Annotated in this window: 47 protein-coding genes and 5 pseudogenes (2 of these 52 running past the window's edge); 26 read left to right on the top strand and 26 right to left on the bottom strand. The window is 44.3% G+C overall.

The genetic code is table 11. The annotated features are described in order from the left end of the window. Positions 1 to 57, top strand: the end of a protein-coding gene (locus MAE_RS16225) for a M42 family metallopeptidase (protein WP_012266557.1). The gene continues 978 nt to the left of window position 1, outside the view; 57 of the gene's 1,035 nt are visible here — the last part of the coding sequence; the start codon falls outside the window, past its left edge; its stop codon occupies positions 55 to 57. Here MAE_RS16225 and MAE_RS16220 read toward each other — a convergent pair. Beyond that, the gene (locus MAE_RS16220) at positions 54 to 545 is read right to left on the bottom strand and encodes a hypothetical protein (RefSeq protein WP_012266556.1); all 492 of its coding nucleotides are present in this window, start codon (positions 543 to 545) and stop codon (positions 54 to 56) included. The two genes, MAE_RS16225 and MAE_RS16220, sit on opposite strands and share 4 nt — an antisense overlap. Positions 546 to 549: 4 nt before the next feature. Beyond that, a complete protein-coding gene (locus tag MAE_RS35170; protein WP_079209047.1) occupies positions 550 to 792 on the bottom strand; it encodes a hypothetical protein in 243 nt (80 codons plus the stop codon). Positions 793 to 944: 152 nt separating this feature from the next. On the opposite strand from MAE_RS35170, the gene MAE_RS16215 reads away from it, so the two are divergent. The 6 genes from MAE_RS16215 (at position 945) to MAE_RS16190 (ending at position 12,132) form a co-directional block, all read left to right on the top strand. Next, the gene (locus tag MAE_RS16215; protein ID WP_012266555.1) at positions 945 to 2,522 is read left to right on the top strand and encodes a hypothetical protein; all 1,578 of its coding nucleotides are present in this window, start codon (positions 945 to 947) and stop codon (positions 2,520 to 2,522) included. Between the two features lie 254 nt (positions 2,523 to 2,776). Further along, a complete protein-coding gene (locus MAE_RS16210) occupies positions 2,777 to 3,286 on the top strand; it encodes a DUF4164 family protein (protein ID WP_012266554.1) in 510 nt (169 codons plus the stop codon). Between the two features lie 132 nt (positions 3,287 to 3,418). Further along, a complete protein-coding gene (locus MAE_RS16205; protein ID WP_012266553.1) occupies positions 3,419 to 4,525 on the top strand; it encodes a hybrid sensor histidine kinase/response regulator in 1,107 nt (368 codons plus the stop codon). A 223-nt stretch (positions 4,526 to 4,748) separates the two neighbouring features. Further along, positions 4,749 to 7,535, top strand: a complete 2,787-nt coding sequence (locus tag MAE_RS16200; RefSeq protein ID WP_012266552.1) for a cation-translocating P-type ATPase — start codon at positions 4,749 to 4,751, stop codon at positions 7,533 to 7,535. 468 nt (positions 7,536 to 8,003) lie between these two features. Next, positions 8,004 to 8,408 carry a hypothetical protein gene (locus MAE_RS16195; RefSeq protein WP_012266550.1) on the top strand — a complete coding sequence of 135 codons (405 nt, stop codon included), beginning with the start codon at positions 8,004 to 8,006 and terminating at the stop codon, positions 8,406 to 8,408. 31 nt (positions 8,409 to 8,439) lie between these two features. Then, on the top strand, positions 8,440 to 12,132 hold the full coding sequence (locus MAE_RS16190) for a WD40 repeat domain-containing protein (RefSeq protein ID WP_012266549.1): 3,693 nt from the start codon (positions 8,440 to 8,442) through the stop codon (positions 12,130 to 12,132). A 505-nt stretch (positions 12,133 to 12,637) separates the two neighbouring features. Here the strand turns inward: MAE_RS16190 and MAE_RS16185 are convergent. Further along, a complete protein-coding gene (locus MAE_RS16185; protein WP_002803895.1) occupies positions 12,638 to 13,069 on the bottom strand; it encodes a type II toxin-antitoxin system VapC family toxin in 432 nt (143 codons plus the stop codon). 8 nt (positions 13,070 to 13,077) lie between these two features. Further along, on the bottom strand, positions 13,078 to 13,329 hold the full coding sequence (locus MAE_RS16180; RefSeq protein WP_012266546.1) for a hypothetical protein: 252 nt from the start codon (positions 13,327 to 13,329) through the stop codon (positions 13,078 to 13,080). Positions 13,330 to 14,015: 686 nt separating this feature from the next. On the opposite strand from MAE_RS16180, the gene MAE_RS16175 reads away from it, so the two are divergent. From MAE_RS16175 to MAE_RS16165, 3 genes are read left to right on the top strand one after another with little or no spacing between them, the layout of a single operon-like run. Then, a complete protein-coding gene (locus MAE_RS16175) occupies positions 14,016 to 14,762 on the top strand; it encodes a pseudouridine synthase (RefSeq protein WP_012266544.1) in 747 nt (248 codons plus the stop codon). A 26-nt stretch (positions 14,763 to 14,788) separates the two neighbouring features. Beyond that, the gene (locus MAE_RS16170; RefSeq protein ID WP_012266543.1) at positions 14,789 to 15,550 is read left to right on the top strand and encodes a helix-turn-helix domain-containing protein; all 762 of its coding nucleotides are present in this window, start codon (positions 14,789 to 14,791) and stop codon (positions 15,548 to 15,550) included. Positions 15,551 to 15,558: 8 nt separating this feature from the next. Beyond that, on the top strand, positions 15,559 to 16,407 hold the full coding sequence (locus tag MAE_RS16165) for a hypothetical protein (RefSeq protein WP_012266542.1): 849 nt from the start codon (positions 15,559 to 15,561) through the stop codon (positions 16,405 to 16,407). Between the two features lie 217 nt (positions 16,408 to 16,624). Here the strand turns inward: MAE_RS16165 and MAE_RS30020 are convergent. From MAE_RS30020 to MAE_RS16145, 6 genes and pseudogenes are all read right to left on the bottom strand, one after another. Further along, positions 16,625 to 16,897 (bottom strand): annotated as a pseudogene (locus tag MAE_RS30020) (aldo/keto reductase); the annotation flags it as partial. Then, positions 16,830 to 17,006, bottom strand: a complete 177-nt coding sequence (locus tag MAE_RS30015; RefSeq protein ID WP_162467766.1) for a hypothetical protein — start codon at positions 17,004 to 17,006, stop codon at positions 16,830 to 16,832. The pseudogene MAE_RS30020 and the gene MAE_RS30015, both read right to left, overlap by 68 nt. Positions 17,007 to 17,093: 87 nt before the next feature. Then, positions 17,094 to 17,813: pseudogene (locus MAE_RS16160) on the bottom strand (aldo/keto reductase); the annotation flags it as partial. A 51-nt stretch (positions 17,814 to 17,864) separates the two neighbouring features. Continuing rightward, entirely contained in the window at positions 17,865 to 20,930 is a 3,066-nt protein-coding gene (locus MAE_RS16155) for an efflux RND transporter permease subunit (RefSeq protein WP_012266539.1), read from the bottom strand. A 72-nt stretch (positions 20,931 to 21,002) separates the two neighbouring features. Further along, a complete protein-coding gene (locus MAE_RS16150; protein WP_012266538.1) occupies positions 21,003 to 21,383 on the bottom strand; it encodes a four helix bundle protein in 381 nt (126 codons plus the stop codon). A gap of 68 nt (positions 21,384 to 21,451) precedes the next feature. Then, on the bottom strand, positions 21,452 to 22,912 hold the full coding sequence (locus MAE_RS16145) for an efflux RND transporter periplasmic adaptor subunit (RefSeq protein WP_041804162.1): 1,461 nt from the start codon (positions 22,910 to 22,912) through the stop codon (positions 21,452 to 21,454). Between the two features lie 382 nt (positions 22,913 to 23,294). Between MAE_RS16145 and MAE_RS16140 the strand changes: the two genes are divergently transcribed. The 5 genes and pseudogenes from MAE_RS16140 to MAE_RS36145 form a co-directional block, all read left to right on the top strand. Then, positions 23,295 to 24,653, top strand: coding sequence for an SUMF1/EgtB/PvdO family nonheme iron enzyme (locus tag MAE_RS16140; protein WP_012266536.1), 1,359 nt, complete (start codon positions 23,295 to 23,297; stop codon positions 24,651 to 24,653). 159 nt (positions 24,654 to 24,812) lie between these two features. Then, positions 24,813 to 24,935, top strand: a pseudogene (locus MAE_RS36150) (Uma2 family endonuclease); the annotation flags it as partial. A gap of 403 nt (positions 24,936 to 25,338) precedes the next feature. Further along, the gene (locus tag MAE_RS16135) at positions 25,339 to 26,160 is read left to right on the top strand and encodes a hypothetical protein (RefSeq protein WP_012266534.1); all 822 of its coding nucleotides are present in this window, start codon (positions 25,339 to 25,341) and stop codon (positions 26,158 to 26,160) included. Between the two features lie 28 nt (positions 26,161 to 26,188). Further along, complete coding sequence (locus tag MAE_RS16130; protein WP_148204761.1) at positions 26,189 to 28,807, top strand: formylglycine-generating enzyme family protein; 2,619 nt, start codon at positions 26,189 to 26,191, stop codon at positions 28,805 to 28,807. Positions 28,808 to 28,962: 155 nt separating this feature from the next. Continuing rightward, positions 28,963 to 29,052 (top strand): annotated as a pseudogene (locus tag MAE_RS36145) (Uma2 family endonuclease); the annotation flags it as partial. Positions 29,053 to 29,098: 46 nt separating this feature from the next. Here MAE_RS36145 and aspS read toward each other — a convergent pair. After that, complete coding sequence (aspS, locus tag MAE_RS16125) at positions 29,099 to 30,886, bottom strand: aspartate--tRNA ligase (RefSeq protein ID WP_012266532.1); 1,788 nt, start codon at positions 30,884 to 30,886, stop codon at positions 29,099 to 29,101. A gap of 358 nt (positions 30,887 to 31,244) precedes the next feature. On the opposite strand from aspS, the gene MAE_RS16120 reads away from it, so the two are divergent. Continuing rightward, positions 31,245 to 32,027, top strand: coding sequence for an aldolase/citrate lyase family protein (locus tag MAE_RS16120; protein WP_012266530.1), 783 nt, complete (start codon positions 31,245 to 31,247; stop codon positions 32,025 to 32,027). A 110-nt stretch (positions 32,028 to 32,137) separates the two neighbouring features. Here MAE_RS16120 and MAE_RS35165 read toward each other — a convergent pair. Next, a pseudogene (locus MAE_RS35165) lies at positions 32,138 to 32,326 on the bottom strand (hypothetical protein). Positions 32,327 to 33,128: 802 nt separating this feature from the next. After that, positions 33,129 to 33,956, bottom strand: a complete 828-nt coding sequence (locus MAE_RS16115; RefSeq protein WP_012266526.1) for a DUF3598 family protein — start codon at positions 33,954 to 33,956, stop codon at positions 33,129 to 33,131. A gap of 37 nt (positions 33,957 to 33,993) precedes the next feature. Between MAE_RS16115 and panD the strand changes: the two genes are divergently transcribed. After that, on the top strand, positions 33,994 to 34,413 hold the full coding sequence (gene panD, locus MAE_RS16110) for an aspartate 1-decarboxylase (RefSeq protein WP_012266525.1): 420 nt from the start codon (positions 33,994 to 33,996) through the stop codon (positions 34,411 to 34,413). Positions 34,414 to 34,487: 74 nt separating this feature from the next. Next, positions 34,488 to 35,675 (top strand): TRC40/GET3/ArsA family transport-energizing ATPase, encoded by a 1,188-nt coding sequence (locus MAE_RS16105; RefSeq protein WP_002758246.1) that lies wholly within the window; start codon positions 34,488 to 34,490, stop codon positions 35,673 to 35,675. A gap of 140 nt (positions 35,676 to 35,815) precedes the next feature. Here the strand turns inward: MAE_RS16105 and MAE_RS16100 are convergent, their stop codons facing one another. Beyond that, positions 35,816 to 36,571 carry a cobalt-precorrin-6A reductase gene (locus MAE_RS16100; RefSeq protein ID WP_002799522.1) on the bottom strand — a complete coding sequence of 252 codons (756 nt, stop codon included), beginning with the start codon at positions 36,569 to 36,571 and terminating at the stop codon, positions 35,816 to 35,818. A 569-nt stretch (positions 36,572 to 37,140) separates the two neighbouring features. Between MAE_RS16100 and MAE_RS16095 the strand changes: the two genes are divergently transcribed. Then, a complete protein-coding gene (locus MAE_RS16095) occupies positions 37,141 to 38,589 on the top strand; it encodes a family 10 glycosylhydrolase (RefSeq protein WP_012266523.1) in 1,449 nt (482 codons plus the stop codon). Between the two features lie 6 nt (positions 38,590 to 38,595). Here MAE_RS16095 and MAE_RS16090 read toward each other — a convergent pair whose 3' ends face one another. From MAE_RS16090 to MAE_RS16070, 5 genes are all read right to left on the bottom strand, one after another. Then, positions 38,596 to 40,818 carry a GumC family protein gene (locus MAE_RS16090; RefSeq protein WP_012266522.1) on the bottom strand — a complete coding sequence of 741 codons (2,223 nt, stop codon included), beginning with the start codon at positions 40,816 to 40,818 and terminating at the stop codon, positions 38,596 to 38,598. 117 nt (positions 40,819 to 40,935) lie between these two features. After that, on the bottom strand, positions 40,936 to 42,150 hold the full coding sequence (locus tag MAE_RS16085) for a polysaccharide biosynthesis/export family protein (protein ID WP_012266521.1): 1,215 nt from the start codon (positions 42,148 to 42,150) through the stop codon (positions 40,936 to 40,938). A gap of 132 nt (positions 42,151 to 42,282) precedes the next feature. Beyond that, positions 42,283 to 43,029, bottom strand: a complete 747-nt coding sequence (locus tag MAE_RS16080; protein ID WP_012266520.1) for a cyanoexosortase B system-associated protein — start codon at positions 43,027 to 43,029, stop codon at positions 42,283 to 42,285. Further along, a complete protein-coding gene (crtB, locus tag MAE_RS16075) occupies positions 43,022 to 43,927 on the bottom strand; it encodes a cyanoexosortase B (RefSeq protein WP_002796928.1) in 906 nt (301 codons plus the stop codon). The genes MAE_RS16080 and crtB overlap by 8 nt, the downstream gene beginning before the upstream one ends. Before the next feature lie 37 nt (positions 43,928 to 43,964). Further along, complete coding sequence (locus MAE_RS16070; RefSeq protein WP_012266518.1) at positions 43,965 to 45,104, bottom strand: DegT/DnrJ/EryC1/StrS family aminotransferase; 1,140 nt, start codon at positions 45,102 to 45,104, stop codon at positions 43,965 to 43,967. Between the two features lie 264 nt (positions 45,105 to 45,368). Between MAE_RS16070 and MAE_RS16060 the strand changes: the two genes are divergently transcribed. Next, complete coding sequence (locus MAE_RS16060) at positions 45,369 to 45,983, top strand: molybdenum cofactor guanylyltransferase (RefSeq protein WP_041804160.1); 615 nt, start codon at positions 45,369 to 45,371, stop codon at positions 45,981 to 45,983. Here the strand turns inward: MAE_RS16060 and MAE_RS16055 are convergent. Continuing rightward, on the bottom strand, positions 45,936 to 47,201 hold the full coding sequence (locus MAE_RS16055) for a DnaJ domain-containing protein (RefSeq protein WP_012266515.1): 1,266 nt from the start codon (positions 47,199 to 47,201) through the stop codon (positions 45,936 to 45,938). The genes MAE_RS16060 and MAE_RS16055 overlap by 48 nt on opposite strands. Before the next feature lie 105 nt (positions 47,202 to 47,306). Between MAE_RS16055 and MAE_RS16050 the strand changes: the two genes are divergently transcribed. Next, the gene (locus tag MAE_RS16050; RefSeq protein ID WP_012266514.1) at positions 47,307 to 47,858 is read left to right on the top strand and encodes a transcriptional repressor; all 552 of its coding nucleotides are present in this window, start codon (positions 47,307 to 47,309) and stop codon (positions 47,856 to 47,858) included. Positions 47,859 to 47,862: 4 nt separating this feature from the next. Here MAE_RS16050 and MAE_RS16045 read toward each other — a convergent pair whose 3' ends face one another. From MAE_RS16045 to MAE_RS36140, 4 genes are all read right to left on the bottom strand, one after another. Next, on the bottom strand, positions 47,863 to 48,285 hold the full coding sequence (locus MAE_RS16045) for a SufE family protein (protein ID WP_002761229.1): 423 nt from the start codon (positions 48,283 to 48,285) through the stop codon (positions 47,863 to 47,865). Between the two features lie 198 nt (positions 48,286 to 48,483). Further along, positions 48,484 to 48,831 (bottom strand): type II toxin-antitoxin system PemK/MazF family toxin, encoded by a 348-nt coding sequence (locus MAE_RS16040; RefSeq protein WP_002790184.1) that lies wholly within the window; start codon positions 48,829 to 48,831, stop codon positions 48,484 to 48,486. 3 nt (positions 48,832 to 48,834) lie between these two features. Further along, the gene (locus MAE_RS16035; RefSeq protein ID WP_012266513.1) at positions 48,835 to 49,047 is read right to left on the bottom strand and encodes a hypothetical protein; all 213 of its coding nucleotides are present in this window, start codon (positions 49,045 to 49,047) and stop codon (positions 48,835 to 48,837) included. Positions 49,048 to 49,154: 107 nt separating this feature from the next. After that, entirely contained in the window at positions 49,155 to 49,343 is a 189-nt protein-coding gene (locus MAE_RS36140) for a PEP-CTERM sorting domain-containing protein (protein ID WP_331447277.1), read from the bottom strand. A gap of 767 nt (positions 49,344 to 50,110) precedes the next feature. Between MAE_RS36140 and MAE_RS16025 the strand changes: the two genes are divergently transcribed. Continuing rightward, complete coding sequence (locus MAE_RS16025; protein ID WP_012266511.1) at positions 50,111 to 50,734, top strand: YraN family protein; 624 nt, start codon at positions 50,111 to 50,113, stop codon at positions 50,732 to 50,734. Between the two features lie 23 nt (positions 50,735 to 50,757). Next, positions 50,758 to 50,952: a hypothetical protein gene (locus tag MAE_RS16020; protein ID WP_012266510.1), complete on the top strand. Its 195-nt coding sequence runs from the start codon at positions 50,758 to 50,760 to the stop codon at positions 50,950 to 50,952. Positions 50,953 to 50,979: 27 nt separating this feature from the next. Here MAE_RS16020 and MAE_RS16015 read toward each other — a convergent pair whose 3' ends face one another. Beyond that, complete coding sequence (locus MAE_RS16015; RefSeq protein WP_002761217.1) at positions 50,980 to 51,207, bottom strand: DNA-directed RNA polymerase subunit omega; 228 nt, start codon at positions 51,205 to 51,207, stop codon at positions 50,980 to 50,982. Between the two features lie 399 nt (positions 51,208 to 51,606). Here MAE_RS16015 and MAE_RS33435 point away from each other — a divergent pair, with 399 nt between their 5' ends. The 3 genes from MAE_RS33435 to MAE_RS16005 all read left to right on the top strand — a co-directional run bounded on the left by MAE_RS33435 (position 51,607) and on the right by MAE_RS16005 (position 57,257). Then, positions 51,607 to 51,750 carry a hypothetical protein gene (locus MAE_RS33435; protein WP_002755677.1) on the top strand — a complete coding sequence of 48 codons (144 nt, stop codon included), beginning with the start codon at positions 51,607 to 51,609 and terminating at the stop codon, positions 51,748 to 51,750. 1,767 nt (positions 51,751 to 53,517) lie between these two features. After that, entirely contained in the window at positions 53,518 to 54,963 is a 1,446-nt protein-coding gene (locus tag MAE_RS16010) for an Ig-like domain-containing protein (RefSeq protein WP_012266508.1), read from the top strand. A 56-nt stretch (positions 54,964 to 55,019) separates the two neighbouring features. Continuing rightward, positions 55,020 to 57,257 carry an FUSC family protein gene (locus tag MAE_RS16005; RefSeq protein WP_012266507.1) on the top strand — a complete coding sequence of 746 codons (2,238 nt, stop codon included), beginning with the start codon at positions 55,020 to 55,022 and terminating at the stop codon, positions 57,255 to 57,257. A gap of 29 nt (positions 57,258 to 57,286) precedes the next feature. On the opposite strand, the gene MAE_RS16000 is transcribed toward MAE_RS16005, so the two are convergent. Continuing rightward, positions 57,287 to 57,671, bottom strand: partial view of an AAA family ATPase gene (locus MAE_RS16000; RefSeq protein ID WP_012266506.1) — the final stretch only. Its footprint extends 1,688 nt past the window's final position; the window shows 385 of its 2,073 coding nt (coding positions 1,689-2,073); the start codon falls outside the window, past its right edge — the gene reads right to left on this strand; it ends in the stop codon at positions 57,287 to 57,289.

Below are 57,671 nucleotides of genomic sequence, written 5' to 3'. Positions count from 1 at the left end.
TTAGGAGCGATAGCTAACTGCATTAGCATATTAGAAGCTTATTGTCAAGTAATTTAGCTATTTTTAGCAAAAAACCAGAGCATCAATAGAACAATAGCGATCGCCAGTCCGCTAAAAACAGTATTTTTATGCTGCTCTAACTGCATGGGTGCGGGGGATTCTTCTTTTTTCTGTTTATTTGTCCCCTTTTTAAATTGCGCTGTACTATCGGGAAGTTTATCTAAATCGGGAATCTTCGTCATCCACTCATCTGGGCGTTTGAGACGGGGAGCTTCGATAATATAAAGCAGACGCTTGGCCTGTTCGCGAATTTGATAGATAGGATGGGTAATAAGTTGCTTACAGATTTCACTAGCTTTCTCCCCCTCTCCCAACCCTTGATGAGCAGAAATTAACCAAATTTGAATCTCACCCCCTTCTCGGGAGCCTAAGGAAATTAAGGCTAAAGCCGCATTTAATTGCTGGACACTAAGACGATATTGTCCACGCTCAAAAGCACTGATTCCAGCTTGATAAAGGTCTTGAAAAGAAAGATTTTCGGCCACGGAGTCAAGATCGAGATAAATAAAATTTTACATAAGTATAGCAAGAGGTAAGAAGCAAGAGGAAACTTTGATCAGTATCAGATGGGTTCTTCGTTACTTGGTATGATTCGATCGGGGGGCATAAATAGACTAAATCCTTATCTGGCAAGAGACTTAATTGATTAGTTCGTTCTAGATGGAAAACAATTGAAAAAAATCGCCAAATGTCTTTCTCTATAAGGGTTTCATCTCTTATAACCCCGTCTATTGCCTAACACAAACAAAAAGAACCTCACTTGATTACTGTTTACTGTTCACTGTTTACTGATCACTGAAAAGCTCCCCACCTCCGCCATTGAGAATGAGAATCTCGGCAAAAATCCGGTACACTTTCTGCTAAACCTGTTCAACCCGCACGGCATGAAAGAGAAGAACTCCCTGTTACTAATTATATTAGCGATCGCCACTACAATAATCAGTCTAGTTTTAGGGATTCTATTTGGCAAAAAAGCGGCCTTGTTAGGAATTTGGGCAGTTCCCGCCATGGTCGCTTCTTTTATCCATCCCCGTCTGGGATTATTGGCCCTAATCATCTATCTTCCCCTGAGTAATACCTTCGCTTTGTCTGTGGTGAGAGTTTTTCAGGTAGTGGGCAACTTTATTGGCATAGAGCCCTCCTATGCTCTCTACAAAATCGCCAAGGATGCCTTTTATTTCGCCGCTTTAGCGGCAATTTTAATTAAAACAAAAACTTTTAAACAATTACGCCCCAAAATCAAGCCTTTTCTCATCACAGCTTTGATTTTACTTGCCAGCAGCTTGATAACTTTTCTTTTTGTCAATCTGCCCCAAGGAGCAATTGCTGTGGGAATTGTGGGATTAAAAATCCTCCTCAGTTATATTCCCCTAGTTCTCTGTGGGTACTATTTAATCGAGCAAAAACGAGATTTATTCATGGTTAACCGAGTTTTAATCGTGATGATCTTAGTCTGTTGCGGTTTAGCTCTAATTCAATACTTCTTACTCGTCCAAGGTATCTGTCCTGATAATGAATTCCTCAATCAACTGGAAGTTCTTGTCCCGAAATCCGACAGCCAATTTTATCCAGATATTACCGACAAAGCCAGCTTGAAAGCTCAATGTTTTGTCGGGGGTTCAGTGTTGTATAATCCCGATCGAGGCTTAATTCGTCTCCCCGGCACATTTTCTGATCCTTGGCAATGGGGTTGGTTCTTAGTATCTAGCAGCGTCATCAGTTACGCAGCCAGTTTTAGTGATCCGCAAAAAAGATGGCGCGTCGCTGGTTGGGTAGCAATGGTTTTAGTCTTCCTTGCGACTCTGGTTTCTGGACAAAGATTACCTCTCTTGCTAGTACCTTTGTTTTACTTAGTTCTTTTTATTGCTACTAGCAAACATAAACAAAAGTTACCATTAAAATTGGGAATCTTGGGGCTGATTTCCCTGCTCGCGGTGACGTTAAATCCCTTTGTTCAGGAAAGAGGGCTAAATTTTATCGATCGCTGGCTATATTCGTCTCCCATTGACTTTGTAGTCAATCAAATCCAGTGGGCCTTAAGATATTTACAGCTTTTTGGTTTTGGTTTAGGCAAAGCCACCAGTGGCGCTCGTCATATAGTGGGAGAAGAGGCGATAAGACTAATTGAGACCTACTACGCTAAACTCCTCTACGAAATCGGTATCGTCGGTTTTATCGCTTTTATGGCACTGGTGACAATTCTCTGTATTCTCACCTTTAAAGCCTATTTAAAAGTAAAAAATGCTGCTTTAAAGCATTGGGGTCTCTGTATCTGGATTTTTATACTTTTTATTAGCTATAACCCCTACTATTATCCTCTCTCCGTCGAGCCTGTTTCTGTTTACTATTGGTTATTCGCTGGAATATTGCTAAAACTGCCGGAAATCAGCGATAAATTGGAAGATGAGGCGATATTTCCCGAAAAAAATGAAGTGGAGAATAAAGGAGATTTTTATCGATAATTAGGGTTTGCTGAATAAATCTAAAAACCTTGTTGGATAAGACTTTTAGACTTGTTTTCCCTCAAAAAGTGCCGACCTTTGGAGTGATTGGGGGGAAAATTCCTGGACTTTTTCCCTGAAAATTAGGTAATTGACCACCTGAAAATCGGTAAAACCCCACACCCCACACCCCACACCCCACACCCTGCCCCTAGGAAAAGCTTTTTCAGCAAACCCTAATTACATTATCTCTCGACTGATAGGAGTTAACCGCAATGACAGCAGAAACCGTTACCTATTCCCTGGAATCTGTCCTTAAGGAAATTAAAGATAGTATTAAAAGTGTTGATCGAAAGCTAGACACCTTCCAGAAAGATCTTGATCAAAAGCTAGACAATCTCGAAAAAAGTTTCGAGCAAAAGCTAGATAATCTCGAAAAAAGTTTCGAGCAAAAGCTAGATAATCTCGAAAAAAGGTTTGATCAAAAGCTAGATAATCTCGAAAAAAGTTTCGAGCAAAAGCTAGATAATCTCGAAAAAAGGTTTGATCAAAAGCTAGAAACTTTACAGAAAAATGTCGAGCAAAAGCTAGACAACCTACAGAAAAATGTCACCGATGTGAAGATAGGACTAGCAACTTTAACAGAGAAAGTCGATAGTATGGATAATCGACTGATCAAGGTGGAAGGAACCCAAAGTAACCAAATTTGGACATTAATAACTCTCTTGAGTGGTTCCTTGATTGCTGTGGGGTTCCGTGCTTTTTTTATGGGCAACAATCCCTAGGCGATCGCTGTAGAGTAACGAGACTTTCTCGCTTGTCCCACCCGACACGCTGCCCCCAGGAAAAACTTTTTCGGCAAGCCCCTGTTTTTTTATACACTTTATTTAAACAGTTTGAGTTATAAGATAACCGGCATGACTCAACTCACACCGCGCCCTAGTGTCTTAATTGTCGATGATTTGCCCAATAATGTGCGGCTATTGTCGATTATGCTCACCGAGAAGGGCTATCAGGTACGCAAAGCGATTAATGGACAGATGGCCCTGAATACAGTGCGATCGCTAATTCCCGACCTGATCCTCCTCGATATTAATATGCCCGATCTCAATGGTTATCAAGTTTGTGAACAGTTAAAAGCTGATGAAAAAACCAGAGAAATTCCCGTGATTTTTATCAGCGCTCTTGATGATGTCTTAGATAAAGTCAAAGCTTTTCAAGTGGGAGGTGTTGATTATATTTCTAAACCTTTTCAAGGGGAAGAAGTGATGGCACGCATCGAAAATCAATTAACTATTTCTCGTCAAAAAAAACAACTACAAAACGAAATTAAAGAACGTCAAAAAACTGAGGAAACTTTAGAAATTTATCTTCATGCTGTCTCTCACGATCTCCGCAATCCCGTGATCGGGATGTCAATGATCTTAAATAATTTAATTAAAAATTCTCAGGGAGAAACTAAAGAAGTATCCCGGAAGATTTTACAACAGATGGCCAACAGTTGCGATCGACAATTAACTTTAATTGATTCTCTCGTCGAAACCCGACAAAATGATCTTTGGGGAGTTTCCCTAGAACTAAAGCCTTTATCTCTCTACGAAATCGGTCAACAAATCGGTCAGGAATGGGAGTTAAGATTAAAGGAAAATCAAGCAACTTTAATTAATAATTTTTCCCCCGATTTACCCTTAGTTAATGCCGATGCTCACCATCTCTGGCGAGTTTTTGAGAATTTATTAGCCAATGCTCTTAAACACAATCCCCAAGGAATAATTATCACTTTATCCGCTAGACTAGAGGGCAATTATCTCCGGTGTACTATTGCCGATAATGGGGTGGGAATTAGCGAAACCCAGAGAAAACAATTATTTGATCGCTATCAACGAGGCAATAATAATAATCAGATTAGTTTAGGACTAGGTTTATATCTATGTCGTCAAATTATCCATGCTCACGGAGGCGAAATTGGCATTATGAATAATGACGAAAAAGGTTCACAATTTTGGTTTACTTTGCCCTACTAAGCTGTTGACTAAGTAGGTAGATGTTAAAAACTTTCAGACACCCCCCTTATCAAGGGGGGATTAAGGGGGTATCTATCTTCAATTTAATTATAACCAGCTACTTATCTACATTACTCGTTAAGACTGTCTATGAGCAGGAAGAGCCAGTTTAAACATTTGTTTTTTCCTGTTACCGGGGAAAGAAACGGCTAAGATCTATCTAGATCAACTATCTTGACTTGCCATGGCCGCTAATGCCGACTATTCTGCCCATTCTAGCCTTAACTTGCAACAACCTTGGCATACCTATCCGGTGGAAACCACCCTATCTATCCTCGGTAGTTCGGCTGTTAATGGCCTCAATAGAGAGCAAATCGCCCAAAGAATTAAATATTATGGCAAAAATGAACTACAAGAACGTCCAGGGCGCAGTAATTGGCAAATTCTCCTGGATCAGTTTACCAATATTATGCTCCTCCTCTTAATTGCCGTGGCCATAATTTCCGGAGGACTAGATTTACTGGCATTACAGCGCGGTCATCTGGCTAAAATTGGTGTTCCCTTCAAAGATACGATCGCTATTTTAACAATTGTCATCCTCAATGGCATCCTCGGCTATCTGCAAGAAAGTCGCGCCGAAAAAGCTCTGGCCGCTTTAAAAAAACTCTCCTCTCCCCAAGTTAATGTTATTCGCGAGGGTCAACGCAGAGAAATAGATGCGGTTAATCTTGTCCCCGGGGACATCATGCTGATTGAAGCGGGAACCCAAATCAGCGCCGACGGCCAAATTATCGAAGCTTTTAACCTGCAAATTCGCGAATCGGCCTTGACAGGAGAGGCAAATAGTGTTAATAAATCCGCCTCCATTGACCCCTTAGACAGGGATACTCCCCTTGGCGATCGCTTAAATTTTGTCTTTACCGGAACAGAGGTACTGCAAGGCCGGGCCAAGGTCATCGTTACCAATACGGGGATGACAACGGAATTAGGCAAAATCGCTCAAATGTTAGCAACAGTCGGCAATGAACCCACTCCTCTCCAAAAAAGAATGACTCACTTGGGTAATGTCCTTGTTGCTGGTTCTCTCATTCTAGTTGCCCTGACTATTACCATCGGCCTGATCAATGCCGGTTGGTCGGCCCTAGAGGAATTGGTCGAAGTTTCCCTTAGTATGGCAGTAGCCGTCGTTCCCGAAGGATTACCCGCAGTTATCACCCTGACTCTCGCCCTAGGTACCCAACGCATGGTCAAACGTCAGGCCTTGATTCGTAAACTGCCGGCAGTAGAAACCCTTGGTTCCGTTAATGTGATCTGTTCCGACAAAACTGGGACGCTAACGGAAAATAAAATGACCGTGCGGGAGATAGAGACAATTAATCGCAATTTTTCGGTGACAGGGGAAGGATATAGCCCAAAAGGACAATTTTTAGACTCCGAGCAACGGGCGATCGATCCCAAAACCGATCTAGAATTACATCATCTTTTAATTGCCAGTATCCTCTGCAACGATGCCAGTTTAGACCTCGATAACGGTCACGATAGCATTTTAGGCGATCCCACGGAAGGAGCCTTATTAGTTTTAGGGGCGAAAGCGGGCTTAAATTTATCCCTAACCAAGCAAGAGTTCCCTAGAATCGCTGAAATCCCCTTTTCTTCTCAAAGAAAGCGAATGTCGGTCATTTGTCAAGGAGTCAATCCCGTACTATTTACCAAAGGTTCCCCGGAATTAATCCTTGAACAGTGTCTCTCCTATCAATCGGGATTAGAAAGTCTTCCTTTTGGGGATGGGGAAAAAGAAAAAGTCTTAGTCGCTAACAATGCTATGGCTAACAGGGGTTTGCGAGTCTTAGGATTAGCGTATAAAAACCTGATTTATCCGCCAGAATCAACTGAAATCAGCGAAGATGCCCTAATTTGGTTAGGAATGGTCGGTATGATCGACGCAGCGCGACCGGAGGTACAAATCGCCGTGGCTAGGTGTCGAGAAGCGGGAATCCGTCCAATCATGATCACCGGCGATCATCAATTAACCGCTCTAGCGGTGGCTAAAAGTCTTGGTATTGCCCAAGCAGGAGCTTTAGTCATCTCAGGGCGAGAATTAGATAAATTATCACCAATTCAGCTAGAAAACATCATTGACAAAACTAACATCTATGCCCGTGTCTCCCCCGAACATAAATTAACCATTGTCCGCGCCTTGCAAAAAAAGGGTAAATTTGTTGCTATGACCGGAGATGGGGTGAATGATGCTCCGGCCCTGAAACAAGCAGATATCGGCATTGCCATGGGAATCGCTGGCACCGATGTCACCAAAGAGGCTAGTGATATGATTCTCCTTGATGATAATTTTGCCACTATCGTCGCTGCCACGGAAGAAGGGCGAGTGGTTTATAACAATATTCGCAGTTTTATTAAATATATTCTCGGCAGTAATATCGGGGAAGTGATTACTATCGCTGCTTCGCCTCTTTTGGGTTTAGCTACTCCTCTCACTCCCCTACAAATTCTCTGGATGAATTTAGTTACTGATGGTTTACCTGCTTTAGCTTTGGCAGTGGAACCCGCTTCTCCCAATATTATGCGTCGCCCTCCTTTTAGTCCCCAAGAAAGTATTTTTGCTCGCGGTTTGGGCAGTTATATCGTGAGAATTGGGATTATTTTTTCGATTATTAATATCACTCAAATGTTAATCGCTGTGCGCTTGGATCCGCTTTTTGGTAATACTGGTTCATGGAAAACTATGGTTTTTACTACTCTCTGTTTAGCTCAGATGGGTCATGCCATTTCCGTGCGATCGAGCGATAATCTTACCATAGAAATGAATCCTTTGACTAATCCCTATCTCTGGGTAGCAGTAACCCTGACGACAATTTTTCAACTGATGTTAATCTATGTTCCTGCCCTGCGGGATTTTTTCGGCACTCAATTTTTAACTAAAGAAGAATTATTAATCTGTTTGGGATTTAGTACCTTATTATTCGTTTGGGTGGAGTTAGAAAAATTATTTACCCGTTGGTATCATCGGCGATAATCAGGGAGTTTTTTTCATTGTTCAGTAAACAGTGAATTGAAAACTCAAATCTGATAACTGATAAACCCCATCCACAGGGAAAACCGTAGTTTGGCTTTTTCAGCTACGATCCTTATATAGGGTTTGCGGCAAAAAGTACGGGCGAAGCATTCGGATAGAAAATCTACGGTTTCATCGATAGGTTATTGCCCGAATGCTTCGCCCCTACAGGACGCGGGCCGATGAAGACGCAAGGTTTTGAAGCACGATTCTCTCAAAATCTTGCACCTGTTTCCAGAGAAAAGCCAGAAAGCCCCTACCTTGCCTACATTTCACATTTATTCAGCAAATCCTACATAGTAATAATTTTAAGGTTTAGTGCCTTGGCCGTGAAATTCCAGTTCTCTAGCTGATTGCGATTTGGCTTACTATTAAAAATTGTTTTGATCTAAGATTGAATCAGCAATATTTTATTGGGAGTATCAAACAATGGAACCAGTTTCTCTGATTATCGCCGCCTTGACTGCCGGTGCGGTTGCTGCGGCTAAAGATACGGCGGAAAAAGGCGTTAAAGATACATATCAAGGTTTGAAAACCTTGATTAAGCGTAAGTTTGCTAATGATGCTTTAGCACAGGCAATGGTAGAGGCAAAACCAGAGGATATCAAGAAAGCTGAAGGTTTGTTAAAAGATAAAATTGTCGAAGCGGGGGTTGATAAAGATAATGAAATCACTAAATTAGCCCAAGATTTACTAGACAAGCTCCAAGAACAACCCGGTGGACAACAAATTATCACCCAAAATATCAGTAATGTTAAATATGCTGCTACCTCTGGCACGGGTAATGCTAGTATTAGCGGCATCACCGAGCATGGCACATCTAAGGATGACTGAGACTGTATTTTAATTAATCAGGATGGTTGATATGTCAGAACCAAGCGAAATTCAACAAAATATTACAGAAGCTCAATATGCTGCTACCTCTGGGACTGGCAATGCAACCATCACGATTACCAATTACTATTATCGAGAAGAAGCAAGAATAGCCCCTGCTGATTCTGCCGATGTTGCCGATGATAAACTGCCCTGTCCCTATCGTGGCTTGTTTCATTTTGGGCCAGGAGATGCAGAATACTTTTTTGGGCGCAAAAGCTTTATTAAAACCCTATTTCAGGCAACCCAAACCCGTAATTTTATCCCCCTATTAGGTGCGTCGGGAAGTGGTAAATCCTCGGTGGTTTTTGCGGGATTAGTCCCTAAATTGCAACAAGAAGGTCACTGGCAGTTTACCCATTTTCGTCCCGGTTCTGACCCTTTTCATGCCCTAGCTTTGGCATTAGTTCCCCTTTATACAACTAATTTAAATGAGACAGACTGCCTCGCCCAAGCGCGTCAGTTAGCCAATTATTTGCGTGATGGCGACATTCCTTTAGCTGATGTTTTTGCCCAAATCCAACACAATTATCCCAGTGAACGGGTACTGCTAATTGCCGACCAATTTGAGGAACTTTATACCCTCTGTCCTGATGAAACAATCCGCCGTAATTTTCTCGATAAATTAACTACATTCCCCTTTGAAAGGGTAGGAATGGTGTTGGTATTAACTATGCGGGCGGATTTCTTGGGGAATGCTCTTTCCTATCGTCCCTTTGCCGATGTCTTACAAAATACTGATTTGAAATTGGGGCCGATGAACCGAGAAGAACTCACAGAAGTTATTGAAAAACCGGCGCAAAAATTGGGGGTGACATTTGAAGCGGGACTGGTGGAGCGCATCCTCGATGATGTGGAGAGTGAGCCGGGGAATTTGCCATTACTAGAGTTTGCCTTAACGGAATTGTGGCAGCGGCGACAGGGCCAACAGTTAACCCATCTGGCATATACAGAAATTGGCCAAGTGCAGGGTGCTTTGGCCCGCCATGCCAATGAAGAATATGACAAGCTGAGTGAGGCGCAACGGGAACAGATGCGGCGCATTTTCATCCAATTGGTGCGCCCAGGAGAAGGCACAGAAGATACGCGGCGGCTGGCGACAAAAGCGGAATTGGGGGCGGTAAATTGGGCGCTGGTGAAACAATTGGCGGATGCGCGTTTAGTTGTCACCAGTCGCAGTGAAGAGGCACAGGTGGAGACGGTGGAAGTGGTGCATGAAGCACTGATTCGCAATTGGGGGGAATTGCGGGGCTGGATGGATACAGACAGGGTTTTTCGCGCTTGGCAAGAGCGTTTGCGGGGGGCGATGGGGCAATGGCAGAAGACGCAAGGGGATGAAGGCTCATGGTTGCGCGGGGCGGCGTTGGCAGAGGCAGAAGAACAATTGAGGCAACGCCCAGAAGATATCAGCCAAAGTGAACAGGATTTTATCAGGCAGAGTCTCCAGGAGCGAGAACGGATAAAACAAGCCGAAGCAGCCCGCAGGCGGCGCGAAATTAGAACCGCTTGGGGGATTGCGGCGGGTTCCTTGGTGGCGGTGGTGGTTAGTACGGGATTGGGTTTGATGGCTTGGAAACAAACACAACAAGCGGAACTCAATCTGGCAAATGCTCGCGGGTTTTCTTCCTTGTCTTTGTTTGATAGAGGAAAAGAATTAGATGCTTTCGTTGAAGCAATTAAGGCAGGAAAAACTCTACAAAAGCAGCAGGCATCCGACAAGGAGGTGATGAATGCCTTACAGGAACTTCTCAACCGGAAAAGTGAACGCAATCGCTTAGAAGGGCATGGTAGCTATGTCCATAGCGTTAATTTTAGTCGTGACGGCAAGACTTTGGTGAGCGGTAGTGATGACAAAACTATCAAACTCTGGAATGTAGAAACAGGCCAAGAAATCCGTACCCTCAAGGGGCATGGTGGCCCTGTCTATAGCGTTAATTTTAGTCGTGACGGCAAGACTTTGGTGAGCGGTAGTGATGACAAAACTATCAAACTCTGGAATGTAGAAACAGGCCAAGAAATCCGTACCCTCAAGGGGCATGGTGGCACTGTCTATAGCGTTAATTTTAGTCGTGACGGCAAGACTTTGGTGAGCGGTAGTGATGACAAAACTATCAAACTCTGGGATGTAGAAAAACCCCAAGAAATCCGCACCCTCAAGGTGCATGAAGGCCCTGTCTATAGCGTTAATTTTAGTCGCAACGGCAAGACTTTGGTGAGCGGTAGTGGTGACAAGACTATCAAACTCTGGAATGTAGAAACAGGCCAAGAAATCCGTACCCTCAAGGGGCATGGTGGCCCTGTCTATAGCGTTAATTTTAGTCACGACGGTAAGACTTTGGTGAGCGGTAGTGGTGACAAGACTATCAAACTCTGGAATGTAGAAAAACCCCAAGAAATCCGCACCCTCAAGGGGCATAATAGCCGTGTCAGAAGCGTTAATTTTAGTCGCGACGGCAAGACTTTGGTGAGCGGTAGTTGGGACAACACCATCAAACTCTGGAATGAGTCAACAGGCCAAGAAATCCTCACCCTCAAGGGGCATGAAGGCCCTGTCTGGAGCGTTAATTTTAGTCCTGACGAGGGCAAGACTTTGGTGAGCGGTAGTGATGACGGGACTATCAAACTCTGGAATGTAGAAATAGTCCAAACCCTCAAGGGGCATGATGACCTTGTCAATAGCGTTGAGTTTAATCCTGACGAGGGCAAGACTTTGGTGAGCGGTAGTGATGACGGGACTATCAAGCTCTGGGATGTAAAAACAGGCGAAGAAATCCGCACCCTCCATGGGCATGATTACCCTGTCAGAAGCGTTAATTTTAGTCGCGACGGCAAGACTTTGGTGAGCGGTAGTGATGACAAGACTATCATACTCTGGGATGTAAAAACAGGCAAAAAAATCCACACCCTCAAGGGGCATGGTGGCCTTGTCAGAAGCGTTAATTTTAGTCCCAACGGCGAGACTTTGGTGAGCGGTAGTTGGGACGGTACTATCAAACTCTGGAATGTAAAAACAGGCAAGGAAATCCCCACCTTCCATGGCTTCCAGGGGCATGATGGCCGTGTCAGAAGCGTTAATTTTAGTCCCGACGGCAAGACTTTGGTGAGCGGTAGTGATAACAAGACTATCACACTCTGGAATGTAGAGACAGGCGAAGAAATCCACACCTTCGAGGGGCATCATGACCGTGTCAGAAGCGTTAATTTTAGTCCCAACGGCGAGACTTTGGTGAGCGGTAGTTATGATAAGACTATCAAACTCTGGGATGTAGAAAAACGCCAAGAAATCCACACCTTCAAGGGGCATGATGGTCCTGTCAGAAGCGTTAATTTTAGTCCTAACGGCAAGACTTTGGTGAGCGGTAGTGATGACAAAACTATCAAACTCTGGAATGTAGAAAAACGCCAAGAAATCCGTACCCTCCATGGGCATAATAGCCGTGTCAGAAGCGTTAATTTTAGTCCCAACGGCAAGACTTTGGTGAGCGGTAGTTGGGACAACACTATCAAACTCTGGAAGGTAGAAACAGACTCGAATTTATTGAATTTAGATGCTTTAATGGGGCGTAGTTGCGATTGGGTGCGGGTTTATTTGCACAATCCTAATTCTGATGTTAGGGAGGAGGATAGGGGTTTGTGTGATGGGATTGGTACAAAAAATTATCGGACTAAGAAGATTTGGTCATGACTTTCACGAAAGAATAGAGCTAACCAGCTAGGGTAAAATTAGGGTTTCGGCTTATCCTCAACTCAGGTTAACTAGGAATAGGCCGATTTATCTTGCTAAGGCTATATTTTGAGCAACTTTTGTCAACTTAGCCACAAACAGAAACATCAATCGTAGGGTGCGTTAGCCAAAGCGTAACGCACCCATTTAATAATTAAGTTGGTGCGTGGGGTGCGGATTATTAATTGGTTTTTTCTCAGAGATTATCGCCGCAAACACGCACCCTACAAGAATTTATAAAACTAAAATCAACACAGATAAATGTATTAGTCATGATTTTCTCTATCACAATTTCTTCCATCAATTGCCGATCTCTTTCTTCTCTCAACCGCTTGGATAACCGAGAAATAACCCGTTTAAAGTCATATCCCCCCGTAAGCAAAACTAGCTCGACTTTTGTGCTTTTCTAAGCATACTGCCTAGTCAGGTTAAATAAAACTAAAGCTATTGAGAGAGAAATAAAAATCTACACTTCAACCAAATGAACCCAACTTAGAGAAGATTTAACGCTGTTAAATAAGCGTTTATCGCTAGTGTATAAATTTGCTTGAAATCGTTGAGCTAATACTAGATAATGGGCATCATAAGTAGCAGGAAGATTCAAGGTTTGCGAAATTTCTATTGCTTGGTAATGGAGGTAATGATCTCCATGAAACTGAATGGGTAAATCTAAGACTTCTGTAAGGAGGGTTTGCGCTTCCGTCTCCAAAATTTGACCAGCTTTTTTCAGACGATAAAATACGTTAGTGACTTCGTAACATAATAAAGTTGGTGCAATCACTAAATTTTCCTCGGTCATCCATTTTTGCCAGAGTTGACTGTACATTGTTACAGAAGGTTCAACCGTTGTTAAACGAACTATAAAACTAGAATCAACACAGATAAATGTATTAGTCATTATTTTCTCTATTCACTCACAATTTCTTCCATCAATTGCCGATCTCTTTCTTCTCTCATTTGATGAATAATTTCAGTAACATCGGTTTTAAATGGGTTTCCCTGACGACGTTCATAAATGGCTTTTCGAGTTGCGTCAATTCGTTCTAATGCAATTTCCCAAGAGGGGTGATCTTTGAGTTTTTTTCCTAACAATTCTTGTTCTTCTAGGGACAAGGATTTAATTGCCTTAACTAGAGATTCCACGAGTTGAATATTCATTTTTTTACATCTTTGACTAAAATTATCGGTGTTTATGAAGAGTTATTATAGCCTAGCCTTTGAATTATAACAAAGAGACGCAAACTCCGTCACTTACGTCCCCAATTTATCATCAATCAAAGTTTACCGCTTGGATAACCGAGAAATAACCGGTTTAAAGTCATATCATCCTGTAAGGAAAACTAGCCCGACTTTTTTAACAATTGTCGGCAAAATTTTGCTTGCTTTTTTCACGGCTTTTTGCCATAATATTTTTATAAGACTTTATATATAATGGAGTGTTGGAGTCTATTGAAAAATGCACGGATTCCCATTATAAGAAAAGTATAACCGAAGCCGCCGCCCAAGTCAAGGGATTACTCCTCTTTTTTTTGAGAAGTTTTCAAAGAAAAAAAATCAAAGAGGCTTGCTTTTTTCAGGGCTTTTTGCCATAATATTTTTATAAGACTTTATATATAATGGAGTGTTGGAGTCTATTGAAAAATGCACGGATTCCCATTATAAGAAAAGTATAACCGAAGCCGCCGCCCAAGTCAAGGGATTACTCCTTTTTTTTTGAGAAGTTTTCAAAGAAAAAAAATCAAAGAAGCAGCCGGAGATATTCGGTTTTTCTTCACTATTTGGGCGAAAAAACCCTTTTAGGATGCCTATAATAGGAGAGAGAAAGGGTTAAAAACTAAAAAAAAATGGCGGAGAGAGTCCAGAAAATCCTTGCCCAGTGGGGAATTGCCTCCCGAAGAAGGGCGGAGGAGATGATCGTAGCCGGCCGGGTGAGACGGAATGGCAAAATCGTGCAGTTAGGAGAAAAAGCCGACCCCGAAAAAGATCACCTAGAAATAGACGGAAAAAAAATTGAACCGGCCAATCGTCCCAAAAGATTGTATATACTGGTCAACAAACCCATTGGTGTGGTTTCTACCTGTAGGGATCCACAAAACCGGCCGACAGTAATCGACCTTTTGCCCGACTCCCTCGCCAGCGAGACGGGGTTACATCCCGTAGGAAGGTTGGACATCAACACCACTGGGGCTTTACTCCTCACCAACGACGGTCAACTCACCCTCACCCTCACCCATCCCCGTTATCATTTGCCCAAAACCTATCGGGTTTGGCTAGATGGTGCGATTGATAGACTTGCTCTCCAGCGTTGGCGAGAAGGTATCCTCTTAGAGGGAAAAAAAACCTTACCCGCACAGGTTGAGATACTCAAGCAAACCGACCAAAAAACCCTACTAGAAGTTATTTTAGTGGAAGGAAGAAATCGGCAGATTCGCTCTGTAGCCGAAGAATTAGGTTATCACGTCCTGAAACTTCATCGCAGTGCTATAGGTCGTATTCAACTAAACTCCGGTAATAATTCCCCCTTACCCTTGGGTGATTACCGTTTTTTAACCCTTGATGAACTGAAATATTTAAAGAACCAGATTAACTAAGCTGAAAGTCAGCCCCTAATAGCGATATGTTTCGCCTTCTCCAATCACAACTCGACCCCCAGCATAAACAGCGCACCAAATTACTGGAAATCGGCGTTTATTTGCAAAAAAATCGCCTAGAACAGTCCCTTTCTCTCGAGGAAATTGCCCAGAAAACCTTAATCCCGCGCCATCGTCTAGAAGCGCTGGAAGCGGGGGATTTGGAGTCATTGCCCGAACCGATTTATATTCGTTGGTTAATCAAACAATTTGCCGATAGTCTGTCCCTGGATGGTGAGACGATTAGCCGACGTTTTCCCACCAAGGTCAATAACTTTTTCAGGGGAACAAAACCATCTTTATCGCTGCCGAGTCTTCAAATTCGCCCGATTCATCTCTATTTTCTCTATTTAATCTTAGTTATTGGTTCCGTACAAACCCTATCCCACGTCCTGCAAAAATCGGTACTGCAATCGAATCGCTTACCGCCGCCTTCCTTGCCACAACAGCAAATTGTCCAACCGAAAAGCAATCCCCTTCAACCGGTAGCCAACAAAACCAGCAATAATCAGCAGCTGGTGGTGGGGGTAAAACTGGAGGATGACTGCTGGCTGCGGGTGGTGGTGGATGGCAAGACAGAATTTGAGGGTGTACTGCCCCAAGGAAGCCATCGCACTTGGCAAGCAAACCGAGAATTAACCGTGAGGGCGGGTAATGCCGGCGGGGTTTACGTTGCCGTTAATAATGCCCATGCTAAACAACTGGGGCAACCGGGCAAGGTCGAGGAAGTCACCTACCGGGCAAATTGAGCTAATTTATGCAAAAGGTTTTTTCACCCCTCGATCGCCTTCAGGGAGGGTTAATCGGGGCATATATTGGGGAATCCTTGCATAATCAGCCCCTAATACCAGCCTTTAACTATGAGGCGACACCGAGGACGACCCTGCTTTTGCAAGCTCTGCAATCTCAGGAGGATTTACCCCTTGCGATCGCAGCCAAGCAGCAGTCGGAATCGGCGTTATTATTTGTGCTGTTGCCGGAGATTTTAACCTGGCCCGACCATGGGGAACGTTGGCAAGCTAGATTAAATTTTTGGCTGAAAAAGGGCTTAATTTCCGAGTTAACCCGACAAGAAGCGATAATTTGGGGAGAGGCTGTAGGTCTGTTATTACGGGGAAAAAGGCCTTTAAATCAGTTAATAGGGCAATTGCTAACTATTAACCCCAAGAATAAGCTATTAGAGCAGATTCAGTCAGCTTTAGGGCAGAATCATCCCTTAGAGTTCATTTTATCGGCTTGGGCGAAAGATAGCTCACCTTTGGGAATTGCGATCGCAGCTTCTCTCTATACCTTTCTGCAAACGACCGAGGATTTCGCAGTTAGCGTGCGTCGCGCTAATTCTAGTCCCTATCAACGGCAATTAACCACCACTTTAGCGGGAATTTGGGCGGGATTGTACAACGGTATCGAGGGGATTCCCCTAGCTTGGCGGCAAAATTTGCCGACAGAGCCAGTTAAACAGCAATTAATGGATAAAGCTGGGGAAATTTATCGAATTTCCCTGGGTATATCTCCTCATCTTGTCCTATCTCCTTATACTGCCGTCGCTTACGGGGGAACAATCCAACCCCGTCCTAGCTTAAAATTGGTCTCTCAAGATAAGTAGGGGTTGCTGAAAAAGTTTTTCCTGGTGTGGGGTGTGGGATGTGGGGTGTGGGGTGTGGGGTGTGGGGTTTTACCGATTTTGAGGGGGTCAATTACCTAATTTTCAGGGAAAAAGTCCAGGGATTTTCCCCCCAATCACTCCAATGGTCGGCACTTTTTGAGGTCAAAAAAGTCTAAAAGCCTTATCCAACAAGGTTTTTAGATTTATTCAGCATACCCTACTTAGTTTGAAAGATATTTTGTACCATTTTTTTATCCAAACCCGCGGCAATTTTATCTAATTCTGCTATTTCCCCACTGTCTAAACTCCATCCTAAAGCCCCTAAATTATCCTCAGCTTGCCGAACATTTTTAGCTCCGGGGATAGGAATTGTTCCCTTACAGATACACCAATTTAATGCAACTTGGCTAATAGTTTTATTTTTAGCTTGGGCGATAACTTCTAGGCAACTTATCAGAGGCGAAATAGCGGGAATTAATTGACCAAAAAGGGTTCTTCGTTACTTGGTATGGTTCGATCAGGGGGCATAAATAGGCTAAATCCTTATCTGGCAAGAGACTTAATTGATTAGCTCGTTCTAGATTGAAAACAATTGGCAAAAATCGAAGCAATGTCTTTCTATATAAGGGTTTCATCCCTTATAACTCCCGTCCATTGCATAACACAAACCGAAGAACCCCAAAAAGGAAGCGACGTAATCCTGGGGGTAAGTTTTTATTATCTCGATATTTCCCCGTTAATAACCCCAAAGCTAAGGGACTATAGGCAATAATTTTAATGCCCAATTGATCACATAGTTCCTTTAATCCTAAGTCAGTGAGAGGATAGGTAGAAAGGAGAGAATACTGTACCTGTAAGCTGGTAATAGGAATGCCGCGACTGGCAAACTTTTGATAGGCAGACTTCAATCTTTTCGGTCCAAAATTGGATAAACCGACTCCTTTAACTAACCCCTTTTCCAGACAATCTCCCAATCCGTCTAATAATCCTCCCTCCTGCCATGGCGCATAATTGCCCGTTGACCAGTGCATTTGCACTAAATCCACTGGGCGGCCTAGTCTGGTTGCCGAAGCTTGACAAGCTTTCACCATGGCATGACGGGTTAAACGCCAAGGATAAGGGGCGAGTTTGGTAGCAATACGAATATGATCAGCGTTATAACCGCTATATTCCCCTGTAAAGCGTCCTAATAGCTTCTCACTCTGTCCGTTGAGTTTGCCTGTCCCGTAGGAGTCTCCCGTATCAAATAGGGTGACACCCCGCTCGACGCAGAGATTAAAAACCGCTTGTAACTGGCTATCCATACTCTCATCGTAACCCCAGAGAAGACGATTTCCCCAGGCCCAAGTACCGCAGCCCATGGGGGGAAGGGATAGAGTTTGATGTGTGACTGTCAAGGGATTCATGGGTCAGTTTCTCTGGGTTTTTTCTCAAGCTTTCAGCAAGATATTCTACTACTAAATCGACTTGGGTTTTTGTTTAACAAATAATCCCCGCAACCAATAGTAAAAACTATCGATATAAGTAAAGATTACTGGCACAACCACCAAAGTTAACAGGGTGGAAGTGGTAAAACCACCAATAACGGCAATCGCCATCGGTGCGCGAATTTCCCCATCTGCACCCAAAGCTAAAGCAATCGGTAACATCCCGGCAATTGTGGAAACGGAGGTCATAATAATTGGTCGTAAACGAGAGACTCCCGAATCAATCATCGCCTGAAATTGCGGTTTCCCTGCCTCAATGCCACTCAGGGCAAAATCGACTAACAGAATCGCATTTTTAGTGACTAATCCCATCAGTAAAACTATGCCAATTAAAGCGTATAAACCTAACTCTTTTTGGGTAATTAAAAGAGCGATTAAAGTACCACCAATCGATAAAGGAAGGGAAGTTAAAATCGCTAGGGGATAGAGAAAATTGTTATACAATAAGACCAGAATCCCATAGATAGAAATAATTGCTAAACTTAACGCCCCCAAAAAACGAGCAAAGATATCGCGCATAATGCGAGCATCACCAAAGGGTTCTTCTGTCACCTCTGGGGGTAAGTTTTTCATAGTTGGTAAAGCGCGAATTTGTGTCACCGCACTTCCCAAAGAAACTCCCTCTAAATTAGCTCCAATATTAACCTGACGTTGACGGTTAAAGCGTTGAATTTCCGCAGGTCCACTACCTAAGCTAATTGTCGCCACCGAGTTAAGCGGAACTAACGTCCCATTACTGCTAGGAACGCGCAAATTTTGCAGAGTTTCTATCTCACTGCGTCCATCGTTGGCAATTTTCACCCGGATGGGAATTTGTCGGTCAGCAAGGTTAAATTTAGCTAAATTAAACTCATTATCGCCGATTAAAGCTAAAGATGCAGTACGGGCGATCGCTCTGACCGAGACTCCCTGATCGGCAGCCCGGACGGGATCCGGTTGAATAATGAGCTCCGGTTTAACTAAACTTACCCCAGAACTGACCTCGACAAAACCGGGTAAAGCCCGCATTTCTCGCTCTAATTTTTGGGCAGTTTGGGTTAAAATATCGCCATTTTCACTTTTTAAAATAATAGCGACATCCTTAGTGCTTCCTGCTCCACCCTGCGCCCGAAAACTAACTCTAGCACCAGGTATCTTCTGGAAATCCAGGCGGGTTTGTTCCTCAAATTGCCGTTGAGTTAGCGATCGCTGTTCCTTAGGAACTAAATTAACATATATTAACCCCGTATTTACCCGTCCCGAATCTCCCGGAATAGCCAAAACATTAGCGACGGCGGTATTTTTTTGCAGTAAACTATTCACCTGATTGGCCACGGCAACAGTATCATTCAAAGTCGCACCGGGAGGCAATTCTAGGCTGATCGTACTTAATCCGGTATCCCCGGAACTAAATAATCCTTTCGGAATCAAGGGAACTAACTGTAAACTACCGATAAAAAAGGCCAAAGCCGCCAATAAAGTCAGGATTCGATGACGTAGGGACCAAGTTAACAAACTTTTGTAGGGACGAAAACGCGGGAGCGAGGAGGGATTACCATCACCGGTTTTCAGCTTTTTCGGCTGTAGAATATAGGCACTTAACATCGGGGTGACGGTGACAGCGATCAAACTGGAAAATAGGGTAGAAACCGCCACAGTAACGCCGAAAGGTTGAAAGAATTGGCCCGGCACACCGCCCATAAAAGCAACCGGCAGGAATACCGCTATAATTGCCGCCGCACTGGCTAAAACGGCTAATCCAATCTCTTTTGAGGCATCAAAGGCCGCTTGCAGGGGTTTTTTACCCATAGCTAAATGTTGATCGATGTCCTCCACCATACACACCGCATCATCCACCAGATTCCCCAAAGCTAAAGCTAAGGCCAGCAGGGTCATACCGTTAAGGGTATAATTTAGGGACTGCATCACCCAAAAAGTCGGGAAAATCGACAAAGGCAGGGCCAAACCCGTGATAATCGTGGCGCGCCAATTGCCTAAAAATAGACCCACCGTGATCACCGTCATCATACAACCAATCAGGAGATCGCTCAGAAGGCTTTCGTAACTAGCACGAATTGAGTCAGCACGGGTAAAAATTAATTGAAATTTAATATCTTCGGGCAGTTTTTTCTTTAAATTCTCGATTTCTTGGCGCACTGCTGTTTCTACCGTGACCAAGGTGCTGCCAGTCCCCCGTAAAATCGAAAAACCCACCACTGGCTGCCCATCTAAGAGGGCCATTTGTCGGGGATCGCTGGAACTATCCCTAACTGTCCCTAAATTGCTTAAGGGGACGGTATCACCGTTAGGTAAAGAGATTTGATAATTTCTTAAATCTTCGATCGTTTCAGCGCTGCCGAGGGTGCGGACAGTTTGTTCACTGCCGGCGATTTCCGAGCGCCCTCCGGGTAAATTAATATTAAAACTACGAATTTGGTCATTAACCGCCGTGGCCGTGATACCGTAGGCGATCAGACGACCGGGATCTAAATCTACACGCACTTCTCGATCGACTCCCCCAACGCGATCAACTCGTGCTACCCCCGGCACTCCCGTTAAAGCGCGGCCGATTTGACGATCGACTAGATCACTTAATTCGGCGATCGATCTTTTCGGGGAGGAGATGGTATAGTTCATCACCGCCCCCCCGGCAAATTCTAAACGTTGGACAATTGGATCATTAGCATCTTGGGGTAAATCCTGCCGAATTTGCGCTATGGCATTCCGCACATCATTGGTAGCGCGATCGCTGTTAGTGCCAAGGATAAAGTTAACGGTGGTGGTGCTGCTGCCTTCGTTGATGGTAGAAGTAATTTGATCGATATTACCCAAAGCAGCCACCGCATCCTCGACTTTTTTGGTGACTTGGGTTTCCAATTCCTCTGGACCTGCGCCGGGTTGATTAACGGTGATAATCACGGCCGGAATGTCAATATTAGGAGAGCGATCGATCCCTAATCCTAGAAAGGCAATGTATCCCATTAAGGCCATAACCAGGGAGATCAGGATCGTCGGAATGGGATTTTTGATAGACCAATTAGAAATATTAAAAGCCATAATTTCAGTTATCAGTTATCAGTTATCAGTTATCAGTGGGTAAGTTATCAGTTACCAGATGTGAGTTTTCAGTTACCGGTTATCAGTTATCAGTTTTTGGTTTTTGGTATTTTCTTGGCAGGTTTTTAGAATAGCCCAAAGCATTTTACCAATTTCCTCCGCATCATCATTGATACTTTGAAAGGCTCTTTCCTCTATGTAATTCGTGTCTTTCAATAGAGACAGCCAATACTTTGTTTCTAGACATTCCTTATAAGCTATTGACATTTTAGCTCGAAAATCAGCTTGAGAAATAGCTCCATTAGCCTCGGCAATGTTAGCCCCGATTGAAGTGCCACTCCTTAATAGCTGTTTTGACAAAACATATTCTTGTTTAGTCTCACACAAATATTTATAGCCTTTAACAATCCTAATGGCAAATTTATAAGCTTTATCATAAACTTTACTCTCCATCCGTTTGCCCCGCTACCGATCACTGATTACTGATTACTGTTTACTGATTACTGTTTACTGATCACTGATTACTGATCACTGATTGCTGTAATTTTGTCGCCATCACCGAGATAGGCTGCCCCTTTGACCACAATGCGATCGCCCGCTTGTAAACCGGTGAGAATTTCCACGCGATTATTCGGCATAATTTGACCTAATTGCACAGTTTTGGCGGTAACGGTGTTATCAGGTTCAACTAAATAAACTAGAGCTTGATTATCTTTTTGGGGTAAAACTGCGGTCATGGGGACGGTTAAACTGTTGCTAGTATTCGTCACGATCGCACCTCGTAAAAACATCCCCGGTTTTAACCCTGTATTGTCGGTTAAATCGACTTTAACCGTTGCTTGACGGGATGCCTCATCGACGATGGGATTAATTTCGCGCACCTGTCCCGATAGTTTCAGACTGGTATTAGCATCGGAAGTGATAGTAACGGGCGCTCCGACGCGGATTAAGGGCAATTGATTCTCAGGAACCCGCAATCTTAGCTCTAAACGGCCGTTTTCGATGATTTTAAAGAGAGCATTTTGACCGTTGGTGGTGTCCCCGATGCGGCCATTTCTTTCGGCAATTTTGCCACTGACCGGGGAAATCAGGCGCGTCTCGTTTAATTGGGCTTTAACAATGGCTAAACGGCTTTGAGCTTCCGCTAATTGGGCTGTAGCTTGGGCTATCACTTCAGGACGATTGCCTGCTTGCAATTGTGCCAGTTGCTGCTCTGCTTCTCCTAAACGGGATTGGGTCTGTTGTACGATCGCCGCTTGCTTTCTTTCTTCATTGAGGACTTCATCGAGACGATCCCGGGCGATCGCTCCTTCCGCTTCTAAACTTTGGTTTCTCTGGACGCGTTTTTTGGCCAAATCCCAATCCGATTGAGCTTGACTAATTTCGGCTTTTATGCGTTGAATAGTTTGTTTAGCTCCAGCGATCTCCTCTTTACGGCTACCCGCTTGCAATTCTGCCAAACGCGCCCGGGATTGGGCGACATTTGCCTGTGCTTGGGTTAATTGCGCTTGTAGGACGGTATCATCGAGACGAGCCAAAATTTGACCTTGGCTGACCCTATCCCCTTCATCCACAAAGATTTCTTTGATTTGTAGTCCCGTCGCTTGGGAAAGAATCGGGATTAATTCATCGGCTGCCACGCTTCCAGTCGCTTTCAGGGTGCGGGCCACGGGAGTAAATTCTACCCTAGTGGTGGTTACTGTTTGTGCTGGTGCTTCATTTTTTGCCGCTACGGGCTGAGTATTGGGGTTTTGGGCTGTTTGGGGTCGATTAGCGAAACGAGTCGCCCCCAGGGTCAATAAAACCCCCAATCCCACACCGATAAATAAACCCTTTCCTCCCGATAGCCAAGAGTTGGTTTTTGTCGGTTTTGGCGAGTATTCGGGTTCCTCTGGCTCAATTTCGGGTTTAAATGCGATAACTTCGGGAACTAGCGAATTATCGGCTGAATGCTGGTTATTTTCTAGGGTATCTGGCCGCACGGTCTGCCCTCTCGGTAGATTCTGGATAAAATGTTAAGTTTTGTATCCATTTATAATCTAACGGAAAAAGGTCACGGGTGGGGAAAGTGAGAAAGTGGACTTGCTGTAAAAATCCCAAATTGTCGTGGTTGGTGAGGATTCAGTAGGCAGTAGTCAGGAGACAGTAGGCAGTAGTCAGGAGACTCCGAGACAGGAGACAGTAGTCAGGAGACAGTAGGCAGTAGTCAGGAGACAGTAGGCAGTAGTCAGGAGACAGTAGTCAGGAGGCAGGAGACAGTAGTCAGGAGAATTAAGAATGAGTAATAATCAATTAAATGGTTTATTTAGAGATTTTATGCCAGTTAATCTGGCTCTCCCCTACTTGTGGTCATAAGAAAAAGTTATGAAAAAGTCAGAGATCCAAATTTTCTTGGCCCATGCCAGTGAGGACAAACCAGCAGTTTTGGCACTGTATGACCGCCTTAAGCAAGCGGGATATAAACCTTGGTTGGATAAAAAAGACCTGATTCCGGGTCAAATTTGGCGAGATGAAATTCCGAAAGCGATTAAAGCTAGTCAGATTTTTCTCGCCTGTCTGTCAGCGAAATCAGCTAATAAGCAGGGATACATCCAACGGGAGTTGAGGATTGCACTTGATACCTTGGGAGAGATGCTACCGGGGACAATTTTTTTTATTCCCATGAGGTTAGAAGAATGCGAAATTCCTGATCTGCGACTTGCAGAAGTTAGCTTGAATCTGCGAGATATTCACCGGCTTGATTATTGGGAAGAAGACGGATTTGAGCAACTAGAAAGAGCAATTGGCTATCAGTTCAAGCTTGAACCGGAAGAGCCAAAACAACTGTTATCAGTATTTAACTTTGAGGTGGTGGGAGTAAATGCGAAGGGTGAGCAAATTAGAAAAGAGTCGAAACAGTCCCAATATTTCAGGGAAGATCTGGGCAAAGGCATCACCTTAGAAATGGTCGCCATTCCGGGGGGAACTTTCCTGATGGGAACAGAAGATGAGGAAATCGAAAGACTGGTTAAAAAATTTAATTGGGAAGGATTTAGAAGGGAAAGACCACAACATGAAGTAACTGTCCCACCCTTCTTTATGGGTAAATACCCCATCACCCAGGCCCAGTGGAAAGCGATCGCCTCTCGCACGGATTTAAAAGTTAAACAAGACCTTGATTTCAAGCCAGCCTATTTTAAAGACCGTCCCGATAGCGATCGCCGTCCCGTGGAACAAGTCAACTGGTACGATGCGATCGAATTCTGTGCGAGATTATCAAAACTAACGGTTCGGGAATACCGACTACCGAGTGAAGCGGAATGGGAATACGCTTGTCGTGCTGGAACCACCACCCCGTTTTACTTTGGGGAAACCATTACGGGGGAATTGGCTAACTACAATGCCAGTAATACCTACGCCGATGAACCGAACGGAGAATATCGAAACGAAACAACTCGCGTGGGACAATTTCCCCCAAACGCCTTTGGACTGTACGATATGCACGGCAATGTCCGGGAGTGGTGCGCCGATACTTGGCACGATAACTATGACGGTGCGCCGACGGATGGCAGTGTCTGGATAGAAAATGGTAATGATAATCGTTCTCCTCTGCGGGGCGGTTCCTGGGGCTACAATCCTAATTACTGCCGTTCCGCGATTCGCTACGACTACTACTTCCGCCGCGTCAACCGCATCAACAATTACGGTTTTCGGGTAGCCTGCGTTTTCGGGAGAACTCTCTAACCCTTTTTCCTTTTTCCCCTTTTACCCTCATTCCCTATTTTTTCTTTTTTCTTTTCTTTCCCGCCCTTAGGCGGGTCGATTTTGTAGGGGCGAACTCGACCCATTTGGTCGATTTTTGCTTAACAATTGTCAAGGATTGTTAAGATGCGCTTACCCTGCACTTTTCCCCTAGTTCCCAAAACTAAACTCTAGGAATTTTTAGCCACTGCTAAAGAGGATGAAGTGAGGGCAGAAAAGAATTTAAGAGCATGGGTTGTTAGTCAACTAGCTGAAAATAATTAACTAGGGTTTGCTGAAAAAGTTTGTTGGTGGGGTTAGGAGTCAGGAGCCGGTCGTTAGGAGACAGGAGACAGGAGACAGGAGAATTAAGAATGAGTAATAATCAATTAAATGGTTTATTTAGAGATTTTCTGCCAGTTAATCCGCCTTTTTGACGTTTTTGAATCCTCAAAAATCAATTATGCGAGAGGTTTATTGTTACCCATCAAAAAAACAGGGAATCTCAACCGTTAAGTTAACACCAGTGAAGCCTTGCGCCCAAAATCCGAGGCTGTCAACATCAGTTAACTTTTATCAACGTCCAGACTAGACTTTCATGGGTTGGGAGTATCATCGAAGTATAAATACTTAGTGATGCCGATTCTCTAGGTTAAAAAATAGCCCCAGTCAAGGAGCGGAGGCGACCATGAATGACCTCTATGGCCAAGGCTTTGCGCCAGAAGACTATTTGCTTAACCCTTTAGATAGTCAAGCTTTGGAGTTAGTTTCCCCAGATTTTACCGAGGTGAATCTGCCGGAAACCGAAAGCGGTTGGCAGGAAATGCCGAATCAAGAGTATTGGAATTGGCAAAATGAGACTATGGAGGCCACTTTCAACTATCAACCTGATGAGTCTTGGCAAGATGTATCCCACTGCCATCAGGATTTTCATTATGAATCGCCAGAAGCTTTAATTAATGATATTACCCATCAAGAATTAGGGTTTACGGGGTTAGGAAATGTGCATTTGTTGGCAGATTTACAAACGGGGCCAACCTGTGGTTACGAAACCATGGAAAATATTGTCCAGTGTTTTCATCCCGACATTACGAATAATTTCTCAGACCAACTGCAAATAGACTATCCCGGTCGAGGAGGTGCTTTAAATCCTGAAGATTATCAAGAAATTTTGAGTTCTTATGATATCCCCTCCCATTGGGCAAGTTTTGACCATCAGGAATTGGCTAATGCTTTAGATGAGAATCGTCCCGTGGTTTTTGTCGGAGATGCCCACGATTTAGACCCGATTTCCTATCCCGATTCTCAATCTTGGCACGCGATTACTTTAACCGATGTTAGCCGAAATCTCGATGGTGACGTTATTGGTTATCAGGGGATTGATTCTAATTTTCCCTATGAGGAAAAGTTTTGGTCTTGTTCACAAATTGAACAGGCAAATGAGCAGTTGACCGGGGAGGTTTTAATTACCGATAAACCGGCGGAAGCTTGGCCGTTTAAAACTACTTGAGCAAAGTTGATCTGGGAGAGGAAATCTTATGACTGCTGAAATAATGGGATTTTATGTTGTTAATGGGGTTATCAATTTAATTAATAGTCAATTGGCGAGACAAGCAACGGAAAAACTGGAAGATAAGCGACAGGAATTTCAAAAATGGCAACAATTAAATAATCAGGAATTTCAGCGAGAGCAATTTGAAAAACAGAAGCAATTGCAGAAAGAACTTGCTGAAGATAACCGTCAAACTCAGTTAAAAGTAGCCCTAGAACAACGAAATACTGCCCGTCAAGTTGTTCAAGATCAGAAATTATTTCAAAACTGGCCTTTGAGAATTGTTCCCGATCAAATTTTGAATGCTAATCATGATGAGAATTTAATTTCTCTGAGAATAATTCCCGCACCTCCTGTTATCGATTTTGATCAATTTGGTGGCAACAACAAAAGTTTTCCTAATATTGAAACTGGTTTAGCGCAAGGATTACGGGAATTTTTTAATCAACATTATTCTTTTCAAAGTACCGAAAGACCGATCGAACTAATTGATGGTGGATGGGATAGTAAACGCTATCATGGTGGTGCGGCTATTATAGGTCTTTTTGCCTTATTAAAATCTGAACCCATGTTAATTTTAGAGTCCCAAATTGATGGGGATTATCTTCATCTTAATGTGGGCTATTGGGGAGAAGGACAGCAAAAATATTTTTATCAATCGATTATTTCTAATCTTCCCTATCGAGAAGTTGTCTATGAATCTGTTAAAATTAGAGCAAGACAATGGCGAGAAAAAAGAGAGCAACTGGCAAAACAATTAAATAAATCTTTGGAGGAAATTGATCGGCAATATGGGAGTGATAATGCCTTTAATTTGAAAATTTTACAAGACGAAGAAGCTCTCAAGAGTGCGGGAATCGATAGCAGTGATTTAGCGACTCAACCGTATAAAGTTACGGCTAAGGATTTTGAATATCTCTGTCAGTTTTTAGTCAAATGTCAATCACTGGTAGGCGGTTGGATTGCCGATATTCACTACCTAATTCATCACAATGTCCCGCCCATTTTGCCTAAGCTTATACCCGATTTAATGCGAGGTATTGATGATCCTAAGTTATTAAAGACTATCGTTTCTGGCTATCGTCAGGTTTATGAGGCTTTAGAAAATGAACGCCCCGCTTGGATGCCTGAATTAGCATTAGATTTAGCTGATAGTTTAACTGCTTTGCCTGATAAAAATTGGGCAAGAGAACAGCTAGATTATTCCGTTAAGTCTTGGTTGCGATTGCGGGGGATAAATCCTCCTAATAATTTAGAGCAAGCGATTAAAGCGATGAAACCTGTTGTTACCGTAGCAGATGAAGTGTATTTTAATAAATTACATCACTGTTTGGCAGAACTAGAAAGTCGTCAGCTTGCTACTCAAGTTAAAGGTTTATTGTCAGAACAATTGAGTGCTGAATCTTTTTACCAACGTAGCATTAAATTGCTGAATTCAGGTCAATTGCAAGAAGCTTTATCGAACCTTAATGCTGCGTTGGAACGTTATCCCAATCATTCTCAACTTAACCAACTCCGTCGTCAATTACCTAGTAATGCTCAATTTTTTGATTTTCAAGCTGTCACCGTCGATAGTCGAGGCAAGGAAGTCAAACGGGAAAAGAAACCAGCGCAGTATTTTACAGAAAACTTGGGCAATGATGTCACCCTGGAAATGGTCGCTATTCCAGCAGGACAATTCAAGATGGGTTCACCCGATGGACAAGGAAATGATAACGAACGTCCCCAACATCTAGTGACCGTTCCTGCCTTCTTTATGGGCAAATATCCCATCACTCAGGCCCAGTGGAAAGCAGTGGCCTCCCTGCCAAAAATTGAATGTGACCTTGACTTAAATCCTTCTAAGTTCTCTGGCAATAATCGCCCCGTTGAACAAGTCTCTTGGTACGCTGCAGTGGAATTCTGTATGCGACTCTCGAAAGCGACGGGACGAGACTATCGCCTCCCCTCGGAAGCGCAGTGGGAATATGCCTGTCGTGCAGGAACCACCACTCCCTTCTATTTCGGGGAAACCATCACCCCGGATTTAGCCAACTACGACGGCAATTCTATTTATGCTCAGGGACCCAAAGGTGTTTATCGTCAAGAAACCACCCCCGTTGGTAAATTTCCCCCCAACGCTTTCGGACTCTATGATATGCACGGAAATGTCTGGGAATGGTGCGCCGATACTGGGCACGATAACTATAAGGATGCGCCGACGGATGGCAGTGTCTGGATAGAAAATGGGGATGATAATCGTTCTCCTCTGCGGGGCGGTTCCTGGTACTTCTCTATTTATGCTCAGGGACCCAAAGGTGTTTATCGTCAAGAAACCACCCCCGTTGGTAAATTTCCCCCCAACGCTTTCGGACTCTATGATATGCACGGAAATGTCTGGGAATGGTGTGCCGATACTTGGCACGATAACTATAAGGATGCGCCGACGGATGGCAGTGTCTGGATAGAAAATGGGGATGATAATCGTTCTCCTCTGCGGGGCGGTTCCTGGTACTTCTATCCTTCTAACTGCCGTTCTGCTTACCGCAACGACCACGACCGCCGCGTCAACGTCAGCTCCGACCACGGTTTTCGGGTGGTGTGCGGTGCTGGGAGGACTCTGTAACCCTTTTCCCCTTTTTTTCCCTTTTTACCCTCATTCCCTATTTTTTCTTTTCTTTCCCGCCCTTAGGCGGGTCGATTTTGTAGGGGCGAACTCGACCCATTTGGTCGATTTTTGCTTAACAATTGTCAAGGATTGTTAAGATGCGCTTACCCTGCACTTTTCCCCTAGTTCCCAAAACTAAACTCTAGGAATTTTTAGCCACTGCTAAAGAGGATGAAGTGAGGGCAGAAAAGAATTTAACTTAGTGTCAACAGACTTGCAAAAATTAGGTGGGCAATGCCCACCCTAATCTTAGGATGGCGGTTTGTAGGTAGAAGCAACGGATAATTCCTTTAATTGCTTCGCTGCCACTGTTGAAGGTGCAGAAGTGAGTAAACAACTAGCTTGCTGGGTTTTCGGGAAAGCAATCACATCGCGAATCGATTCTTCTCCCGCTAACAACATCACCAAGCGATCTAAACCGTAGGCGATGCCACCGTGGGGAGGGGTTCCGTATTCAAAAGCTTCTAACAAAAAGCCGAATTTATTATAGGCTTCCTCTGGGGATAGACCGATGGTGGCGAAGACTTTTTCCTGTACTTCCCGTTGATAGATCCGCAAACTGCCGCCACCGATTTCAATACCATTAAAAATCATATCGTAGGCTAGGGCGCGAGCCTGGGCTAGATCCTCTAAATCTTCGGGATTAGGGGCAGTAAAGGGGTGATGCAATGCTTCGAGGCGTTTTTCCTCGGCGTTGTATTCAAACATCGGGAAATCCGTCACCCAGAGGAGGTTGATTTTCTCCGGATCAATTAATCCCAATTGTTCCCCTAAAACTAGGCGTAGGCGGGATAGGGATTTATTGACTGTATCGGTATCTCCCGCCCCAAATAAGAGCAGATGCCCCGGTTTTGCGCCAGTCTTCTCGATTAAAGCCTGTTTTTGTGCCTCTGTCAGGTTATCTTTAATCGCACCGATGGTATCAAAATCGTAGTCCTCGCGCACGCGGATATAGGCAATTCCCTTCGCCCCCGCATCGGTGGCTTCTTTGAATAAATCCCCACCCGGTTTGATTCTGACGTTAGAAATCGCCTCGTTACCGTTGGGAATCGGTAAAACTTTCACCGTCCCACCACTAGCGATCGCACCTGAAAACACCTTAAATCCCGAATCGGCAAAAATCTCCGCCACATTGACCAATTCCAAGCCAAAACGGGTATCGGGGCGATCGATCCCATAGCGATCCATAGCCTCAGCATAGGTTAAACGGGGCAGGGGCAGGCTTATATCGATATTTTTGACTTTTTTGAAGATATGAGCGATTAAAGCCTCATTTAGGGCTAAAATCTCAGGTAAAGAGAGAAAACTCATCTCCATATCCAACTGAGTAAATTCCGGTTGACGATCAGCGCGCAGATCTTCATCGCGGAAACAGCGGGCGATTTGATAGTAGCGATCCATTCCCGACACCATTAATAATTGCTTAAATAGTTGCGGTGATTGGGGTAAAGCGTACCATTGGCCAGGGTTGACACGGGAAGGAACCAGATAATCCCGCGCCCCTTCGGGAGTCGATCGAGTTAAAATTGGCGTTTCCACTTCGATAAAATGCTGTTCATCTTCGAGAAAACGGCGCATTTCCTTGACAACTTGGTGACGTAGTTGTAAATTCTGACTCATACGCTCCCGGCGTAGGTCTAGATAGCGGTATCGCAAGCGCACATCTTCCCGGACCGATTCACTTTCGGAACTGGAGACGACAAAAGGCAGTTGTTTAGTAACCCCGTTGAGAATCTCGATGCTAGTGGCGTAAATTTCGATTTCTCCGGTGGCAATGCGCGGGTTAAGGGATTCGGTAGGCCTTTGACTGACTGTTCCCGTCACCTTGAGGACATACTCGTTTCTGACGGTTTCAGCAATGGGATAGGAAGCGGGGGTTCGTTGGGGATCACTGACGATCTGGACAATACCACTGCGATCCCGTAGATCGATAAAAATAACGCCACCGTGATCGCGACGACGATCGACCCAACCGAAGAGGGTGACACTTTTTTCAATTTCGATCGCGCTAAGGTCGCCACAGTAGTGAGTTCGCATAGTCTAACTAGAGAATTACTTATATTACGAATGTAGTATAGAAAGGATGTGGCCAGAAAAAAATCAGACGGCCTTGTTCATTATGCCGGTATTTTGTCGCTCTTGTCCCCTTGTTTAGGGTATTTTTATGGTTTCCTAAGTAGCTGGTTTTAATTAAATTGAAGATAGATTTTGGGTTCGATCCCCCCTGCCCCCCCTTGATAAGGGGGGATCGGCACATCCTTAATCCCTCCTGAATAAGAGGGCATCTGACAATTTTTAACACCTACCTACTTAGTCCTCAGCTATCGGCTTTTCGCGGATCGGCTATAATCAACAAGGCTGATCTAGCAGTTACCGATTGTGAACGATTAAAATCATGAATTGCTTAGAAAAAAAAATGGTGCAACTGTTAAGAGAACTCAGGGAAGATCACCATGTTTCGGGGGTAAAAGCGGAATTCGAGACGGAAGGAACCCGATTGACGGAAGCGATGCGGTTGAAAGAAATTAGTCTGAAAGCGGGGGTAGATTTTAATCTGAAAATCGCCGGTTGCGAAGCGATCAGAGATATCTTTGATGGGGTTAATTTAGGAGTCGATCGCTTGATTGCTCCCATGGTAGAAACAGCCTACGCTTTACAAAAATATCTGCGGGCAGCCAGGAGGGTTTTAGCTGACCAAGGGGTGGAAGATGTGGAGCTATTAGTTAATATCGAAACGATTACAGCCTGTGAGAATTTTCAGGAAATGTTGGCGATTCCAGAGATAAAATCTCTCCATGGTATCGTCATCGGACGGATGGATTTAGCCTGTTCTTTGGGATTAACCCGTCAGGATGTGAATAGCGAGCAAGTTTTGGCTCTGGCTTTACCTTTGGCAAAAAAAGCTAAGGCTGCCGGTTTGACTGTTGCCATTGGGGGTGGGGTGTCACTGCATTCTTTACCGTTTTTCAAAATGTTCTGCCAAGGACATTTTGACCGCTTCGAGACGCGCAAAGTTATCTTTGATTGTCCCCAAGCTTTGGATAATTTCAGTTTAGCTTTGCCAAAGGCGATCGAGTTTGAATTACTCTGGCTAGAGAATAAAAAAAATTATTATGGTGCTATTGTCCGTGAAGATGACCGGCGTTTAGAAATCCTCCATAATTTACTTTTTGGTTAAAGATACTGGTCCCTTGATTGATCGTGCAAAACCTAGACATATCCAATCAATCTGACAAATAAAAGGTAGGACTGGCTGAATAAATCTAAAAACCTTGTTGGATCAGATTTTTAGGCTTTTCTGAAATCCAAAAGTGCCAGGGATTGGAGTGAGCGCGGGGAAAATTCCTGGACTTTTTCCCTGAAAATTAGGTAATTGACCACCTGAAAATGGGTAAAACCCTACACCCCACACCCTACACCCCACACCCTGCCCCCAAGAAAAACTTTTTCAGCAAGCCCTATATAGGAGTGATCAATCTTTGTGTCCTCTGTGTCTCTGTGGTTCCTTCCACACCCCCGCCCCCACCAACAAACTTTTTGCCGCAAACCCTAGATAGTTAACAGTTTCCCACCCCCAGTAGCTAATCTGGAGACTTTTCTCGCAGCATATCTGGTACATTTTGTCAAAAAAACTTTTTCGTTTTAACATAAGTACACATATTTTTGGCAAAAGATCTTTTTCGTCAAAGGAGCAATTGGCAAGTTTTTACCAGGGACTAATTAGTAATCCTAGACGTGGTAAGGGTTTCAAGGCACAAGGACTAAAAATGCACAGAGTAACCCAATTCTTAGATTTTAGCAGCGGGCTGTAACTATTGCAATCTCGTTGACAAATAGGAATTTTTCTCAATTATTTTTTAAGAAAAGTAAAGATGAAGGAATGTAAATTTAAATCTTCTCAAGTATATTGGGATTTTGATAAATTTTGCTTATATAAATTAGCCCTTAGCATTCAGTTTCTTATCGCAGTTATCTTATTGGTGAAGTACAAAGTTGTTGTTTTGGCAAGTCTCCGAGCAAGGAGAAGATACCAAATCCAGTTAAGTAGGTAGTCGTTAAAAATTATCAGATGCCCCCCTTATTAAGGGGGGATTAAGGGGGGATCCCCCCGCCTATCGGCACCCCCCTTATCAAGGGGGGCAGGGGGGATCTGAGGCAAAATCTATCTTCAATTTAATTATAACTACTTACTTATAATTCATGTTTAGGAGAAACCCGATATTTTTCAGTGTAATTAGTCAATTTCCTTTTTATTATCAATCTAGCTGACGGCTGACGGCTAATAGCTTTCTTTTTCCTCTGTCACCAGAGTAATACCTGTCCATTCTCCCTTCTCGTTATAAGAACGAATTAAGCGCTGTCTTTGAGTAGGAGAAAGTAACCAACCCACCTCTAAAACAAAACGATGACCGGCAGTAATTTTCAGAGGTGTATTACAGGAGGCTCCATCGGGCAGCAGCAGGATTTGAATCGGCAGCGGACTATTTTCAAACAACAATCTTTGTCCCTCAATACGAGCGCTAGAAGTAATTTGACTATCGCCAAAAGTCAAAGTTTGCGAGAGATAATTATCCCCCTGACGCTCGATCGATACATGGGTAGAATAGGCAGGAGAATTATAAAAATCGCGTCCCGTTGTCACCGCCTGTCCTCGCCATTGACCCAGTAATTGCTCCACCGATAACATCGGTCTTTCTGGTGACTGAGAATCCACTAACTTTTCCCGAATTAAAGTCAAGCGATCGAACTCACAGCGCTCATTAAATAACTGTACGATTCTTAATCGTCTTTCTCCAGAGATTAACCCAAATTCTGCCCCGAATTGTGAGGAAAAACTACTAAAATATAGAGAACCTTGGCAAAAAGCTCCCGTCTGGCTAAATAGAATACCCTGATGGAGAGAACTATACTCTAAAATCAAATCTTCTGGCACTCGATCGCTGTAGAGACGGCGGACCAATTGACGAATTGATCGATTATTATTAACGCCTTGCAAAGATACCAAAGTCGGGGTATCTTCGATCAGATCGCCTTGGGGAGACAGACGGGTAAAAGAACCTTGCCATTGACCGAGATTTTTTAGTAAACATTCCCACTGGGAGAGCATAATAATTGAAGTAATTGGGGGAAATAGGAAAAAATACATGGGAACAATTCGATTAATGCACGCCAAACTCCATCGAGTGCGCGTCAGCGAGGCTAACGTCGATTATGTCGGCAGTATCACTATCGATCGAGAATTGATTGAGCGGGTCGGTATTTTGCCCCTTGAAGAGGTGGATGTGGTCAATCTTAGCAATGGTAAGCGCTTTTCCACCTACGTTTTTCCCGGCCACACCGGGGAAATTTGCCCCAACGGTGGTGCGGCTCTGCTCTGTCAACCAGGAGATATTTTGATTATCTATGCCTACGAACAACGTCCGAGGCAAGAAGTTCTCGAAAAGGGTCATTTTGCTAAAGTTCTCGTCGCTGATGCCGAAAATCGCTGTCAGCAATTTTTTGAACAGAGCCTAATTCCCCGGGGTGATGGTCGGGGAGTGGAATTTTCTAGCCAAGAATGCTGATTCTTGTCCTCAATTTGTTAACTTTCCCGTCATAATAAGAATAAGTAATGTAAATTTTCTTAGAATCAGCCCCCATGCGTGTAATTCTCATGACCGGTAAAGGAGGCGTGGGTAAAACCTCCGTCGCCGCCGCTACAGGACTCCGCTGCGCCGAACTTGGCTATAAAACCCTAGTTCTCAGCACCGATCCCGCTCACTCTCTCGCTGACAGTTTCGATCTCGAATTAGGTCACGATCCTCGTTTGGTACGTCCCCATCTTTGGGGGGCAGAATTAGACGCACTAATGGAATTGGAAGGCAACTGGGGCGCAGTAAAACGTTACATTACTCAGGTATTGCAAGCTAGGGGTTTAGATGGAGTGCAAGCGGAAGAATTAGCGATTTTACCCGGAATGGATGAGATTTTCGGCTTAGTTCGCATGAAACGCCACTACGATGAGGGTACTTATGATGTGTTGATTATCGATTCCGCACCCACGGGTACAGCCTTACGATTGCTGAGTTTGCCAGAAGTGGGCGGTTGGTACATGAGAAGATTTTACAAACCTTTACAGGGAATGTCGGTGGCATTGCGACCACTGGTGGAACCCTTTTTTCGACCGATCGCCGGTTTTTCCCTACCGGACAAGGAAGTTATGGACGCTCCCTACGAGTTTTATGAGCAGATCGAGGCTTTAGAAAAGGTTTTGACCGATAATACTCAAACCTCGGTACGTTTGGTGACAAACCCCGAAAAAATGGTGATTAAGGAGTCTTTACGCGCCCATGCCTACCTAAGTCTCTATAATGTTTCCACCGATTTGATTATTGCTAATCGGATTATTCCCGACAAAGTAACCGATCCTTTCTTTGCTCGTTGGAAAGAAAATCAACAGGGTTATAAACAGGAAATTTACGATAATTTTCATCCCTTACCGGTTAAGGAAGTTCCTCTCTACTCGGAAGAAATGTGTGGTTTACCCGCTTTGGAAAGACTGAAAGAAACTCTTTTTGCTGGGGAAGATCCGACTAAGGTTTATTACCAAGAAAACACCATTCGGGTAGTTCAACAGGAAAATCATTACAGTCTGGAATTATATTTACCCGGCATACCCAAGGAACAAATACAGCTAAATAAAACTGGAGACGAGTTAAATATTCGCATCGGTAATCACCGTCGTAATTTAGTCTTACCCCAAGCTTTAGCAGCCCTGAAACCTTCCGGAGCAAAAATGGAAGATGATTACCTGAAAATCTCTTTTAGCAACGTGGTGAAAGTGTAATTTTCCTAGATTGGGTGGGGAAGTGGGAAGTGGGGAAGTGGGGAAGTGGGGAATTTCAACTAAAACCCTAAAACCCTAAAACCCCATCACCAGACAATTGACTTTTTCAACAAACCTTACCGATGATTTTCCCAGAAAAATCAAGAGAGCCATCTTTTTTCTAACCATGCCAGGACACTTTTAACATCCGCCACTTTTTCTCCTTCAGGTACAGGTGGACGTTGCACCATGACCACGGTTATTCCCAACTCTCTAGCGGCGATAATTTTGGCGTAAGTGGCATCACCGCCGCTATTTTTACTCACGATCGCCCCAATCTTATATTCTTGCAAAAGAGAGCGCTCTGACTGCAAAGAAAAAGGACCCCGTTCCAACAATAATTTTCCAACCGGTACGATGGCATCCGCTGCCGGTGGGTCAATCATCCGCATCAAAAACCAGATATTGTTTAGATGTGCATAACTGGCCAGTTCTTGCCGACCAATAGTGAGAAATATCCGCGGTGCTAACCCGGGTAAAATATTCGCCGCCGCTTGATTGTTTTCTACTTCAATCCAATTATCTCCAGATACTTTTTCCCAAGCTGGACGACTTAACATTAATCGAGGAATACCACAATCCGAGGCGGCTTGAGCGGCATTAAAGGAAATTTGTGCGGCAAAGGGATGGGTGGCATCAATTAAACAATCAATGCCTTCTTGGCGCAGATAATTGGCTAACCCGGCGGCACCACCAAACCCCCCCCGGCGAGAAGGAGTTGTGAGAGTAATCGGTTCTCTCGTGCGACCTGCCAAAGAAGCGATGGCATCTATGCCCGGAATTGCCGCAATTTTAGCCGCTAATGCCGCCGCTTCCCCCGTTCCCCCTAAAATCAGCACTCTTTTATTTTTAGTCATCGAGCAATTGCCAAAAGGTTAACTAGGGTTTGCTGAATAAATCTAAAAACCTTGTTGGATAAGACTTTTAGACCTTTTTGAAATCCAAAAGTGCCTGGCATGGGAGTGATCAGGGGGAAATTCAGGTACTTTTTCCCTGAAAATTAGGTAATTGACCCCCTCAAAATCGGTAAAACCCCACACCCCACACCCTACACCCTACACCCTACACCCTGCTTCTAGGAAAAACTTTTTCAGCAGACCCTAACTAATTTTCCATCTTCCTATCTTGCCTTGCAAAGGAAGAAGATTGAGCGGTTAGCTTCTAGCCTGAAGAAACTCTCTACTCGCGCTTAGAAATTAGTTGAAGGGAAACATCTGATCGGTTGATTGGGTTGGTTGGTGGCAAAATTTTGCCGGGGTTTTCAACCCAAATTTTCGATCAAGGTGAAGTATAATCTGACTGAGAATCGTCTCCTGTCTCTCCTATCCCCAAACCGAAAACATTATACCTCACCATTAAGATAACTGCTCTAAAAAAATAGCAAACTAAGAAAATTTCTCCTTTGCTACTTTTGCCGTGAACAACTATGTTAAAAAAAGTCAATTATCTGCGATCGCTATCCTGTTTCCTCGCTATAATCCTCTGGAGTAGTTCCCTAGGGATTAACCCTAGCCTCGCAGTCAATGATAATTGTCAACTGTCCGAATCGGAAATCAAACAACAAGAAAATCTGCGTCAAACTTCCCCCCAAGAATATAACATTTTATTGCAGAAATATGCTGAACAATTGCGCTTTTGCCGTTCCCGACACTGGTTACAGGAACAGGCAATCTGGTTACGTCTCTACTCCTGTGATACCCGTCCCGGATCGATAGAAAGTATCCTCGATCGCATCGTGGCCAAAGGTTATAATACAGTTTATCTGGAAGTTTTTGCCGATGGTCAAGTCCTATTACCTCCTAACAATAATCCCACCGTTTGGGATAGCGTGATTAAAAATCCCGGTGCGGGAAATGTGGATTTATTAGCACAGGCGATCGAACAGGGACATAAACGCGGTTTAAAGGTTTATGCTTGGTTATTTAGCCTCAATTTTGGCTATGCTTATAGCTTAAAACCCGAGCGACAGGAGGTGTTAGCACGCAATGGTAAAGGACAGGATAGCACCTCTTTTGTCGATGATCGATCCCAAACTTTTGTCGATCCCTACAGCAATCAAGCGCGACAGGATTATTTAATTCTCCTAGAAGCCATTTTACAACGTCGTCCCGATGGAGTTTTATTTGATTATATTCGCTATCCCAGAGGAACAGGAGTCGATTCCGTGGCTGATAATGTCCAAGATTTATGGATTTTTAGTCCGGCATCCCGACAAGCTTTAATTAATCGAGGATTGAATAATAAGGGCAAATTTTTAATCGATCGCTATCTGACTCGCGGCCAAATTTCCCCCCATGATATCGTCGAAGCCGATCGCCTTTATCCCCAAGAAACCGCCCCTCTTTGGCAGGGTAGAATCCCCTTAGAAGAGGAGATGAAACAATCAGTTAAAAGTCGTTTTGATCGCCTCAAATTAGAACTTTGGTTCCTAGCGGTTGCCCATGCTGCCCAGGGTGTAATTGATTATATTAGTTATTTTTCTGCCCTAGTGGAACGTCAGGGAATTCCCGCCGGGGCAGTGTTTTTTCCTGATGGAAATCGTCTTGTGGGTAATCAAGGTTTTGATTCCCGTTTACAAGCTTGGGATAGTTTTCCCGCTTCCCTAGAATGGCATCCCATGTCCTACGCTAATTGTAACGATACCACCTGTGTGGTTAATCAGATCAAAAGAGTAGTGGCAAGCAGGGGAAATCAAACTGCTGTGATCCCGGCTTTAGCGGGTTTATGGGGACAACCCTATAACAATCGTCCCTCCTTAGAAGTGCAAATGGAAGCGATTCGCCTAGCCTTTCCCACCATAGATAGTATCAGTCATTTTGCTTTTTCTTGGCAAGAACCACAATTCGATCGAGCCAGAAGATTTTGTCATAAGTAACCGCATTTATACCTCCACTTTCACTTCCTCTGTCTCTGTTTTTTCCTGTGTTGGGGGGACTATCAAAGGCGGCAGTTCCGGTTCGGCGGTGTTGAGAGTTGGTGTAATATCGACGTAGTTAATCACCGCCCCTAAAATTTTCACTTCCGCTTCTATTAACTGGTCAGTTGCCTCACTCAAGAGACTAGAACGAGTTATCGCCTGGCGCGTTACCAGAATAATCCCGTCCGCTAGTTCTTCTAAGAGCAGCGCATCATTACAGCTAGACAGAGAAGGAGTATCGACAATCACCAGATCGAAACGGCCGCGAGAATCTTTGAGAATTAATTGTAATTCGCTCGATTCAATGATGGCTGCCGCTTGTTTTTGCGGACCGGGACTAGGCAAAATGGAAAGGTTTTCTATATTTGGGGCCAGCCGGATCGATTTACTTTTTGCCCCGTAGTAAAGTAGGGGTTCTCGGAAAGAATTGGGATCGGGAGTGACTCCGATTTCTTCGGCCTTAGAGGGACTTCTCAGATCTCCTTCGACTAACAGAGTCCGTCGGCCCGCTAAAGATGCTGCAATCGCCAGATTATAGGCAGTGGCGGTTTTCCCCTCTCCGCCAGTAATGCTGGTGACAACAACCACTTTCACCGTTTCGCCGCCGCCCACAAGTCGCAGGGTACTGCGTAAACGTTCGTAGTAGGGGAGATAATTGGCATTAGCATCGGCGAGAATCGGCTCGATTTCCTCGCCCTCTAAATTCCGGACAATGGGCAATTGTCCTAAGAGTAGTATATCCCGACTAACCAAAGCTTCCCGCAATTCTTGGGGACTGTGCAGGCGATCATCGATCACTGCTAACAGGAGAATCGTACCCAATCCGGCTAAAGTTCCCAAACCAGCACCCACCAAGAGAATCAAGGTACGATTCTTGCGGTTAAACACCTGTTCGATCGGTTGAGCAACTGGCGTTTGGGCGACGGTGAGACTACCCACGGTTTCCGCTTCTGCAGCCTGAGCATCCACCAGAGCATTGAGAATATTCTCGTAGATACCCCGTTGAAAGGCGACGGCTTGGGTTAAACGAGCTTGCTGTAGCTGTTTATCGGGGAATTTCTCGTATTGGGAGCGTAATTGCTGTTCCTGAGTCACTAAGGATTCTAATTGTTTCATTAAACCCTCGCGCTGGGTTTGCAGGGTGACTAATTGAGCCGCTAGTTGTTGACGGGTGGCATCGAGATTACTTTGCTGACGGATGCGACTGCTGGGAAGATCGGTCAGGATGCCATCTTTTCCGATCACCTCGGCGGCTCTTTTTTGTAAGAGAGATTCGTTAACTTCCTGTTGTTTGCGTAATTTAACTACGGTGGGATGTTCGGGACGTAAATCCTTCTGTAGTCGCTCCAATTGGGTTTCCGTGTCCAAGATCTGCGCTCGGATACTGGCAATAATCGGGTCGGCACTAAGGGCCGAGGAGGTGTAAGCTTGATCGGGGGTTAAATCGAGTTGTTCACTCAGACTATTAATCTGTCCTTGAATGCCTTGCAGTTCTAGGCGAATTTCTCGCTGTTGCTGTTGACTACTGGTGATAGCGGTGAATAAACTCCCATCTTGAATCGCCAATAAATCTGAACCCTGGGTACTAATGTAGCGATAAAACTTTTCTTCGGCTCTGGTTAAATCTTTTTGGACTTCGTTAAGTCGGACACTGAGAGCTTCTATGCGGGCCCGTAACTGGGAAGTATTCAGCCAGCGACTGTATTCCACCATTTCCTTCATCAAGGTTTCGAGAATTAACTCCGCCTTGGCCTGGGAGTCGGCCGTTAACTCTAAAAGTATCTCTTGGGGTTGGTCGGTTCCTGTAGACCGATTGGTATTATTTTTTTGTCCCTCCGCTTCACCGGGGAAGGTGATTTTCAAATCTCGATCGCGAATTTCAACGATCTGTTCCTGATTAAATTGCAATTTTTTGGCGGCACTGACCAATACCCGGGGAGACAGCAGTAAATCGCGGTCAATAGCCCGCCCTTGTTCTTGCAGTTGGCTTCCTGTACTGGTAAAAGCTGGCGGCGGCACCCGGTAGGCCAATTGTCCCACCGCCCGATAAAAGGTGGGGGGTTTCTCAGGATCGGGTAGGAGAGCAAAGATCACAGAACCACCTAAACAGACGAGGAAGACGAATATTCCCACAAATTTGTTCTGATCTAGCGAGATGAGAAATCGTTTAACAATTGGTAGAGCCATAGCTTTTTAATGTATTCCCAGATTCTTTACATTTTAGCGGTCAAGAGTGATTCTCGCCCTTGAAATCCTAGCTTATGAAGTTGTGTTAAGGAGTGAAGGGAGCAAGTTGCCCCTCAATTATTGGAAGTTATTGAATTGATTGCCAAAGTCGAGAATTGTATTGGTAAAACTGGAAATATCCCGGATGGGTTGGGTAATAATATTAAAAGCGGCGAAAATCTCCCCTAATAGGGTGCGGGTGACGATAATTACGTCCTGATCTTCTAAGGGGACATTTTGGGAGATATCTCCCCTAACTGCCGCTATCGGACTCAAAGTTTGACTAACAATTCCCCCTTTGGCACTATCAAAACGGAGCAGGGACACTTCATTGACATTAATCCGCAGGCGATCGGAAACCGGTAAACTAGCCACTACATCAAGGAAGCTACTGCCATTAGGAATCGAAACATTTCTCAGGGAAATTCCTGAAGGAATTGAGGGAGCTAAAACCCTGACGGTGATATTCTGCTGGGCGAGGGTGGTTCTAGCCACCAGTGTGCGATTATATCCCGTCTCTTGGCCGACTTCTAACTTGGAAACAATCACGGCATCGCCCCCTTGCAGACGCAGATCTGGCAAGCGTTCCCCTTTAATTAAGGGAGTATAAAGGTCAAGTTTCTCCTCTAACACTGTACCATCGACTAAAACCCGACGGACAAGGATCGAACGCAGATCGGCTCTGGGAGTGCCACCCCCCGCCGCCAAAATTACCTGTGCTAGGGAAGTATTAGGAGCAATACTATAAAACCCCGGCCGCTGTACCTCTCCCAGAATGGTTAACTGGACGGGCCGGGCAGTGGTTAAAACCGCAATCACTTCCGGTTCCTCCCGCAGGTATTTTCTCCCCAATTCGAGGCGGATCTTAGTTTGCACTTCGTCTAAAGTCAAGCCCAGCACCGGAATACGCCCTAAAATCGGCACCAGAAAATTCCCATCGGGATCCACTGGCCCTGTGGAATTAAATTCGGGAAAATCGGGAACCGAGACAGTAATTTGATCGCCGATATCGAGTCGATAGGTCTGAATTTGTCGGGATTGGGGATTATTGGGAGAGTAAACCGGAGGACTGTAGCCAGCGGGGGGAATCGTGTTTTCAGGAAAGGTGGGATTAGGGGGTTGGGGGGGCAAAAATTCCAACCCGGCTCCTGGTTGAGTCTGGGGTATGGACAAAGGACCCTGGGCCTTGAGTCTCTCGGAGTGAATTACCCATAATAACCCTGTCAGACTCAACCCTGATAAGGCTATGGCCCCGGTTCTGAATAAACTAACTGGCAAAAACTTGTTGAGCATTGGTGGAATCATACAGATATATCAATTTATTTTCTGAGAGTTATCTAGTGGGAGAGGAACAAAGAAGCTATTAAGGACTAGAAAAGTGCCTTGAGCTAGTTTTTTTTAAACAGATAGTTGGGAGCAGAAAAACTACTTTTCTTTTTTGGTCTCAGGCAGAGAAGTTAATTGACTTAAGACATTTTGTTCTAAGTTACTTTGAACTTCCTTGGCGAGATTGAGAGCAAAGGGGGTGAGAGTTTGCAGTTCTTTGGTCGGGTCTAAGGGAATCATCAAGGAAACGGCTATCCAGGGTACTCTCTGTCTTTTTAATTGCGCCCATTGGTCAAGCCAATACCAAACAGAGGGATCGTAATGACCACCACCTAGCCAAGCATACCATTGCACCACGGCAAAGGTGTTTTTTGTCCAGGCACGATAGAATCGAGCCGTGGCCTTTCCTCCCGACTGGGTGGGGATTAATAGCTCGGTTGTTTCCCCCTGATTCCAACGACTAATCGAAGTGATATCCGACCATTCTAATCCCGGTTGATTTTTATAGTAAACCTGTGGCTTTAAAAGCACGGTGATCCTCTTGCCTTCAGGAGTTTCCACCACTTGTACCGACCATTTTCCCTCACCGATTTCACCTTGGATCTGGTCGATGGTTTTCAGGTCAGAGAACTTGATTCCCGATTCTTGTAGGGCCAGCATTTTCTGCATATTACTGATTCTCGGTTGATCCACCCAAGACCACTGGCCAGAAATTAAATTGGGCAAGATACCCCCTAAAATCAATAGCAGCAGCAGGCACAACAGCACTAAATAATTACCCGGGAGCTTTTTTTTGACTTTATCTAACACTAAAGTTACCTCGGCTGGAATTTTTTGACTAATCATCCTGGTTACCTTCCTCTTGAGCCGGGGACTGTTTCTTGACCGCCTCGCGATACTGCATGATTTGGAAGACCAAAAGGATCAGTAATAACATAAAGACCGAGTACAAATCACCCCCCCAGCTATCGTGGAGTAATTTAAAGTTTGCCTCTTGTCCTGTGCCGTGAAACCAAGCTAAAAGCGCGTTACGAACGATATTAGCCCCGACACTAATTCCAAAGGCACTGAGGAGCATAAAGCGGGTTTTACGACCGTTTTCGATGGTATCAGTCCAATGGAGCAGCAGGAGGGTGACGTAAAGACTGGTGAATAACATTTTCAGCCCCGCACAGTAGGGAGCGACTTCCACCATCCTACCTTCTACCGCTACATAGATACCGTCAACGGAGACATCTAAGCCTGCTTGCTGGAGAATAAAACCAGCGCAAGCGGCAATAAAAACCTGTAGGGGTAGGGTATAGGGAGCAATCAGGTAGGGGATGGGATTAGGAGTCGCTAAGGCTGTTAAAAGTATGGGAAATCCCTGTAATTTAAAACCTTCCGTTCCTTTTAACCAGAGACAGATTCCCGCTAACATAATCGGGAAAGACATACTAACCCAAAGAGAGGAACCGAGGAGATAAAAAATCGCTCCTAGGGTTAACAAAAAGGCTCCGAGGGGATGGGAGCGATCTTCGAGGCGTTGCCATTTTTTGCGATTCTGCCAGACAATATAGGCGGCGTAGGGAAGGCCAATCAAGCCGTGGCTAAAGTATTCGTGTTCGATGCCGATCGATTTATTCAGCCAACCATCGTACCAGTGAAAGATCACCGGACCATAGATAACCGCCAAGAAACCGATCATCAGCCAAGATTGCCGATTTTTGTGGGAGACGGGGGATAGGGAAGGACTAATACCCATAGGACGGAGCGATTTAGTGACAAATTCTGAATTTATGTTACCCGATGATCGCAGTAATCTGTTCAACAACCATTTCAATTTGCTCCTCGCTGATGCCGGGGTACATGGGGAGAGAGACAATTTCTTCACAGAGAATCTCTGCATGAGGAAAGTCTCCCTGTTGATAACCGAGGTAGCGATAGGCCGGTTGCAGATGACAAGGAATCGGATAATGAATGCCGGTTTGAATGCCGACGGCAGTTAATTGTTCTTGTAGTTGTTGGCGCTCAACGGGACAATGGGGGAGAATGCGAATAACGTAGAGATGATAGACATGACCGGTCTCGGTTTCGTCTCGTACGGGTAAAATGCCTTGATCGGCTAAAGGAGCCAAAAGCCTGTCGTATTGTCTTGCCGCTCGATGACGGGAGCGATTCCAGCTTTCCAGATGGGGTAATTTAATGTTTAAAATGGCGGCTTGTATGCTATCCAAACGGCTATTAGTGCCGATATCGGTGTGGAAATACTTGCTCGGTGCGCCATAATTTCTTAAACTGCGGGCTTTTTGGCTAATTTCGGGATCATTGCTCACTAACATTCCGCCATTGCCAAAAGCACCCAAATTTTTACTGGGATAAAAACTAAACCCCGCCGCCACACCGACACTGCCGGCGCGATAACCTTCTCTACTGGCTAAATGGGCCTGGGCCGCATCTTCAAAGATAATCAGATTATAGCTGCGGGCAAAATCCTGTAATTGTTGGGGTGATACCATCTGTCCGTACAGGTGTACGGGGAGAATGGCGCGGGTGTTGGGGGTAATTCTTTGGGCAGCCGCCGCGAGGTCAATTAAGGCCGTATCGAGGTGACAATCAACTAAAACTGGTTTGGCCCCCGCTTGAATAACACCCATGAGGGTAGCGACAAAGGTATTAGCGGGGACTAGCACTTCATCCCCGGCACCGATGCCGTAAGCTTGTAAAGCCAGGGCAAGAGCAGCAGTGCCAGAAGCTACTCCCACAGCATACTCGACTCCGCAAGCTTGGGCAAAGGCGGTTTCAAATTCGGCTAAAGCTTGGCCTAAAACAAAATCTCCCCGGTCGGTAACTGTTTGGATTGCCTCGGTAATTTTTGCTTGTAGGGGCTGATTTTGCCAAGTTAAATCGACAAAGGGAACTTTGATTAAATGGGAATTCATCTAGTGCTTGTTTATGGAGACATTATTAATTGTCAAGAGACTAGCATAGATTTGAGCAACTTGGCTAGATTAGTAGGCTCTCTTGTCCTTTCTGTCTTCTTCTCCGTGTCCTTTGTGCCTCTGTGGTTTATCCTTAATCCTGCAATTGGGTTTTTAAAGTTAGATTGGGAGTTAATCCTACTATTAAAAACGGATTTGGTCTAATCTGCGATCGCCGAAAAGATCGTGATTAATCATGGTATTTGTCCGATAGAACTGGTGATTATGAGTGATTTTCCCGCTTTAACGGCGTTAATTCTGGCTGGTGGGCAAAGTTCCAGGATGGGAGAAGATAAAGCTTTGTTATCTTTTCAGGGTGTCTCTTTTCTAGAGAATACTTGTTTAATTGCCCAAGATTGTGCAGTACAAGTGTCTGTGATTACGCCTTGGCCGGAACGTTATGAACTGATCATTCCCCCATGCTGCCGGATAATTAGGGAACCTCTCCCCACTGGGGGGCCTTTATTGGCCTTTGCCTTGGCATTAACTTTTGTATCAAGCGATTGGGTTTTATTGCTCGCTTGCGATTTACCTTTATTAACCTCCTCAATTATGCAAGAATGGTCAAGATTATTAGCCACTGTACCAGAAAATGCCATCGCTTTGGTTCCCCGCCGCGGCTCTCGTTGGGAGCCTCTCTGTGGTTTCTATCATCGTCGTTGTTTAGAATCTTTGCAGACTTATATTCAGCAAGGGGGAACTTCTTTTCAAAAATGGTTAAATGTCTCCGTGGTGGAGGAATTAATCATCGATAATTCCGAGATTTTATTTAACTGTAATACCCCGGAAGATTTAGAGATAATAATAAACTCCCCAGATGTTGACAGTAAGAAACCCTAGCACAAAAGGGACTAAAAGTAAAGAGATCGGCCAAGGAATGTTGGATAAATGGCGATAACCATAGTAGAGCATTCCGGTTAGATAACCGCCGGTTACACCGATAATTGCGCCGACAATATCGCCATTTATGGATAAATAGGAAGTGAGCAAAATGACGAGGGAAAAGGGCAAAATTATCAAGCCACCTAAAAATATATCGCCGGTGAGACTACCATATTTATTACTTAATTTTCTGCCTAACCAACTAGATAAAGTCAGAATAATAAAAGGAAATACTGCCCAGCCTAATAACAGCAAAAAATCAGATTTAACTGTCCAGTTTTGCCAAGTAAAAGCGATGAAAAAACTGCTGATGATTGCTGCAAATACACCCGTAGCCAAAGCCTGATTACGGTTAAGCTTTAAAAAAGCCTCTGCTAGACCGGTCTTGGGTTTGAGCAAAGATGAGCCAGAGATTTTCAGCAAATTAAAAACAATAAAAAGAGTTTTTGACCACTTGATCGATTGCCGTTGTCGATAACTTTTATGAGGGTCTCTTAATTTATTTGCAATGGCATGATAGCGGCGAAAATTTCCCTGTTGCTTGAATTTCTTGGCCGCTATTTGGAAATCTTTTCGTGCTGCCGGCAGTTCCGAGAGTTCCTCTAGAGCCAATCCTCTTTGATAATAGAATTGGGGGTTATCTGGGTCAATGGCGATTGCTTTTCTATAAGCTTCTAGGGAGGATTGGGTGTAACCGAGTCGTTGACGGGATAAACCGAGGTAATAGTAAGCTTGGGAACAATCGGGTTTTAACTGCAAAACTTGGCGACAATCGCTTAAAACTTGCCGATCCTGCTGATTATGGTAGTAAACTTCCGCCCGTTGCAGATAGGCCTGCCAAAATTGCGGATTAATTGCGATCGCTTGCTGGTAAAATGCGATCGCTAGTTGATAATTTTTCTCTTGAGCGTAGTGCCATCCCTGTTGATAAAAATCCTCGGCACTGGGGTTAAAAGTGGGTATTTCTGGGGATAAACTGCGATCATACTCTTTTCTTTTCTCTTTATCGCTCAAAACCCGATAAGCTTGTTCAATTTCCCGAAATTTTGTCACTGCCTCTGGATCATTGGGATTATAATCGGGGTGATATTGCCGGGCCAGACGACGAAAAGCGGCTTTTATCTGATTATTACTGGCATGACGGGGAATTTGCAGGATTTCATAGTAATTTTTCATACTTGAATGCGGGGGGAATTTTCAACTACTGAAAATTGTTGCCAATGGCTCGCCGAAACGACTATCATTGTCAATTAAATAGCTTTTATTGAGAGTTGATCGCTTATGTCTGCCTACACTGCTTCCTCCCTGAAAGCGGAACTCAACGCGCGGGGGTGGCGCTTAACTCCCCAGCGAGAGAAAATTCTGCACGTTTTCCAGAATTTACCGAAAGGCAATCATCTCAGCGCCGAAGAATTGCAGGAATTGCTGGACAAAAGGGGGGAAGGAATTAGTTTATCGACAATTTACCGCAGTGTTAAACTGATGTCGCGGATGGGAATTTTGCGGGAGTTGGAATTGGCCGAGGGTCATAAACACTACGAACTCAATCAACCCTATCCCCACCACCATCATCATTTGGTCTGTATTCAGTGCAATAAAACCATTGAATTTAACAATGATTCCATTCTCAAACACAGTCTCAAACAGTGTGAGAAAGAGGGTTTTCAGTTAATTGACTGTCAGTTAACGGTGATGGCCATCTGTCCGGAAGCTTTGCGGATGGGTTGGCCGTCGGGAATACCGAGTAATTGGGGTTGTACGCGTTCGCTGGTGGATACTCGTTTCCAAAACTGCGAGATTCCCGAATCAAAGGAACCGGAACTGGAAAACTAGGCATCTAAGCGGACATTCCCAACTGAAAACCGAGAGCTTTTTTCTGCATTAATTGGAAAATATTATAAAAGCCGTTGGCGCGGGAAGGAGTAAGGCTGACTTTTAAACCAGTTTCTTCGATAAAATCCGGGGTGACTTGCAGGATTTCCGTGGGAGTCAGTCCATTGAAACCCTCGATTAACAAAGCAACTAAACCCTTGACTAATTGCGCGTCGGAATCCCCTTTGTACCAAACCTGGCCATTTTCGAGGTCGGCAGTGATATAAACTTGGGATACACAGCCATGAACTTTATTAGCGGGTATTTTGGCAGATTCTGGTATTGGTTCTAGTTTTTTAGCAAAAGCTAGTAATTGTTCGTATTTTTGCTTAGGATCGGTACGACGTTTGAGGCGTTCGACGATGCGATCGAGATTAGACGGGAGCATATTGCGAGTTAAAATAAGAAAAAATTAGCCAATAGCTTTTTTATATTAGCATTCTCGCGGAAGTTGAGCGCTGTGGTTATCGGTGCCAGGACTGCCTTGGTCAGAGGGTCTGGAGGCTATCTGCTAGAATTGGCATCAATCAAACGCCACGCTTGCAGGAGCTATGGATAAACGCCGTACCAAAAATATAAAATCTCCTTACAATCCTAGGCAATATCGGACTGCCGTTTCAATTTCTTGCATTTTTTCTTCGGATAGTTTCCCAACTGGTGCCGAGGGGAAGCGATTTTTATCAATTGAACGAATTTGAAAACCAAGAAAGACTGTTTCTAAAGGAAGCCCACTTTCATCAGTCGAAACGCGAACATTAGTCGGATAATCTTGGCGAATATTTTCTCCTTTCGTCCCCACCACTACCATCACCACTAAGGGTAACTGATTGATCACATCAATAGATAATACTAAAACTGGTCTAGTTCCTGCTTGCTCTTTTCCTTGAATCGGGTTAAGATTAACGAAATAAATTTCACCTCTTGCGATAGTCATTTTCTACAAACCGTCCATTTCAGAGACCATAAACTCCTGATTAATGGTAGCGATTTCTCCTAAAATATCCTGATCATCTGCCATTATTTGCAATTGCTCTTCATCAATTAATTGAGTTTCTATTGTCAATTTTACTTTAGTATTCGGCTTAAGATTAAAGGTTTCAGTAGGATAAAAAGCTTCTCCATTGAAAATAGCAGTAATTTGATTCATCATTTCTGTACCAACATAAATCAAGCTTCTCTTACTTGATGATACCAAATAAAGTATCGAAAACCTCCGCTTCGAGAGAGGAAACCCTCGCCTCCTCTCCCTTGTAGGTATTACTTCCGCGCTTTGCGGACGGCACCCCCTAGCATTAATCCGCCCAAGGTGATAAAACCGAGAAGGCTAGAGGGTTCCGGGGTGGCTGCGGGGGGAGCGGTGGGAACCGCCAGCACCGAAGAGATACCGTACACCGGGAGGAAATTATTGGACGGCTCGGCACCGGTATTGACCCACCGAAAATCCACGACCAGTACATTAGTACCGAGAACGAAGCCTACGAATCCACGGACAGACACCGCCCCTAGGGAACCTAATTGAGAACCAGGGCTCGTCCCGTCCTGAAGAGTCCCAGTCCAGACAGCAGTCCCGGGAGTCCCAGCAATTGATGTACCGGATTCCGTGACATTAATGGGATATCCGATAAAGCCATCCCACAAGTCCGTGTAAGACGTGGCAACCAGCGCCCCATCCAAACGATAGATCGGGCGCGAGGTATCCGTTGCTTGAGTCTGAGTATTGACTCGTGCATTCACAGCGCTCGTCGAAGCGATCGCCGTCCAGCTAATCGATAATGGGTTAAATCCCGCCGCAGTCAACGCCGTATTGAGAACAGAAGAGCCACGCGCCGCATTCTGAACGAAAGTATTGTAATCCGCGATATCGCTCGAAGTCGCATCTCTGGTTCCACTGGTAACAAATACCAAGCGATACTCAGACCCTGGTGGAAGGGAAGGGAGAAGGATTGCCGCTTCTGCAACGCCAGAGATGCCTAGAGTCGCAAGGGCAACTCCTGATAGGATGCCGATAATGGGTAGTTTCACGTAAAATTGTTGTAAGGATTATGTAAGTTTTGGAACAAAATCAAAAATTCCAAGTAAACCTTACCCCCCCCCGCACATTTGTCAAGTCTTTTACACAATTCTTAATATTCCTTTCCGTTTTGCTCTCTCGCTTTCGTCCGGCTTCTCGACGGAATCGCTAAAATGATGAGGGGTGTTTTAGAGGTAAGTCTATGAGTGAACCGGTAACTCTTGAGGATATTTACCAGCTATTCCGCGCTTCCGCCGAGGAATATGATCGCCGGGCTGCCGAATCCAAGGCGGAATATGATCGCCATAGAGTCCAAATAGAGAACCTCCTCGCCGAATCTAAACTAGAAAGCGATCGCTCGATGGCAGAACTGAAACGGACGGTTGAACGAACCAGCAAAGCGGTAGATAGTCTCACCACTCGCTGGGGTCGATTTGTGGAAGAATTGGTAGAACCGGCGGTTTTACGGCTTTTTCAGGAAAAAGGTATCGATATTAAAGAAGTTTATCCCCGCGCTAGAGTCAAGCGTCAGGGCATCGCCATGGAAATTGATATCCTAGCGGTAGATGATACCGATCTCGTGGTGGTGGAATGTAAATCTAGATTATCTAAAGATGATGTGGATGAATTTATTGAAAAATTGACTCGTTTTAAAATCGCTTTTCCCCATTATAAAAACTATCGAGCTTACGGTGCGGTGGCGGGAATTGAAATCAACGAGGGGATCGATCGATACGCTTATAAAAAAGGTCTATTTGTGATTAAACCCTCTGGGGATACGGTGGCCATTATTAATGATGCCGACTTTCAACCGAATACTTGGTAATTTCCCTAGTCAAAACAATCGCTATGGTTAACCTTTCCTACACAAAAATCGCCTTCTTCCCAGTATCGGGAAATCGTTATTTAACCGCAGAGGAAAGGGCGAGGGCAGCTGCGGCGCTCGCCCAGCAAGAACGTTTAGCCAAAGAGGAAGCGGAACAAAAAGCCCAACGACTAGCGGAAAGACTAAGATCACTGGGTATCAACCCCGATGAAATGTAAGGGTGGGTTCCAGGCAATTTTAGGGGATTAATCGCGTAATAATTCCGGTTCGGTTAATTCGTCGGTCATTTCCATCAGGGCCCGTTGGACGGGTTTAATCATCGGGTCATCGATATTTTCTACGGTATCGTAGCGGACGCGTTTGGCCCGTCTAGCGACTTGCACGACGATCGAGTAACGATTGCTGGCCGCATTCATCAGTTTATCGGTGAGATAAATCATCTCGGAGGAGTCGAATTTAAACCGTTTGGACATAGTTATATTTAGCCTTCTCTGGTGAATTTGGCACTTGTCACTGATAATAGGTTAGTGATAAGTTTTATTACTCAGTCCACCTTACCATATTTTGTCCACCTTAAGGATAGGGTTATCCTTGATCTCGATCGGATTTTGTCAACTACTTTTTACAAAACTTAAATCAATTTTATACAAGTTTAAAAATATACAAATAAAGAGATAATTTTTGAAATAAATAAACCCAAAAAAGGGAGACAATTGCGGGGGCTGTAAATACACTTGAACGTATAACTTCCCCCTCGATTTAGCTTCCGGTGATGCTATCCCCATGGCCTTGACGGCAGCGGCGATCAATGGTTAAAAATAAACAGATGCTGGATCCCCATCCAACATCCGCGTTCTAACTCTGCACACATTTTGCTAAGTCCTCATGATAAGTTAAAAAACGCTTCCTTTTTGGGGGCGTTTTTATTTATTCGATTGAAAAAACCGATGACAATCATTACTAAAGCTGATAAGAAAGTGGGGTGTGGGGTGTGGGGTGTGGGGTGTGGGGTGTAGGGTGTAGGGTGTGGGGTGTAGGGTGTAGGGTGTGGTGCGATTCGTTGGCTAGAAACTAGACAGTAAGACGTTTAGAGGATTAGCCGCTTGGTAAATGTAGTACCTTGATAACTTTATAACCCTACAGGTGCGGGTTAGTAATAACCTTAGTCCTGTCCTCTAGATGCCTAGAGTGACGGCATTTCCTGCTGCTTTAGACTTGGTACATCTGAGGTAGTGAGCGAGGAAAAAAAAGCGGTATCTGATAGCCTAAATCAGAAACCCGTTGAGCCAGAACCTATGGATAGCCCTGGGGCGAAGATACGAATTAACCATCGTCAACACCCACGAGCCAAAAGGCTGACAGGCTCGAAACAAAAGTTAACAGAGTTGGGGCTGATAGCTCATACCACTATCAGTAAGGCATTCCCGTTACTCTGTTGTGGACAGTATCATCCTAAGGGTTCAACCAATGGTTATAGGGAACGAAGTAACCCTGATTGACTCTGCCCGTTCGGGGCAGTAGGAAACCATCCGCAAGTCAATAGAGGGAGAGGATGTCCTTAAAAGCCAAGGCTTTGAGTAATATCAAAGATATGCTGACAAAGGACGGGTAACTAGGAAGTCTAAGCAACAATCAACGGTCATATACGCCCTAAAACCAACAATCTTGTCTGGTGGGGATACAGCCAAGAGGGTTGAATAGACAAGGAAATAATAATTCCCATTATTATTCTACTAATGACAGTAGCCTAGTTACTCAGGAGCCGGATACGGCGAAAGTCGTAAGTCCGGTTTTGAAGCAGGGGGTGGGAAGGCGACTTCCTGCTCTACTGTAACGGGTGTAGGGTGTGGGGTGTGGTGCGATTCGTTGGCTAGAAACTAGACAGTAAGACGTTTAGAGGATTAGCCGCTTGGTAAATGTAGTACCTTGATAACTTTATAACCCTACAGGTGCGGGTTAGTAATAACCTTAGTCCTGTCCTCTAGATGCCTAGAGTGACGGCATTTCCTGCTGCTTTAGACTTGGTACATCTGAGGTAGTGAGCGAGGAAAAAAAAGCGGTATCTGATAGCCTAAATCAGAAACCCGTTGAGCCAGAACCTATGGATAGCCCTGGGGCGAAGATACGAATTAACCATCGTCAACACCCACGAGCCAAAAGGCTGACAGGCTCGAAACAAAAGTTAACAGAGTTGGGGCTGATAGCTCATACCACTATCAGTAAGGCATTCCCGTTACTCTGTTGTGGACAGTATCATCCTAAGGGTTCAACCAATGGTTATAGGGAACGAAGTAACCCTGATTGACTCTGCCCGTTCGGGGCAGTAGGAAACCATCCGCAAGTCAATAGAGGGAGAGGATGTCCTTAAAAGCCAAGGCTTTGAGTAATATCAAAGATATGCTGACAAAGGACGGGTAACTAGGAAGTCTAAGCAACAATCAACGGTCATATACGCCCTAAAACCAACAATCTTGTCTGGTGGGGATACAGCCAAGAGGGTTGAATAGACAAGGAAATAATAATTCCCATTATTATTCTACTAATGACAGTAGCCTAGTTACTCAGGAGCCGGATACGGCGAAAGTCGTAAGTCCGGTTTTGAAGCAGGGGGTGGGAAGGCGACTTCCTGCTCTACTGTAACGGGTGTGGGGAGAATAAAGCTGCCTATTGCCTATTGCCTATTGCCTATTGCCTATTGCCTATTGCCTATTGCCTATTGCCTATTGCCTCCTGACTGACTCCTGACTGACTCCTGATAACTGATAACTGATAACTGATAACTGATGAAAAGATTAGCTTGGTTCGATCGCTTAGTGTTAGCGACTATTTTGGCCTTAATTGCCGGGATATCGTCGATTTTGATCCAGGGAAATCAAGTTCCTACCCGAGGGGAGAATTTTAGCTGGCAAGGACGAAAAATCGGCGTTAGGGACAATTATTTTACTTTAAGTTTTAATCGACCGATTGACCGTTCCGACATAGAAACCGGACTGGTGATCGATCCTCCCTTGCCGGGTAAAATTAGCTGGTCTGGCGATCGCTTGACCTATACCTTGACGGAATTGCCCATCTACGGCAAAAAATATCAAGTAAAGTTACCCATTGCTCAAGGTGAGGACTTTATCGGGGAATTTTACACCCACGATCGAGCTTTTGCCTATATTGGAGTCAACCAAGAGGAAAGAGGTCGTTTAATCGTCTGTAATATCATTCAGGGGGCAAATAACGTCACAGAACTGAAAAAAACCATCCTTACCCCTGCGGATCTGGTGGTCACGGATTTTCAAATCTATCCGAGGGGAGAGAGAATTTTATTCTCGGCCTTCGATCGCTCTGACTTAGGACGAGACACCCCGAAACAGCAACTTTACACGATGACCACGGGTTTAAATCATGACGAAAATGGTCAAAATTTGCCCATTGGTCGTATAGAAAGGTTTTTAGATGCGAAAACCTATCAAAATCTGCGCTTTGATCTCTCAGATAACGGCAAAACCCTAATCGTGCAGAGAATCAATCACGGGAATCCGGGGGATGCCAGTTTATGGGTAATCAGCGATGATGGACAATCGCGACCGTTAGGAATACAAGGGGATATTTTTTTACTATCTCCCGACGGTAAAAAAGCGGTTGTCAGTCAAACGGGAGGGGTAGCGGTGATTCCTTTGGATGTGCAAGGGGGAAAACCGCAATTTTTGCCTACCTACGAGAAAATACTCGCTTTTTCCCGGGATGGTCGCCAAAAACTCATGGTGAAATCGGAACCAGATAATCAGCGATCGCTATTTTTGCTCAATGATCAGGGAGAGTCAAGACTACTATTAAGAACAGCTAATCCGATTATTAGCTGTGAATTTGAACCGCGACAGGAAAAAACCCTTTACTGTCTGAAAAGCGATCTGGTTATGGGCAGCGATGGCAAGGTGAAAGAAGAACCATTTTTAGCGATTATTGAGCTAAAAACGGGTAAAATGATCCCCCTGCTGGCCTTACCTAATTATCGTGACGTGCAGATGAGTATGTCTCCCGATGGCGTGGCCTTATTATTTGATCAGTTAGCAACCACACCCTTTGGAGTCAGAAATGATTTAGTCACCGGGGAGGGGTCGAGCATTGCCGATGGTCGTCTCTGGTTATTACCACTCCCCGATCAATTCAGTCCCAATAGCACCCCGAAAATTTTACCTCAAGAACTCAACGCCGGTTTTAAACCCCGTTGGCTGCCCTAAAATTATTGATCGGTAGCTACGTTATCAGGTTCAAGAGTTAAGTTTTCAGTGAATTTATGCTACTTCAGCGATTTGCTTTTTTATTGCGTCCTAGTGGCGATATCGAGATCGAGCGGGGGATTCGGACTTTATTAGCGATTGCGGTACCGATTATTATCGGTGATATTTTAGATCAGTCAGAATTGGGGTTAATGGTCGGTTTAGCGGCTCAAATCTTGATTTTAGCCGATGCAGGGGGACTTTACTGCCTGAGAGCGCAAACCCTAGTCGCTACGACTATCGGGATGGCTCTAGCTTTGATTATCGGCACATTAGCCAGTGCTTGGCTAGGATTGACCGTAGTGATAGTTTTTTGCGGGTTGTTTCTAGCGGGTTATTTGACGGTTTACGGGGAAAATGGGGCGTTAGCTGGGGTAGTAATTAGTTTATTGCTGCTTTTTGCTGTTTCTTTGCCATCGGGAGATATTGTCGTCGCTTTACAACGGGCCGGAATCGCTGTGTTGGGAGGGGGATGGACAATTTTTTTAGCCCTGTTTATCTGGCCTTTTCGCCCTAATCAGCCTTTACGTCAGGTAACGGCGGAAAATTTTCAGGGTATCGCCACTTATCTCCGCTCTTTGCCCTTACACTCTCGTTCTAATGCTAATGAGGAGCCATATTTTGACAAAATCCGCCAACTGTTGCTCCGTTCTAGGAAAACTGTCACCTTGACGCGTCGGGGACGTTGGGGAAAAAGTGAGCTGCGGGAATTGTTAATCGTCTTGATCGAAGATAGCGATCGCATTAATACCAGCTTAATCGCGCTGCGAGAATTGCTTCATCTTCATCCCTTGCCACAACTGACCACGGTGGGTATTTTATTAGAAGATATTCTCGTGCAAGTGGCGGAAATTAGCGAAGATATTGCCTGGTTAATTTTGGGTAGAAATAAACGACCGGATTGTGAGCGCTTGCAGCTATTACTCAAGGCGATCGAGCAACAAAAAAACCTGCAAGCTAAAGTTTTAGAAAATGCCCAGGATGATTATAGCAGTTATGTGGCAATTTCGCAATTAAATAATCGTTTAAAAAAATTATTTAAACAGCTAAAAATAGCCAGTGAAACAGCGCAACATTTGCGGCAAAGCGAGAACTTTTCCGATAAAAAAAATCCCTGGCAGCGGAACTTTGAAGGTATAGAAAAAGAGTACAGTCAAGAAAAAGCTTGGTGGGAACCATTAAAATCTAATTTTAATCTAGAATCGCCCCTATTTCGCCATGGTTTACGCTTGGGTTTGGGAAGTGCGCTAGGAGTTTTGATTTACCATAAGCTAGGAATTACCCATAGTTTTTGGATTGGTTTAACCTTAGTTATTGTGTTAAAACCAGATTTTAGCTTGACTTTTCAACGCTTTTTTAATCGGGTGTTTGGCACGATTTTAGGCTCGTTTTTTGTTTTGGCATTGTTGCCAATTATAGATAATCCGATCTGGTTAGAAATTATTGGGATGATTTCTATAGCGATCGCTTTAGCTTTGGTGCGATTTCACTATAGTTTGGCCGTATTTTTTATCACAATTTTTGCTTTAATCATCAGTCGTCTGGATGCCAGCAATGACGGTATTAATTTAGAGTATATCAGAATAGTTTATACTTTAATCGGTAGTGCTTTAGCCTTTGCACTTTCCTTCGGTTTTTTACGGTTTAATGAAGATGAACGTTTTTCCCTCGCTGCCATTAAAGCATTAGAAGCTAATCAAATATTTTTTCAGTCAGTTATGGCAGTTTATTTGGGAGAATCATCCTATCAAACTGCAATTTTATCTTCCCATCGCAATAAAGCTCGACGAGCAAATACAACTATGCAAACGGCCCTACAAAGATTAATTGATGATCCTAGCACACCTTTTCCACAAATGGAACCGGCAATCACTTTAAGTAATTATATTCCCCGTTTTGGTCGCGGGGTGACAGTTTTGTTGACGGAATTGGAACAATATCGAGGTAGTCCTCCCCATCCTAATCTGAGTCTGTTCACGCAACAAATAACCCAAGCTTTGACGCAATTAACCCAAGCTTTGCAAACAAATAATCCTCCTCTTCCCTTACCTCCCCTCGAAGATACTTTAGAAGAAGTCCTCGATCATTTGCAGGAATTGCGAGAGGAAAGGTTAGTAGAAATTGGCAATCAACAAGAGGGAACTAATCTCCATAAATATTTAGGGGATTATAATATTGTCACCACGGAACTTGTGGAATTATCCAGTCGTGTGGGGGTAATGAACACAGCAATCGATCGTTTTATTAGAAGTTAAAATTTAGTTATGACAAGAGAATTTAGCAGTCAGGAGGAAAATCGATTAACTTCGATAATTTCCGTATATTCAAAATTATTAGGACTGCGTTTCACTAGAGAATAATCAACACCATGAAGATTAATTAAATCCTCTTGACAATCCGCTTTCGGAGAATTATAAACTAACACATATTCTTTACCAATATAGGGAGAAATCTCGGTTTCTACTTCTCCTCTCCATTGAGTTTTTGTCACTAAAACAATTAACTGATTGGCTAATTTAGGAATAGCGATCGCAACTTGCCGACGATAGATATGATCAAGACTACCAAAAGGAGAATCCATCACCAGAGGAAAAGTGCTGCTATCAATTCCCATCAAAGTATTTTTCTGACTCCATTCTCGCACTCGATCAATAATTCCCCCGATAAAA

This window comes from Microcystis aeruginosa NIES-843 (assembly GCF_000010625.1).
Lineage (GTDB): Bacteria > Cyanobacteriota > Cyanobacteriia > Cyanobacteriales > Microcystaceae > Microcystis > Microcystis aeruginosa.
This window is presented reverse-complemented; position numbering and strand designations above follow the sequence as displayed.

Bases quoted from the DNA above. Each gene is read 5' to 3' on its own strand.
- MAE_RS16215 (WP_012266555.1), top strand. From the start codon at position 945: ATGAAAGAGAAGAACTCCCTGTTACTAATTATATTAGCGATCGCCACT.
- MAE_RS16210 (WP_012266554.1), top strand. From the start codon at position 2,777: ATGACAGCAGAAACCGTTACCTATTCCCTGGAATCTGTCCTTAAGGAA.
- MAE_RS16205 (WP_012266553.1), top strand. From the start codon at position 3,419: ATGACTCAACTCACACCGCGCCCTAGTGTCTTAATTGTCGATGATTTG.
- MAE_RS16200 (WP_012266552.1), top strand. From the start codon at position 4,749: ATGGCCGCTAATGCCGACTATTCTGCCCATTCTAGCCTTAACTTGCAA.
- MAE_RS16195 (WP_012266550.1), top strand. From the start codon at position 8,004: ATGGAACCAGTTTCTCTGATTATCGCCGCCTTGACTGCCGGTGCGGTT.
- MAE_RS16190 (WP_012266549.1), top strand. From the start codon at position 8,440: ATGTCAGAACCAAGCGAAATTCAACAAAATATTACAGAAGCTCAATAT.
- MAE_RS16185 (WP_002803895.1), bottom strand. From the start codon at position 13,069: ATGACTAATACATTTATCTGTGTTGATTCTAGTTTTATAGTTCGTTTA.
- MAE_RS16180 (WP_012266546.1), bottom strand. From the start codon at position 13,329: ATGAATATTCAACTCGTGGAATCTCTAGTTAAGGCAATTAAATCCTTG.
- MAE_RS16175 (WP_012266544.1), top strand. From the start codon at position 14,016: ATGGCGGAGAGAGTCCAGAAAATCCTTGCCCAGTGGGGAATTGCCTCC.
- MAE_RS16170 (WP_012266543.1), top strand. From the start codon at position 14,789: ATGTTTCGCCTTCTCCAATCACAACTCGACCCCCAGCATAAACAGCGC.
- MAE_RS16165 (WP_012266542.1), top strand. From the start codon at position 15,559: ATGCAAAAGGTTTTTTCACCCCTCGATCGCCTTCAGGGAGGGTTAATC.
- MAE_RS16155 (WP_012266539.1), bottom strand. From the start codon at position 20,930: ATGGCTTTTAATATTTCTAATTGGTCTATCAAAAATCCCATTCCGACG.
- MAE_RS16150 (WP_012266538.1), bottom strand. From the start codon at position 21,383: ATGGAGAGTAAAGTTTATGATAAAGCTTATAAATTTGCCATTAGGATT.
- MAE_RS16140 (WP_012266536.1), top strand. From the start codon at position 23,295: ATGAAAAAGTCAGAGATCCAAATTTTCTTGGCCCATGCCAGTGAGGAC.
- MAE_RS16135 (WP_012266534.1), top strand. From the start codon at position 25,339: ATGAATGACCTCTATGGCCAAGGCTTTGCGCCAGAAGACTATTTGCTT.
- MAE_RS16130 (WP_148204761.1), top strand. From the start codon at position 26,189: ATGACTGCTGAAATAATGGGATTTTATGTTGTTAATGGGGTTATCAAT.
- aspS (WP_012266532.1), bottom strand. From the start codon at position 30,886: ATGCGAACTCACTACTGTGGCGACCTTAGCGCGATCGAAATTGAAAAA.
- MAE_RS16120 (WP_012266530.1), top strand. From the start codon at position 31,245: ATGAATTGCTTAGAAAAAAAAATGGTGCAACTGTTAAGAGAACTCAGG.
- MAE_RS16115 (WP_012266526.1), bottom strand. From the start codon at position 33,956: ATGCTCTCCCAGTGGGAATGTTTACTAAAAAATCTCGGTCAATGGCAA.
- panD (WP_012266525.1), top strand. From the start codon at position 33,994: ATGGGAACAATTCGATTAATGCACGCCAAACTCCATCGAGTGCGCGTC.
- MAE_RS16105 (WP_002758246.1), top strand. From the start codon at position 34,488: ATGCGTGTAATTCTCATGACCGGTAAAGGAGGCGTGGGTAAAACCTCC.
- MAE_RS16100 (WP_002799522.1), bottom strand. From the start codon at position 36,571: ATGACTAAAAATAAAAGAGTGCTGATTTTAGGGGGAACGGGGGAAGCG.
- MAE_RS16095 (WP_012266523.1), top strand. From the start codon at position 37,141: ATGTTAAAAAAAGTCAATTATCTGCGATCGCTATCCTGTTTCCTCGCT.
- MAE_RS16090 (WP_012266522.1), bottom strand. From the start codon at position 40,818: ATGGCTCTACCAATTGTTAAACGATTTCTCATCTCGCTAGATCAGAAC.
- MAE_RS16085 (WP_012266521.1), bottom strand. From the start codon at position 42,150: ATGCTCAACAAGTTTTTGCCAGTTAGTTTATTCAGAACCGGGGCCATA.
- MAE_RS16080 (WP_012266520.1), bottom strand. From the start codon at position 43,029: ATGATTAGTCAAAAAATTCCAGCCGAGGTAACTTTAGTGTTAGATAAA.
- crtB (WP_002796928.1), bottom strand. From the start codon at position 43,927: ATGGGTATTAGTCCTTCCCTATCCCCCGTCTCCCACAAAAATCGGCAA.
- MAE_RS16070 (WP_012266518.1), bottom strand. From the start codon at position 45,104: ATGAATTCCCATTTAATCAAAGTTCCCTTTGTCGATTTAACTTGGCAA.
- MAE_RS16060 (WP_041804160.1), top strand. From the start codon at position 45,369: ATGAGTGATTTTCCCGCTTTAACGGCGTTAATTCTGGCTGGTGGGCAA.
- MAE_RS16055 (WP_012266515.1), bottom strand. From the start codon at position 47,201: ATGAAAAATTACTATGAAATCCTGCAAATTCCCCGTCATGCCAGTAAT.
- MAE_RS16050 (WP_012266514.1), top strand. From the start codon at position 47,307: ATGTCTGCCTACACTGCTTCCTCCCTGAAAGCGGAACTCAACGCGCGG.
- MAE_RS16045 (WP_002761229.1), bottom strand. From the start codon at position 48,285: ATGCTCCCGTCTAATCTCGATCGCATCGTCGAACGCCTCAAACGTCGT.
- MAE_RS16040 (WP_002790184.1), bottom strand. From the start codon at position 48,831: ATGACTATCGCAAGAGGTGAAATTTATTTCGTTAATCTTAACCCGATT.
- MAE_RS16035 (WP_012266513.1), bottom strand. From the start codon at position 49,047: ATGATGAATCAAATTACTGCTATTTTCAATGGAGAAGCTTTTTATCCT.
- MAE_RS16025 (WP_012266511.1), top strand. From the start codon at position 50,111: ATGAGTGAACCGGTAACTCTTGAGGATATTTACCAGCTATTCCGCGCT.
- MAE_RS16020 (WP_012266510.1), top strand. From the start codon at position 50,758: ATGGTTAACCTTTCCTACACAAAAATCGCCTTCTTCCCAGTATCGGGA.
- MAE_RS16015 (WP_002761217.1), bottom strand. From the start codon at position 51,207: ATGTCCAAACGGTTTAAATTCGACTCCTCCGAGATGATTTATCTCACC.
- MAE_RS16010 (WP_012266508.1), top strand. From the start codon at position 53,518: ATGAAAAGATTAGCTTGGTTCGATCGCTTAGTGTTAGCGACTATTTTG.
- MAE_RS16005 (WP_012266507.1), top strand. From the start codon at position 55,020: ATGCTACTTCAGCGATTTGCTTTTTTATTGCGTCCTAGTGGCGATATC.